This is a genomic window from Bacillus sp. CFBP9009 (assembly GCF_036541465.1).
In the GTDB taxonomy this organism is placed as follows: domain Bacteria; phylum Bacillota; class Bacilli; order Bacillales; family DSM-1321; genus Peribacillus.
In genome coordinates this window covers 403,701-461,371 of record NZ_JAZHFU010000003.1, presented here as the reverse complement: position 1 = coordinate 461,371, position 57,671 = coordinate 403,701, and the positions used below count along the sequence as shown (strand labels likewise).

Annotated in this window: 59 protein-coding genes (2 of these 59 cut by a window edge); 16 read left to right on the top strand and 43 right to left on the bottom strand. The window is 41.0% G+C overall.

What is annotated here, in order from left to right:
• Both V3595_RS11590 and V3595_RS11585 read right to left on the bottom strand, forming a co-directional pair.
• On the bottom strand, positions 1 to 74 hold the beginning of the coding sequence (locus tag V3595_RS11590; RefSeq protein WP_241590442.1) for an EAL domain-containing protein. It extends 1,132 nt beyond the left edge of the window; only the first 74 of its 1,206 coding nucleotides appear in the window; the start codon lies at positions 72 to 74; its stop codon lies off the left edge, out of view.
• A gap of 198 nt (positions 75 to 272) precedes the next feature.
• Entirely contained in the window at positions 273 to 2,129 is a 1,857-nt protein-coding gene (locus V3595_RS11585) for an SLC13 family permease (protein ID WP_485907350.1), read from the bottom strand.
• Positions 2,130 to 2,292: 163 nt separating this feature from the next.
• Here V3595_RS11585 and V3595_RS11580 point away from each other — a divergent pair, with 163 nt between their 5' ends.
• A complete protein-coding gene (locus V3595_RS11580; protein ID WP_485907348.1) occupies positions 2,293 to 3,159 on the top strand; it encodes a metallophosphoesterase in 867 nt (288 codons plus the stop codon).
• 170 nt (positions 3,160 to 3,329) lie between these two features.
• On the opposite strand, the gene crcB is transcribed toward V3595_RS11580, so the two are convergent.
• Positions 3,330 to 3,692, bottom strand: coding sequence for a fluoride efflux transporter CrcB (gene crcB, locus V3595_RS11575; protein ID WP_402900625.1), 363 nt, complete (start codon positions 3,690 to 3,692; stop codon positions 3,330 to 3,332).
• Positions 3,689 to 4,069, bottom strand: a complete 381-nt coding sequence (locus V3595_RS11570) for a fluoride efflux transporter FluC (RefSeq protein ID WP_485907345.1) — start codon at positions 4,067 to 4,069, stop codon at positions 3,689 to 3,691. The genes crcB and V3595_RS11570 overlap by 4 nt, the downstream gene beginning before the upstream one ends.
• A 162-nt stretch (positions 4,070 to 4,231) precedes the next feature.
• On the opposite strand from V3595_RS11570, the gene V3595_RS11565 reads away from it, so the two are divergent.
• Together V3595_RS11565 and V3595_RS11560 are read left to right on the top strand one after the other, a co-directional pair.
• Positions 4,232 to 4,543: a hypothetical protein gene (locus V3595_RS11565; protein WP_485907587.1), complete on the top strand. Its 312-nt coding sequence runs from the start codon at positions 4,232 to 4,234 to the stop codon at positions 4,541 to 4,543.
• 290 nt (positions 4,544 to 4,833) lie between these two features.
• Positions 4,834 to 5,340, top strand: coding sequence for a YkyB family protein (locus tag V3595_RS11560; protein WP_485907343.1), 507 nt, complete (start codon positions 4,834 to 4,836; stop codon positions 5,338 to 5,340).
• Between the two features lie 54 nt (positions 5,341 to 5,394).
• Here V3595_RS11560 and V3595_RS11555 read toward each other — a convergent pair whose 3' ends face one another.
• Together V3595_RS11555 and corA are read right to left on the bottom strand one after the other, a co-directional pair.
• Positions 5,395 to 6,288 (bottom strand): chemotaxis protein, encoded by an 894-nt coding sequence (locus tag V3595_RS11555; protein WP_485907341.1) that lies wholly within the window; start codon positions 6,286 to 6,288, stop codon positions 5,395 to 5,397.
• Positions 6,289 to 6,645: 357 nt separating this feature from the next.
• Entirely contained in the window at positions 6,646 to 7,620 is a 975-nt protein-coding gene (corA, locus tag V3595_RS11550; RefSeq protein WP_402900637.1) for a magnesium/cobalt transporter CorA, read from the bottom strand.
• 157 nt (positions 7,621 to 7,777) lie between these two features.
• Here corA and V3595_RS11545 point away from each other — a divergent pair, with 157 nt between their 5' ends.
• Positions 7,778 to 8,926, top strand: a complete 1,149-nt coding sequence (locus V3595_RS11545; protein WP_485907339.1) for an aminotransferase A — start codon at positions 7,778 to 7,780, stop codon at positions 8,924 to 8,926.
• 99 nt (positions 8,927 to 9,025) lie between these two features.
• Here V3595_RS11545 and V3595_RS11540 read toward each other — a convergent pair whose 3' ends face one another.
• The 8 genes from V3595_RS11540 to V3595_RS11505 form a co-directional block, all read right to left on the bottom strand.
• Positions 9,026 to 9,391, bottom strand: coding sequence for a hypothetical protein (locus tag V3595_RS11540; RefSeq protein ID WP_034314117.1), 366 nt, complete (start codon positions 9,389 to 9,391; stop codon positions 9,026 to 9,028).
• Positions 9,392 to 9,455: 64 nt separating this feature from the next.
• Positions 9,456 to 10,325: an NAD(P)-dependent oxidoreductase gene (locus V3595_RS11535; protein WP_485907338.1), complete on the bottom strand. Its 870-nt coding sequence runs from the start codon at positions 10,323 to 10,325 to the stop codon at positions 9,456 to 9,458.
• 38 nt (positions 10,326 to 10,363) lie between these two features.
• Positions 10,364 to 11,149, bottom strand: coding sequence for an SDR family oxidoreductase (locus tag V3595_RS11530; protein WP_485907336.1), 786 nt, complete (start codon positions 11,147 to 11,149; stop codon positions 10,364 to 10,366).
• A gap of 28 nt (positions 11,150 to 11,177) precedes the next feature.
• A complete protein-coding gene (locus V3595_RS11525) occupies positions 11,178 to 11,396 on the bottom strand; it encodes a hypothetical protein (protein ID WP_485907334.1) in 219 nt (72 codons plus the stop codon).
• Between the two features lie 56 nt (positions 11,397 to 11,452).
• The gene (gene ptsP, locus V3595_RS11520) at positions 11,453 to 13,171 is read right to left on the bottom strand and encodes a phosphoenolpyruvate--protein phosphotransferase (protein WP_485907332.1); all 1,719 of its coding nucleotides are present in this window, start codon (positions 13,169 to 13,171) and stop codon (positions 11,453 to 11,455) included.
• The gene (locus tag V3595_RS11515) at positions 13,171 to 13,437 is read right to left on the bottom strand and encodes a phosphocarrier protein HPr (RefSeq protein WP_034314127.1); all 267 of its coding nucleotides are present in this window, start codon (positions 13,435 to 13,437) and stop codon (positions 13,171 to 13,173) included. Before V3595_RS11515 ends, ptsP begins: the two co-directional genes overlap by 1 nt.
• A gap of 215 nt (positions 13,438 to 13,652) precedes the next feature.
• Positions 13,653 to 14,438, bottom strand: coding sequence for an ABC transporter permease (locus V3595_RS11510; protein WP_485907330.1), 786 nt, complete (start codon positions 14,436 to 14,438; stop codon positions 13,653 to 13,655).
• On the bottom strand, positions 14,438 to 15,067 hold the full coding sequence (locus V3595_RS11505) for an ABC transporter ATP-binding protein (RefSeq protein ID WP_101224729.1): 630 nt from the start codon (positions 15,065 to 15,067) through the stop codon (positions 14,438 to 14,440). Before V3595_RS11505 ends, V3595_RS11510 begins: the two co-directional genes overlap by 1 nt.
• Before the next feature lie 179 nt (positions 15,068 to 15,246).
• Here V3595_RS11505 and V3595_RS11500 point away from each other — a divergent pair, with 179 nt between their 5' ends.
• Positions 15,247 to 16,032, top strand: coding sequence for a thermonuclease family protein (locus V3595_RS11500; RefSeq protein ID WP_485907328.1), 786 nt, complete (start codon positions 15,247 to 15,249; stop codon positions 16,030 to 16,032).
• A 668-nt stretch (positions 16,033 to 16,700) separates the two neighbouring features.
• Here the strand turns inward: V3595_RS11500 and V3595_RS11495 are convergent.
• On the bottom strand, positions 16,701 to 16,874 hold the full coding sequence (locus V3595_RS11495; protein WP_485907326.1) for a hypothetical protein: 174 nt from the start codon (positions 16,872 to 16,874) through the stop codon (positions 16,701 to 16,703).
• A 112-nt stretch (positions 16,875 to 16,986) separates the two neighbouring features.
• Between V3595_RS11495 and V3595_RS11490 the strand changes: the two genes are divergently transcribed.
• Complete coding sequence (locus V3595_RS11490) at positions 16,987 to 17,490, top strand: sigma-70 family RNA polymerase sigma factor (RefSeq protein ID WP_485907324.1); 504 nt, start codon at positions 16,987 to 16,989, stop codon at positions 17,488 to 17,490.
• Here the strand turns inward: V3595_RS11490 and V3595_RS11485 are convergent.
• On the bottom strand, positions 17,487 to 17,681 hold the full coding sequence (locus tag V3595_RS11485) for a hypothetical protein (RefSeq protein WP_485907323.1): 195 nt from the start codon (positions 17,679 to 17,681) through the stop codon (positions 17,487 to 17,489). The two genes, V3595_RS11490 and V3595_RS11485, sit on opposite strands and share 4 nt — an antisense overlap.
• Positions 17,682 to 18,135: 454 nt before the next feature.
• Here V3595_RS11485 and V3595_RS11480 point away from each other — a divergent pair, with 454 nt between their 5' ends.
• Positions 18,136 to 18,312 (top strand): YkvS family protein, encoded by a 177-nt coding sequence (locus V3595_RS11480; RefSeq protein ID WP_064505160.1) that lies wholly within the window; start codon positions 18,136 to 18,138, stop codon positions 18,310 to 18,312.
• Positions 18,313 to 18,503: 191 nt separating this feature from the next.
• Positions 18,504 to 19,118 carry a hypothetical protein gene (locus V3595_RS11475; protein ID WP_485907321.1) on the top strand — a complete coding sequence of 205 codons (615 nt, stop codon included), beginning with the start codon at positions 18,504 to 18,506 and terminating at the stop codon, positions 19,116 to 19,118.
• Between the two features lie 52 nt (positions 19,119 to 19,170).
• On the opposite strand, the gene V3595_RS11470 is transcribed toward V3595_RS11475, so the two are convergent.
• From V3595_RS11470 to V3595_RS11460, 3 genes are all read right to left on the bottom strand, one after another.
• Complete coding sequence (locus V3595_RS11470; RefSeq protein WP_485907320.1) at positions 19,171 to 20,211, bottom strand: YkvI family membrane protein; 1,041 nt, start codon at positions 20,209 to 20,211, stop codon at positions 19,171 to 19,173.
• 263 nt (positions 20,212 to 20,474) lie between these two features.
• The gene (locus V3595_RS11465; protein WP_485907318.1) at positions 20,475 to 22,169 is read right to left on the bottom strand and encodes a M3 family oligoendopeptidase; all 1,695 of its coding nucleotides are present in this window, start codon (positions 22,167 to 22,169) and stop codon (positions 20,475 to 20,477) included.
• Between the two features lie 215 nt (positions 22,170 to 22,384).
• Positions 22,385 to 22,822, bottom strand: a complete 438-nt coding sequence (locus V3595_RS11460; protein WP_034314147.1) for a MarR family winged helix-turn-helix transcriptional regulator — start codon at positions 22,820 to 22,822, stop codon at positions 22,385 to 22,387.
• A 156-nt stretch (positions 22,823 to 22,978) separates the two neighbouring features.
• On the opposite strand from V3595_RS11460, the gene V3595_RS11455 reads away from it, so the two are divergent.
• The 3 genes from V3595_RS11455 to V3595_RS11445 all read left to right on the top strand — a co-directional run bounded on the left by V3595_RS11455 (position 22,979) and on the right by V3595_RS11445 (position 26,687).
• Positions 22,979 to 24,472, top strand: coding sequence for an ATP-binding protein (locus tag V3595_RS11455; protein WP_485907316.1), 1,494 nt, complete (start codon positions 22,979 to 22,981; stop codon positions 24,470 to 24,472).
• A 141-nt stretch (positions 24,473 to 24,613) separates the two neighbouring features.
• Complete coding sequence (locus V3595_RS11450) at positions 24,614 to 25,837, top strand: MFS transporter (RefSeq protein ID WP_485907314.1); 1,224 nt, start codon at positions 24,614 to 24,616, stop codon at positions 25,835 to 25,837.
• A 118-nt stretch (positions 25,838 to 25,955) separates the two neighbouring features.
• Positions 25,956 to 26,687, top strand: coding sequence for a ZIP family metal transporter (locus V3595_RS11445; protein WP_101224502.1), 732 nt, complete (start codon positions 25,956 to 25,958; stop codon positions 26,685 to 26,687).
• 307 nt (positions 26,688 to 26,994) lie between these two features.
• Here the strand turns inward: V3595_RS11445 and V3595_RS11440 are convergent, their stop codons facing one another.
• Together V3595_RS11440 and V3595_RS11435 are read right to left on the bottom strand one after the other, a co-directional pair.
• The gene (locus V3595_RS11440; RefSeq protein WP_485907313.1) at positions 26,995 to 27,216 is read right to left on the bottom strand and encodes an aspartyl-phosphate phosphatase Spo0E family protein; all 222 of its coding nucleotides are present in this window, start codon (positions 27,214 to 27,216) and stop codon (positions 26,995 to 26,997) included.
• Positions 27,217 to 27,856: 640 nt separating this feature from the next.
• A complete protein-coding gene (locus V3595_RS11435) occupies positions 27,857 to 30,016 on the bottom strand; it encodes a PAS domain S-box protein (protein WP_485907311.1) in 2,160 nt (719 codons plus the stop codon).
• Positions 30,017 to 30,286: 270 nt separating this feature from the next.
• On the opposite strand from V3595_RS11435, the gene V3595_RS11430 reads away from it, so the two are divergent.
• Both V3595_RS11430 and V3595_RS11425 read left to right on the top strand, forming a co-directional pair.
• Entirely contained in the window at positions 30,287 to 31,312 is a 1,026-nt protein-coding gene (locus V3595_RS11430; RefSeq protein WP_485907309.1) for an acyltransferase family protein, read from the top strand.
• Positions 31,313 to 31,506: 194 nt separating this feature from the next.
• Positions 31,507 to 33,267 (top strand): B12-binding domain-containing radical SAM protein, encoded by a 1,761-nt coding sequence (locus tag V3595_RS11425; RefSeq protein ID WP_485907307.1) that lies wholly within the window; start codon positions 31,507 to 31,509, stop codon positions 33,265 to 33,267.
• A gap of 37 nt (positions 33,268 to 33,304) precedes the next feature.
• Here V3595_RS11425 and V3595_RS11420 read toward each other — a convergent pair whose 3' ends face one another.
• On the bottom strand, positions 33,305 to 33,451 hold the full coding sequence (locus V3595_RS11420; protein WP_157831111.1) for a hypothetical protein: 147 nt from the start codon (positions 33,449 to 33,451) through the stop codon (positions 33,305 to 33,307).
• Complete coding sequence (locus V3595_RS11415) at positions 33,451 to 33,609, bottom strand: hypothetical protein (RefSeq protein ID WP_094246584.1); 159 nt, start codon at positions 33,607 to 33,609, stop codon at positions 33,451 to 33,453. Before V3595_RS11415 ends, V3595_RS11420 begins: the two co-directional genes overlap by 1 nt.
• Before the next feature lie 123 nt (positions 33,610 to 33,732).
• Here V3595_RS11415 and V3595_RS11410 point away from each other — a divergent pair, with 123 nt between their 5' ends.
• Positions 33,733 to 34,068 (top strand): DUF3905 domain-containing protein, encoded by a 336-nt coding sequence (locus V3595_RS11410; protein WP_137018891.1) that lies wholly within the window; start codon positions 33,733 to 33,735, stop codon positions 34,066 to 34,068.
• A gap of 60 nt (positions 34,069 to 34,128) precedes the next feature.
• Here V3595_RS11410 and V3595_RS11405 read toward each other — a convergent pair whose 3' ends face one another.
• From V3595_RS11405 to V3595_RS11340, 14 genes are all read right to left on the bottom strand, one after another.
• Positions 34,129 to 35,106, bottom strand: coding sequence for a quinone oxidoreductase family protein (locus V3595_RS11405; RefSeq protein ID WP_485907305.1), 978 nt, complete (start codon positions 35,104 to 35,106; stop codon positions 34,129 to 34,131).
• A gap of 16 nt (positions 35,107 to 35,122) precedes the next feature.
• Positions 35,123 to 35,902, bottom strand: a complete 780-nt coding sequence (locus V3595_RS11400; protein WP_485907303.1) for an enoyl-CoA hydratase/isomerase family protein — start codon at positions 35,900 to 35,902, stop codon at positions 35,123 to 35,125.
• A gap of 17 nt (positions 35,903 to 35,919) precedes the next feature.
• Positions 35,920 to 36,699 (bottom strand): SDR family NAD(P)-dependent oxidoreductase, encoded by a 780-nt coding sequence (locus tag V3595_RS11395; RefSeq protein WP_485907301.1) that lies wholly within the window; start codon positions 36,697 to 36,699, stop codon positions 35,920 to 35,922.
• A gap of 28 nt (positions 36,700 to 36,727) precedes the next feature.
• Positions 36,728 to 37,486 (bottom strand): 2-phosphosulfolactate phosphatase, encoded by a 759-nt coding sequence (locus V3595_RS11390; protein WP_485907299.1) that lies wholly within the window; start codon positions 37,484 to 37,486, stop codon positions 36,728 to 36,730.
• Between the two features lie 3 nt (positions 37,487 to 37,489).
• Complete coding sequence (locus tag V3595_RS11385) at positions 37,490 to 38,551, bottom strand: phosphotransferase family protein (protein WP_485907297.1); 1,062 nt, start codon at positions 38,549 to 38,551, stop codon at positions 37,490 to 37,492.
• Positions 38,552 to 38,570: 19 nt separating this feature from the next.
• A complete protein-coding gene (locus V3595_RS11380; RefSeq protein ID WP_101224492.1) occupies positions 38,571 to 38,972 on the bottom strand; it encodes an acyl-CoA thioesterase in 402 nt (133 codons plus the stop codon).
• Between the two features lie 17 nt (positions 38,973 to 38,989).
• Positions 38,990 to 39,769: an enoyl-CoA hydratase gene (locus V3595_RS11375; protein WP_485907295.1), complete on the bottom strand. Its 780-nt coding sequence runs from the start codon at positions 39,767 to 39,769 to the stop codon at positions 38,990 to 38,992.
• A complete protein-coding gene (locus V3595_RS11370; protein WP_402900708.1) occupies positions 39,766 to 40,653 on the bottom strand; it encodes a 3-hydroxyacyl-CoA dehydrogenase family protein in 888 nt (295 codons plus the stop codon). The genes V3595_RS11375 and V3595_RS11370 overlap by 4 nt, the downstream gene beginning before the upstream one ends.
• A gap of 43 nt (positions 40,654 to 40,696) precedes the next feature.
• Positions 40,697 to 41,260 (bottom strand): TetR/AcrR family transcriptional regulator, encoded by a 564-nt coding sequence (locus V3595_RS11365; protein ID WP_402900711.1) that lies wholly within the window; start codon positions 41,258 to 41,260, stop codon positions 40,697 to 40,699.
• Between the two features lie 66 nt (positions 41,261 to 41,326).
• Positions 41,327 to 42,937 carry a long-chain-fatty-acid--CoA ligase gene (locus V3595_RS11360; RefSeq protein ID WP_485907586.1) on the bottom strand — a complete coding sequence of 537 codons (1,611 nt, stop codon included), beginning with the start codon at positions 42,935 to 42,937 and terminating at the stop codon, positions 41,327 to 41,329.
• A 37-nt stretch (positions 42,938 to 42,974) separates the two neighbouring features.
• Entirely contained in the window at positions 42,975 to 43,748 is a 774-nt protein-coding gene (locus V3595_RS11355) for an SDR family oxidoreductase (protein WP_402900717.1), read from the bottom strand.
• Complete coding sequence (locus V3595_RS11350; RefSeq protein ID WP_485907292.1) at positions 43,745 to 44,974, bottom strand: acyl-CoA dehydrogenase; 1,230 nt, start codon at positions 44,972 to 44,974, stop codon at positions 43,745 to 43,747. The genes V3595_RS11355 and V3595_RS11350 overlap by 4 nt, the downstream gene beginning before the upstream one ends.
• Positions 44,975 to 45,079: 105 nt before the next feature.
• Positions 45,080 to 46,402, bottom strand: a complete 1,323-nt coding sequence (locus V3595_RS11345) for an ATP-binding protein (RefSeq protein WP_485907290.1) — start codon at positions 46,400 to 46,402, stop codon at positions 45,080 to 45,082.
• A gap of 197 nt (positions 46,403 to 46,599) precedes the next feature.
• A complete protein-coding gene (locus V3595_RS11340; RefSeq protein ID WP_485907288.1) occupies positions 46,600 to 47,952 on the bottom strand; it encodes a TrkH family potassium uptake protein in 1,353 nt (450 codons plus the stop codon).
• A gap of 234 nt (positions 47,953 to 48,186) precedes the next feature.
• Here V3595_RS11340 and V3595_RS11335 point away from each other — a divergent pair, with 234 nt between their 5' ends.
• A complete protein-coding gene (locus V3595_RS11335) occupies positions 48,187 to 48,378 on the top strand; it encodes an alpha/beta-type small acid-soluble spore protein (RefSeq protein WP_034314196.1) in 192 nt (63 codons plus the stop codon).
• 56 nt (positions 48,379 to 48,434) lie between these two features.
• On the opposite strand, the gene V3595_RS11330 is transcribed toward V3595_RS11335, so the two are convergent.
• The 4 genes from V3595_RS11330 to V3595_RS11315 all read right to left on the bottom strand — a co-directional run bounded on the left by V3595_RS11330 (position 48,435) and on the right by V3595_RS11315 (position 53,358).
• The gene (locus V3595_RS11330; protein WP_485907286.1) at positions 48,435 to 49,661 is read right to left on the bottom strand and encodes an anti-sigma factor domain-containing protein; all 1,227 of its coding nucleotides are present in this window, start codon (positions 49,659 to 49,661) and stop codon (positions 48,435 to 48,437) included.
• Complete coding sequence (gene sigI, locus V3595_RS11325) at positions 49,658 to 50,401, bottom strand: RNA polymerase sigma factor SigI (RefSeq protein WP_485907284.1); 744 nt, start codon at positions 50,399 to 50,401, stop codon at positions 49,658 to 49,660. Before sigI ends, V3595_RS11330 begins: the two co-directional genes overlap by 4 nt.
• Positions 50,402 to 50,756: 355 nt before the next feature.
• On the bottom strand, positions 50,757 to 51,539 hold the full coding sequence (locus V3595_RS11320) for a TerC family protein (RefSeq protein ID WP_485907283.1): 783 nt from the start codon (positions 51,537 to 51,539) through the stop codon (positions 50,757 to 50,759).
• Between the two features lie 259 nt (positions 51,540 to 51,798).
• Complete coding sequence (locus V3595_RS11315) at positions 51,799 to 53,358, bottom strand: aldehyde dehydrogenase family protein (protein ID WP_485907281.1); 1,560 nt, start codon at positions 53,356 to 53,358, stop codon at positions 51,799 to 51,801.
• A 627-nt stretch (positions 53,359 to 53,985) separates the two neighbouring features.
• On the opposite strand from V3595_RS11315, the gene V3595_RS11310 reads away from it, so the two are divergent.
• Positions 53,986 to 55,179, top strand: coding sequence for an FtsW/RodA/SpoVE family cell cycle protein (locus V3595_RS11310; protein WP_485907279.1), 1,194 nt, complete (start codon positions 53,986 to 53,988; stop codon positions 55,177 to 55,179).
• 111 nt (positions 55,180 to 55,290) lie between these two features.
• Here the strand turns inward: V3595_RS11310 and nhaC are convergent, their stop codons facing one another.
• A complete protein-coding gene (gene nhaC / locus V3595_RS11305) occupies positions 55,291 to 56,670 on the bottom strand; it encodes a Na+/H+ antiporter NhaC (protein WP_485907277.1) in 1,380 nt (459 codons plus the stop codon).
• 587 nt (positions 56,671 to 57,257) lie between these two features.
• Positions 57,258 to 57,671, bottom strand: partial view of a peptide chain release factor 3 gene (locus V3595_RS11300; RefSeq protein WP_485907275.1) — the end only. Its footprint extends 1,161 nt past the window's final position; only the last 414 of its 1,575 coding nucleotides appear in the window; its start codon lies beyond the right edge, outside the window; it ends in the stop codon at positions 57,258 to 57,260.

Genomic DNA, 57,671 nt, shown 5'->3' with positions numbered 1-57,671 from the left:
TGATCTGCACTGAAAATCGGTTGAAAGAATGGTGTCACCTTGTCTAAATTCTTTAATATCTTTTCTGTATCCATGATGCATCTTCCCCCTAATTACGAAAACACCAATATGCCAAAATTATACCATTAGTTTCTGGCATTGATAATAAATAATTTTAATTCCTACTGAACACCTCTTTTTTCAGAACATTAAAATACCCGTTCACCCTATCGATTTGAAAAAAATACATTGAAAAGGCATTGTCCATAAATCGAACAATGCCTTAAGTCTGATCAAAAAGGGAAGAACCACGGAATCGTGATCACCATGATAACACCAATGAAGATCTGTATGGATATCCCAATCATGATAAAATCTTTATGCTTGTAATCACCCGCCGTCATGACAAGCGCGTTGGTAGTGGCAACCCTTGGAGTGGATAACGCCAAACTGCCAGCAACGGCAAGGCATAGAAACACAGGAAGCGGATCGATTCCTTGATTCACCGCAGATGTCAGGGCAATGGGCGTCATGATTACCGTCGCGGCCCCATACGGGATGAATTGGCTCAGTATCAGTGTCAGGAGGTAAAAGACCGCCAATATGCCGTGTGCCCCGATATTACTGAATAAAACGGCCAGCCAATCACTTATCATTCTCACTCCACCCGTATTATCCAAAGCAGCCGTTATTCCGAACATGGCAGCAATCAAGAGAACAGGTTCCCAGTTAATCTTTTGGTAAGCATCCTCCATCGAACGGACACAGCCAGTGATCACCATCAACAATGCTGCCGTCAATACCGATAGTACAGCAGGGACGGACTCCATCGATAAAAGAATGACCATCAATGCAGTAATCCCCAAGGCGATCCATGCTTTGCCCCTGGAGTTGACCGGAGAGCCATCTTCCGAGGTACTTCCAATAACGATGACATCCTGTAAATCCGAGGAAATCCTCTCAATGTTCTCCCATTCCCCATGTATCAGGATTGCATCCCCCGGTTTCAAGCGTTCCGTTCCGACATCCGCTTGAATATATTCGCCATTTCGATTGATTGCCAGCACATTACATTGGTATTTTTCACGAAAATGCACATCTATCAAGGTTTGATTTTCATAATCCGAGTTCGGGACGATCAATATTTCTGTCAATCCAAATCTACTGCTAAGAAAATGTTTCTTTATTTGTTCGGTATTGAAATGTTTAAACTCCAGTTCATAGTTAATGGCCAATCTCTCAACTGCTTCTTCTTCTCCAAACACCAAAATGACATCTTCAGGATGAAGAACTTCATCCGCCCTGGCTGAAATCGTCAGCTGTCTTTGCAGCAGCGGCAATTGCTTGTCCTTAGGCTTCCGCTGGATTTCAATCAAAGTCAATTCATACTGAATAGGAAGCTGGAGGTCTGACAGCCTTTCTCCAACAATATCGGAAGTAGCGGGTATATGCAGATAATGCAATCGGTCATATACTTTGTACATGCCGGCAAGCTCCCCTGCCGACAGTCCCTTGACACTGTTGTTCGCGGCAATCGTTTTCTCGGGAAGCAACAGGCGCCCCAGTGTCAACATGAAGAATAACCCTGCTGCAAAGGCGATTAAGCCAACAGGTGTAAAGTCAAAAAACTCTAAAGTCCCGATTCCGTTTTGCCGTAATACATCAGCAACGATCATATTGGAGGGAGTACCGGTAAGTGTTAATAGCCCCCCAATACTGCTTGCATAGGCAAGGGGCAATAAATACCTTGTCGGACTTGTTTTTTGTTGTAAGGCCATGCTCATAACGAGCGGAAGCAGTATGGAAACAATTCCTGTTCCGCTTAAAAATGCACTTAATATTCCTGCAGTCAGCATGACGATAAGCAGCGATTTCCATTCACTGCCCCCACATAAACCTAACAACTTATTTCCTGCCTTTTCCACGATTCCTGTATTTAACAGGCCGGCACCGACGATGAATAGCCCTGCCAGCATGATGACTGCTTGATTCGCAAATCCGGCCACCAGTTCATCCAAGGTAAGAATCCCCAATAAACCCAGTATGGATAGTGCACTAAGTGCAATTAAATCAGCTCGAAATTTTCCTTGTATAAAAAGCGCAATCGCGCATAGAAGTATAATCAGTGTAATAAACATTGGTTCGGTCATCATGTTACCTCCGTATAGATGTTCAATTTCAAACCGGATACGGTTTCATCAAACCCCAGTTTACATGTTTTTCATAGGCTTATAGAAGATATTTTCTTCAATTTATGTATATTGTTTGTTAGTATGAGGAAGTAACATTTTTATATTAGATAGGTTGATTAATTTGAATAAACCCATATCAAGAAGAACATTCTTAAAGAAAAGTCTTGGTACATTGGCTACCTTAACCGGTTTAGGTATTGGCGGAAACTATTATGCCCATAATTTGGAGCCGAAATGGTTAGAAACCAAGCATAAAATTATCAGCCACCCGCTTATCCCAAAAGGTTTTCATGGCATGAAAATGGTCCAATTCAGTGATACGCATTTAGGCTTTCAATTTCAGCTTAAAGATTTACAAGCAATTGTCAATAAGATAAACCAACTGGACCCTGATGTTATTTTATTTACCGGAGATTTAATGGACCAGCCTAATAAATACAAGGCTCACCAGAAAATCCCTCTCGTTTTGAATCAACTCAAAGCGCCGCTTGGAAAGTTCAGCATCTACGGTAACCATGATCATGGGGGATATGGCTCAGAAATTTATAGCGATATCATGGAAAAATCCCATTTTACCATGTTGCAGAATACCTCAGCTAAGATAACCTTATTAACGGCTGAAGAAATAATCATTGCCGGGGTTGATGATGCCATGCTAGGAAAGCCGGATTTTGAAAAAGCCCTTTCTGGCATCCCGGAAGAAGTGTTCACCATTATGCTGTCACATGCCCCTGACCTTGCCGACATATCAAGGACTTACGACATCCAGTATCAAATAAGCGGTCACAGTCATGGAGGCCAAGTACAAATTCCTTTTGCCGGTGCCCTTGTAACTCCTCCATACGCTGAAAAGTACCGGGAAGGCACATATGAAATCGACGATTCATTAACGTTACATGTTAATAGAGGGCTTGGCACTACCCGTCTCCCCTATCGTTTTCTTTCACGTCCGGAGTTGACTGTTTACGAATTACAAGCCGAAAAATGATAGAAAAAGAACACAGGGGAAAACCGCCAGACTTATTAACAAAACCTGTGCGGATAAAACAACTTGTTGCCATGTATCATTTGTAATGGACTCCTATGAATTATAGCATTAGAAGTATATCCGAGAAAACCAGGTTTTTTTTACCAGTATCAACGGTAATGCCATAAAGGTTATACCATACTTAAATAGCCACACAGGAAAGTGCCGATACACCCTAAAACCGACACCGTTATATAGATAAGGCTATCTATATAACGGTGTTTTCTAATAAGTTCAAGCGTTTCCATACTGAATGTCGAAAAGGTCGTAAAAGCCCCCAGAAAACCTATCGTCAGAAAAACCTGCAAAGATAAAGCCCAGCTCTCATTTTGCGGAAACACCATTCCCAGCCCAAAGGAACCTATAAGGTTAATCAGTAAAATGCTAATGGGTATAGAGACCGCTGGCAATAGCCTATTAAAAATAATCTGCAAGACATATCTAGAGGCCGCACCAAAAAAGCCTCCTATAAAAACTGAAAGAACCTCAATCAAAGGGAGTCACCTCTTTGTCTATTAAAAAGGCCCAGTCCGAGGAAACCAGCGACCAAACCAAATAAAAGCGTAGCTCCAAGATACAATCCCGCCAATGGCAGAGAAGTCTGCAATAGATTCACCACTTCTTGGGAAAATGTGGACATCGTGGTGAAGCCGCCGCAAAACCCGCTGCCCAGCGCTAAAAAAACAAGCGACTTCTTTTTCGAGGCGAAATAGCCATTGATCATTCCAAGCAAAAAGCTGCCTACTATATTTATCAATAGGGTTCCAAACGGGAAGAAGGAATGGCCAGCAGTCAAGATTACGCAATAACGCAATATCGCTCCTGCCGCTCCTCCAAAACCGACTGCAAAAATGCTTTTAAATCGATCCATTAAGGTCCCCCCGAATTTTTCTCATAAGTAGACTCATTATAACAGATTAAGATGAAACAGGCTCTTTTCTTAAAAAAAACCATACTATGTAAAGAATTTGAGAAAAGGAGGCTAATTATGCAAACACAGTATTTTCCTTACTACCACTATCCACAGACCATGATGCTACAGAACGAATACAGAAATGCATATGGGAATGAATATGGACCTGAATATTGGAATGACGAGCGCTTCTTTCCTTTCTTTCCTCTATTGGCGCCTGTAGCTTTTGTTGCAGGATTGGCAATTGGACCGTTGCTATTCAATAACCGTCCACCTGTCTATCCTCCATATCCTCCTCCATACCCGCCCGCTTACCCTCCTTACCCTGCTTATCCAGCTTACCCTGCTTATCAAGGCTTTCAGGGTTACCAGCAACAACAATTCGGCGCACAGGCTGGGGTATCCGAAAACATCAATATATACACTCAATAAGGATTGCACAGAAGGCGACATTGAACGCCTTCTTTTTCTTGGACCAAAAGCCGTCCGATTGAATTTTACTTCCCTATATATTTTGAAGTGGTATAATATGAAAATGAATAGATGGTAAAGTGTTAGGAAATGATGGTCATACCCTAGAGATGTACATGCATTGTTTTTTCACTGTTTCTGCCTGGTTGCACACACGTCTCTATTTCAACCAATATATAAGAACAGGTTTTGATTGAAGGACGTCTGTTTGTAACGTCCTTCTAACCTTATTAAGAAAAGGAGTTTCCATGATGAACCAAACGAAAGGACATTCTGAAAGGGATGAGTTTTCGATTAACTCCATTGCCCAAGCCGTGTTTATTGTCAATAAACATGCAAAGACTGCATTGGAGCCCAAAAATTTATATAATTTAAAACGGCTAGCATTAAGCAAGCTTATGCAAGAAGGAAAAGCGAAGAAGATTGGACTTCATTTCTCTGATAACCCTCGCTTTGCAGCACAACAATCCGACGTCATTGTCGAATGCGGATCATATGTTTTTCATTTACCTCCCACTAAGGAAGATTTGAAAAAACTACCCCACCTCGGCAGCCGGGCAGCCTCCATGCGGAACCCTAAAGCCGCATTGTCATTATCCAAGGCAAAACAAATCCTGCAATCTTACGTTGGACAAGCAGGTGAAAAACAACCGAACCCTACCAACACCGAGAAAAGGGCTCACGGGCGTGGGTCGGTCAAGCAACCTTTCCACAATCCATTCCCATCCTCCTTTTTAGGAAAAGGTTCCAAGTATTAATCATTGATAAACCAAACGGGCCGTGAGGTAATGCCTCACAGGCCCGTTTCACATTCATAATACCAATCTGTCTATCAACTTTATTAGCTCTGCAATTTCTGGCTTGCTGATTTGTGCGTCAGCCCCTACGACCTGACCTTTATGACGAAGGCTGTCCGTAATCAAAGAAGAGAAAATAATCACCGGCAATCCAGTGAGTTCCCCGTTTTCCTTTATTCTTCTAGTCAAATGATGCCCATCCATTTGAGGCATCTCAATATCGGTAATCACCAGTTGCACTTCTTCTTCAACCACTTTTCCTGATTCAATTAAATTCTCCAGATAATTAAATGCATCAAGTCCATTTTCATAAAACTCCAAGTACTTGAATCCAGCTTCTGATAATGTATCAAACAGCAGCTTTCTCAGTAATGGAGAATCTTCTGCAATCAGGATTCTCTTGTCAGAATTTTGCCGGATACCAAGCTTTTTAACCTGTTGGATGTTTATTCCTGACTCTGGATTGATTTCGACCACTATTTTTTCAAAATCGAGTAACAGTAACATTTCACTATTTAATTTTATTACTCCGATAAGGCCTTGATACATATCCGAAGGCTTTTCGATTTGTGACCAGGAAATACGGTGGATCTGTGTTACGGTATGGACATGGAAAACCACTTTTTGCTGATTGAATTCAGCCACTATGAATTTATCCTGCTCAGGAGTTTCAGATGGCGGAAATCCTAAAGCATCCGCCACACTCACAACTGGCAGGACTTCTCCGCGAAGCTCAATGATCCCCTCCACATTTGGATGCGAATGCGGGACAAGCGTGATGGGGACAGGATTGATGATTTCCTTCACCTTAATTACGTTAATGCCGAATTTATTCTTTCCGAGACCGAATTCCACTATCTCAAGCTCATTCGTTCCACTTTCAAGTAATATTCCTTTATTTGCTTCCATTGTTTCATCTCGCCCTTCTACTTTTTCATTTCAAAATTCCATAAATCATTTAACCGCTAGGAAAAATATCATGGTTTCATGAATGAACTCATACCTAATAATTCGGTTAAATATTTCTTTTATTTAGAGCACAGCTAAAAAAAGAATCAAGAAGTGATTATTTATTAATACCAAACTAAAAAGGGACCCATCAGAGTCCCCTTTTTCCAAGCTCATTTTTCACCACTGCCATTCCGGCCATCATATCGATCGTAAGGCTGTCTCTTCGATAAAACCCCTCCATGATTGGATGATCAGCCAAATAACGCCTTGCAGCCCTTCCAAACCCACTTAAAATAGCAGGTCAGTTGAGTCTTTTCATCTCCTTCGCGACCTTTTTTTTGGATTGAGCCAACCCTTTTTAACAAAGAATAAAAACATCATCAAGGCAATTCCGCCCATCATTCCAAGAATGAGGAAATAGCCATAATGCCAATTTAATTCCGGCATATATTCAAAATTCATCCCATATACACCCACTATGAAGGTCAGCGGCATGAAAATGGTAGTGATGACAGTCAATGTCATCATCGTTGAATTCATATTATTAGAGTTCACAGACAAATAGCTATCACGGATATCGGACGAAAAATCTCGATACGATTCAAGCATTTCAGTCAATTTAAGAAGATGATCGTACACATCATTAAAATAAAGGTGCTGATCTTTCAAGTAATTCAGACGCTCTGATGAAATCATTCTGTACAATAAATCACGCATCGGCAATATTGTCCGACGGAGCCTGGACATATCTGTACGTAAATCGAAAAGCTGATCCATCAATTCGTTAATCGTGTCATTTTCAGTATTTTCCTCAATGCTGCCCAATTCGCTTTCAATTTTATAAACAGGCGGGAAAAATTCATCGACAATCCTGTCAATTATCCTATGCATCAAGAAAAATGGACTTTGCTTCAACATTTTATTACCAGCAATTTCTTCCCATACTTTTTCCAGTTCAAGCATATCTTCCTTATGAAAACTGACTATCCATTTTTCACCAACAAACATATCCAATTCCACTGCTTTAGATACCTTCTCCCTTAGAGCATGTATCACAAGAAATTGGTAGCCCTCATAAAAATCCATTTTGGGACGTTGGTTAAAATCATCCAGGCAGTCTTCGATTGCCAGCGGATGAAAGTGAAAATGATTGGTTAAAAGTTCGATTTCCTTGTTTGTGGGGTTGGAAAAATCCACCCAGTACCACTCGATATCCGGATTATTCATTTCGGTTAGCGGTAAACCAAAACTGACTTCATGATTAGAAGTTATTGCGCAAGTCCTTATCATATGTATCAACCCTCAAAATTTTCTTATCATACATTATACCTTTAATTCATTAATCTCAAAAAGTTTTCTCTCCCCTCCAAACTAAATGATAAAATAGAATGAATGAGTCAAACATAGTACATAATTCATGTAGTTAGAAAAGGGAGGATATTCATAGATGGAACATTTAATAAACCCTCTAGTAAAAGACGTTAAAATATCAGGAATCCGTAAATTCTACAATATGGTAGCTGATATCGAAGGCACCATTTCCTTAACGATAGGACAGCCTGACTTTCCAACTCCGATGCATATTAAACAAGCTGCAAAACAAGCCATCGATAATGACTATACCGTTTATACTCACAATGCGGGCTATTTGGAATTACGGGAAGCCGCTTCAAATTATGTAAAGGATAAATACAAGCTTAACTATGACCCGGAGAATGAAGTGATAGTGACCTCTGGTGCCAGCGAAGGCATAGACATTACCTTTCGGACGATCCTCATCCCAGGGAACGAAGTAATATTACCGGGTCCGGTATATCCGGGATACGAACCCATCATTAAGATGTGCGGGGCAACACCTGTTTATGCCGATACAACAAAAAATGGATTTCGTTTGACTGCAGATATACTTGAAAAATACATAACTGAGCATACTCGGTGCATCGTTCTGCCCTATCCATCGAATCCGACCGGGGTTACATTATCTGCCGAAGAATTATTGGACATTGCCGAACTTGTTAGGGGCAAGGACATCTTCATATTGGCTGATGAGATATACAGTGAACTGGTATTCGATCAGGAGCATGTTTCGATTGCCACTTTCTTAAAAGAACAAACCATCGTCCTGAACGGACTGTCCAAGTCCCATTCCATGACCGGGTGGAGAATCGGCCTTCTGTTTGCGCCTGCAGCCATCTCTCAGCATCTCCTGAAGGTTCACCAATACAATGTGACCTGTGCCGCCTCCATATCGCAGAGAGCTGCCTTGGCAGCATTGACGGCAGGCAGAGATGATGCAATCCCCATGAAGACTGAGTATGCACGGAGACGGGAATACGTATTCAGCCGCTTACAAGCGATGAATCTGGAAGTAGTCAAACCAAATGGTGCCTTTTACTTCTTTATAAAGCTGCCTGAAGGCTATGCCTCTTCGCTTGATTTTTGCCTTAAGCTTGTTCAACAGGAAAAAGTGGCAGTGGTCCCTGGAGATGCATTCTCACCCCTTGGTGAAGGGTACTTCAGGATATCTTATGCATATTCCATGGAAACCCTGGAAAAGGCTTTGGATCGTATTGAGGCTTTTTTAGCCATAAAGTAACCGAAAAAAAAGTGGCCTTCAATTGAATGAACAATTGAAGGCCATTTTCCTATTTTCAAAGTTGTCATACTACCGAAGGTTTTTCACCAAGTCAGTCAACTAATACAGCCTCCGTAAGAAACGAATTTCCCGATATCCCTCTTCCTTATTTGTCGTGGTAAGGCTCACTTCAACGATTGACCCAAGTAAATCAGCCATCACTTCTTCAAATTCCTTTGCGGAGCGCGGCTTTGAAAAACCTAAACTCTTCAATTCGCGCATCAGGATCTGAAAACCGGCATTCGTTTCAATATGACTGAATTTCACCGGCAGTATCAGCGGACTTTCATTCATTAATTTCAGATCCCAACGAATGGGCTTTGTTTGATGAATGGTTTTTTCTCGCTTAAAACCTTCAATCCTTACAATATATCGACCATCTTCTAATTCCTGGAATTTCATATTGATATCATCGAATTCGCCCATAGCTTTCACTCCTTTTTGTAAAGGCTGTCGCTATCAGCTTATTCATGATATAGAAATGCTAGCACTAATTATAATGTTTATATAATGCTTGTGTACCGCTATTTTCCTCGCCAGCTTCTGCCAGCCCCTCATATAGGGATTTGCTCAGGCTTAATCCAGGAGCGTCCATTCCCATTCTTTCCGCTTCATCAAGTGCAATCTTCATATCCTTGATAAAATGCTTGATATAAAAACCAGGTTCAAAATCCCCTTCAACCATTCGCGGCACAAGATTGGAGAGTGACCAGCTTCCGGCAGAACCCGATGATATGCTCCTTAAAACCCGGTCCGGATCCAACCCAGCCTTTTTGGCATAGGAAATCGCTTCAGTCACTCCGATCATATTGGATGCAATGGCAATTTGATTGCACATTTTCGTATGCTGTCCTGAGCCAGCCGGGCCTTGATGGACAACATTGCTGCCAATGATATCAAAAATGGGCCGGACAGCTTCAAATGCCTCACTAGACCCGCCGACCATGATCGTAAGCTTCGCATCACGAGCACCGATATCTCCTCCGGAAACCGGTGCATCCAATGATTCCATGCCCCTTTTCTTGGCTTCTTCGGCAATTTTCACTGCCAAAGATGGAGTCGATGTCGTCATATCGATTAAATGGGTTCCTTGTTTCCCGTTCTCGATAAGCCCATTTTCCCCAAGATAGATTTCTTCCACATCACTAGGATATCCCACCATGGAAATGATCACATTAGCTCTCTGCGCAATTTCCTTTGGTGCAGATGCCCATTTCGCACCCAGTGAGAGCAGTTCACTTGCCTTATCTTTCGTCCTTGTATAAACAAACACCTCAAATCCCGCCTTAAGAAGATTTGCGGCCATGCTTTTTCCCATAACTCCTAAACCTATGAAGCCGATCACTTTGTTCGATTGCATATGGCAGATTCCTCCCAATCATTTTGTTTCAAAAAGTTTTAAATGGACTTTATCATTCCTCCGTCAACTAAATACGACTGGCCCGTTAAATATGTATTAGCGCCTGAAACAAGGAAAGTAACGAACTTTGCAAATTCCTCGGGTTCCCCATAACGGCCAAGAGGGATTTTGTTAATCGATTGTTCAGTCACCTCCTCAGGAGTGACGCCTTGTTTCTCCGCATTCATTTCATCTAGGTGCTGAACGCGGTCTGTTGCGATTCTTCCTGGACCGACTGTATTGATCAAAATCCGGTCCGGTGCTAATTCTGAAGCTAACGTCTTTGACAATCCAACGATTGCCGTCCGGAATGTATTCGATAATATCAATCCTGGAATCGGTTCCTTAATGGATGAAGAAGCAATATTAACGATTTTCCCGCCCTGTTTTTTTAAATGTGGCAAGCTTTCACGGATCGTCCTTATGAAACTTAGTAAATTAAGTTCGAAGGATTGTTGCCATTCTTCATCATTGAAATCTGTAAATGAACCCCCTGGAGGACCTCCGGCGTTATTAATAAGAATGTCGATACCGCCGAATTCCTCAGCAGTTTGCCCAACCAGGCTTTTAATATCTTCAGCTTTTGTTATATCCGTTACCTTATAAGAAACTTTACCCGTCCCAAGCTGCGATAATTCCCTTTGTACGGCGGCAAGCTTTTCTCCATCACGGCTTGCCAGCATGACATTTGCTCCTTCCTTAACCAATTCAGCTGCCATAGCCTTCCCCAAACCTTGACTTGAAGCTAAAATCAAGGCATTTTTCTTTTCCAAATGTAATTCCATATAATATTTAACCTCCATTTTCTTAAAATCATAATTCCATTATATCGTCATAACCGTAAAGTGAAAAATCTGAATAATCATTATTGTGATTTTTATTTACAAAAAAAATAGCCGGTTGGATAACCCAACCGGCGTCAAAGGGGGAAATGAGAATGTCAGCTGCCCTAATAGAGCTAAACAACTGTGCTTGCTTTTTATTTACCCCCATTTTGAAGCAATAAACATTTTTTCTTAAAGTATCAAGCAAGAATTACAGGACAGCACCCCATCTTCTGTGGATGGGGTGCATTTTTCCTGATTTATTTATTTCTTCAAAGCGTTAACTACCGCTTCTTTCACATTATCATTCGTATCCAGCCCTAAAACTTCTTGAGATAGTTTTTTCATCTCTTCAAGTGAAAGTTGGCTAATTAAAGAACGTGCTTTTAAAATCGAAGTGGCACTCATTGAGAATTCATCAAGGCCCAATCCGATCAATATCGGTATGGCCACTTCATCTCCAGCCATTTCCCCGCACATTCCGGCCCATTTCCCTTCTTTATGAGCTGCATCTATGACCATTTTCACCAGGCGTAATATCGCTGGATTGTATGGTTGATATAAATAGGATACTCTCTCATTCATTCGGTCAGCGGCCATCGTATACTGAATCAAGTCATTAGTGCCTATGCTGAAGAAATCGACTTCCTTAGCAAAAATATCCGCCATCACTGCAGTTGAAGGGATTTCAACCATGATTCCGACTTCAATTTTTTCGGCAACTTGAACACCATTATCAAGCAATTCCTGCCTAACTTCAGCCAAAACGGCTTTAGCTTCGCGGAATTCAGCAAGCGTGGCAATCATCGGGAACATGATTTTCAAATCTCCGTAAATGCTTGCACGAAGCAGGGCACGGAGCTGAGTCCGGAAAATCTCCTGCTCATTTAAGCAAAGGCGAATCGCACGGTATCCAAGGAAAGGATTCATTTCCTTAGGAAGCTCTAAATAAGGCAACTCCTTGTCCCCGCCTATATCAAGCGTTCTGACGACTACAGGCTTACCTGACATTCCTTCCAGCACCGCTTTGTATGCCTCGAACTGTTCTTCTTCACTTGGAAAGTCATTTCTGCCCATATAAAGAAATTCCGTACGATATAACCCGATGCCTTCACCGCCATTTTGATGTACGCCCTCCAGATCTTTCGGCGTACCAATATTGGCTGCCAATTCCACATGATGGCCATCATTTGTAACGGTTTTTTCATGAACCAGTTTCGCCCACTCAGCCTTTTGCATGGCATAGGCTTCCTGCTCCTCTTCGTAGCGTTTCACGAGTTCAGGAGTAGGATTGATGTGAACTTCACCCTTTAACCCGTCAATTATGACCAAGTCACCATTTTCAATGGACGAGGTCACTGACTTCGCTCCAACGACTGCTGGAATTTCCAATGAACGTGCCATTATGGCTGAATGGGAAGTACGTCCACCGATATCGGTCGTAAATCCTTTAACATATGCCGGATTCAACTGTGCTGTATCGGATGGAGTCAAATCCTCCGCAATGATGATCACTTCTTCAGCAATCATGCTCGGATTTGGAATATGAACACCTAAAAGATGTGACAGCACCCGTTTCGTGACGTCACGGATATCCGCCGCACGTTCCTTCATGTATTCATTATCCATTTGTTCAAACATCGTAATGAACATGCTTGCGGTTTCATTTAAGGAAAACTCAGCGTTGACGCCTTCTGATTGTATTTTATCCTGAATTGGAGTGATTAGTTCCGGATCAGCCAAAACAAGCAGGTGTGCGTCAAAGATAGCGGCTTTATCGGCCCCTAAATCCTTTTCGGCTTTATCCCTGATTATCTCCAATTCATTTGTTGACTTTTGAATAGCTTCCTTAAAACGGGATATTTCAGCCCCGACATCTTCTATGCTTCTTTTTTCAATCGATAAATCTGGCTCAGTCAGTCGATAGGCTTTAGCGATGGCTATTCCGTTTGAAGCTGCTATTCCACTAATCAAAGTGGACATTATTCTGCTAATCCTTCTCTGTTCAACGTTTCAGCAAGTGTGTTTAGTGCATCATTTTCATCGCTTCCTTCAGCAGAAATCGTAATTTCCGCCCCTTTGCCAATACCTAGAGACATTACACCCATAATGGACTTAAGGTTCACTTTTTTCTCTTTATAAGCAAGGTTTATTTCTGAATCAAATTTTCCTGCAGCTTGTACAAGCAATGTAGCCGGACGAGCGTGAATTCCTGTTTCTGCAGTTACTGTAAATGTTTTTTCTACCATATAAATCAATCTCCTTTAAGATAAATTAACAAAAATAGGTTATGTAAGGGGTTTTGCTCCATCCAATCAGGAAAGAAACGAAAAAAAGAAATGCCCTTTTCCTTATCAGGATAGCATTATCATTCCCAACAAACAAACCAAAACTATTGGTACCTACAAAATAGTACAAAAATATAGAAGGAACTGCAACTATTACTTTTCAGATTCTTCAATGATTAAATGGACAGCTGTGCATTTTTGGTAAAAAAAGCCCTAAAACTCAGCATAATGAAAAGGACCACCGTTAATGAAACACTTCCGAGAATCCCGATTAGTATCGCAATCTGGTACTCAATAGCGATTAGCGGGCTTATCCCCGACAGGATTTGCCCTGTCATCATTCCTGGAAGGAAGATAATCCCCATCCCGAGCATATTGTTCAAAGTCGGGAGCACTGCCGAGTCGAATGCAGCATCCACATATTTCTTCACAGCCCTCGCTGGAGTCGCTCCAAGCATCAACATCGCTTCTACCTTTTCACGATTACTGCTAATCCCATCATGGAGGTTTTTAAGCGCCAATGTCACTCCTGTCATCGCATTTCCCACGATCATCCCTGCAATTGGAATGAAATACCTCGGCTCATACCATGGAGTGAAATGGATCACGACCACATTAAAATAAAACAAGGCAGCCATGGGACCTGACAACATACTTAGGATAACCATCCTTTTGATTTTCTTATTAAGTGTATGGGACACTTGCTTAAAAATATTATGGATGGAAAACAGGGACATCGCACATAAAAATCCCAAAGAAAGTATAGGGTGGGGATTTTCAAAGATATATGTCAAAACATATCCGGCGAGAACGAGTTGGACCGTCATCCGTACCGTAGCGAGCATGATTTGCTTTTCCCGTGAAATCCCGCGCCATTTCACGATTATGAGCAGGATTACTACAAACACGTAGGCCGCACAAAGACGCCAGAACTCAATATCTATTATCCCATTCGCCTCCATTAATAGTCACCCTCCTTCGCCTTTTTCAGAACGATCCTCTTTTCAGCACAGATGTCCGCAAGCTGTTTTGAATGGGTTATCATGATGACCGTTCCTTTTTCCCGCTTTACTTCTTCTAAAAAACGGCTCATGACCGTCAGCTCGGCTTCCTCATCAAGAGCCGAGGTCGGCTCATCCAGTAAATACACCTCGGGTTTCAATAAAAGTAGCCTTGCCAGTGCCAGCCTCTGTTTCTCCCCGCCAGAAAGATTCTCCGCCCCCTCGTCTAAAGACTTCTGCAACTGGACGGTTTCAAGTGCTTTAACCAATTCGGCTTTATCCTTTTTTTCCCGTTCTGTCAATTCCAGGCCAATCTGAAGATTTTCTTCAATCGTACCCGGTAAAGTGAACGGTGCCTGAGAAAGCATTGTGACTTTACGCCGGAGCTCTATCGGGTTGAATTTATCCAGCAGCTGATCCTGATAATAGATCGAACCGCTATCCGGGTCATCCATCCTGTTCAATAATCGTAGCAGTGAGGTTTTTCCTGCACCGCTTTCCCCTGTCAAGCAAGTAACCATACAAGCGGGTATTTTCAAATCATCAATTTTCAAAATTCCTTTATACCTAATATTTTCAAGCCTAAATATCATTTTGCACGCCTGCCTCCCTTACTCCACCATATCATTATAAGAAACTATCATGATATGGGGTAGCGATGCATGTAAAAATTTTCATTTTCTTTCGCTTTTTTATGGGTTAGTATTAGTCCTGCCGAATATATCCATGACGGACGTGGAAAACACCTTAATAAATGGAGGGACTTATCATGAACGGAAATTCCTTGTTACATTCTTATCTGAATGTTTTTCTCCTGACTGCACTTTGCCTGATTACGTTGTCTGGCTGCCAGGCAGCATCAGATAACCAGATTAATCAATCCAAACAGGAAGATTCAATTTCAAATGAAGAAAAAGGCAAGACATTCACAGCCGAGATCATCAAAGTTGTTGACGGAGATACAGTAAAAATCAAAATGGCTAATGGAAATGAAGAAACGGTCAGGCTCCTTTTGGTAGATACTCCAGAAACCGTGCACCCATCCAAGCCCGTTCAGCCTTTTGGACCTGAAGCAAGCAAGTTCGCCAAGGAACTCATGCCTTCGGGCTCTGAAGTGGAAGTAGAAACCGGCATAGGTGAAAGGGATAAATACGGCCGGCTGCTGGCCTATTTTTATGTTGATGGTAAAATGGTGAATAAACTCCTGCTGGAAAAAGGACTGGCAAGGGTAGCTTATGTTTATGCACCGAACACGAAATATCTTGATGAATTGGAAGATATTCAGAAACAAGCCCAAAGAGACGAAATCGGTATTTGGTCAATTGAAAACTATGCCACTTCAAATGGGTTTGATGATTCCCAGTCAAAAGAAGTATCAGTGGAAAAGCCGACTGGATCTTGCAGTAACCCGCAAATTAAAGGGAATATAAACTCTAAAGGCAATAAAATATATCACATTCCTTCGGGCCAATATTACGAAATAACTAAACCAGAAGAAATGTTTTGTACCGAACAGGACGCACAGGATGCCGGTTTCCGAAAATCGCAAAGTTAACCAATTCAACGGTTTATCAATATGCCCGCTTCCGAACTCGCCTTTGGAAATTTTCAGGGGTGCTACATAATGAAATACACCCAAAATGAAGTATTTCGTTACTGCTTTTCTCCCCCGCTTCCATATTTTTAAAAACTAAATGATGATTTGGAAAATTACATATCTTTATATGTACAGACTGCAGGCAAATTAAAAGAAGATCAGTTTGCCTGCAGTTTTTTATTTTAAAAAAGATCAAGCGGATATCAGAAATCCGCTCCCTTTCCGCCGTCTGTCTGCCTCAATCCATAGAGTTTCCATCATATGTACAAAAAGTAAAAAACATGCAGAAACCTGTTTTTCTTTAAAATCATGGTCGGAGTGAGAGCATTTCGACCCTCCTTTATTATCTAGTTTGTAGACAAAAGGATTTCTATGCGAGTTCTATGTTAAAACAAAGTTGATTGGAGCGGGTGTTCGAGACTCCTGCGGGAAAAACGTGTCCAAGGGAGACCCCACAGGCGCAAAGAGCGCCGAGGAGGCTCCCGGACCGCCCGCGGAAAACGAGTGCCCTACGTTTCAATCAACGTTCAAATTTTACAAACCCTCCAAAAACAGTTTTTCTAGTTTTAAATTCATAATTCGGAATGATACCTTTCCAAACTCCCTTTTGTCGACAAACGGAGCATTCATGTGTATGGCTTTACATTGAATGAAGAGGAAAAACCAAAAGAAGAAGTAGTGAATTGTTCGGCACATCCAATATCAGGATGTGTTTTTTTCATTTGGTCACCTTTTTCAAGATTATCTGAATCTCCGTTTTTCCCTTCAATAAGGTTCTTTTTAGCTCCCTTGAAACCCACTTTTTTCCCCTCCATTTTTCCGTTACGCATTTTGGCTATATATGATCGATTTATTTATGGTAGAAGCACCCGGGAATACAGGAAAGTGCACTTTCTAAAGGTGACTTGCTTAATGGAAGATTTCTCAGCACTAACGAAGGAATTCACCCCGATGATTCATCATATTATCCGCTCACTTTCCATCTATAAAAATAAGGAAGAATATTTTCAAGTAGGCTTGATTGCTTTATGGGAGTCATTTGGGAATTTCAATGAGGAATACGGAAAATTCTCCAACTATGCCTATACTGTAATCAAAGGCAAAATTCTGAACGAATTAAAGCATCATCATAAATATGAGATCCGCACCGAACCCTTTGATTCCTTCATATTAGAGATTAAGGATCCTTTTTCAATGCATGATGAGGCCTTTGCCATCGATAATATCTTAACCTACACGGAAGGATTGACACTGAATCAGCAACGCTGGCTTTTACAGACATACCTCGAAAATAAAACGGTGTCTGAAATCGCTGAGGTCTATCAAGTCACTGCAGCAGCCGTCAAATCATGGAGAAATTCCGCTTTAAATAAATTAAGGAAACAAGTGATTTTTCCAATTATTTACATCGATTAACTTCTCGCTTCTTCTAAATACGTATAAATTACAACACCGTTATGTTGGGCATTCCCCCGAAAATGTTTAAAGTCTTCCCTTTTAACAAGAACCTCACGAAAAGCTAAAAATTCTTCTTTTGTTATCCTGAATTCATCCATTTCCCGATTTGCCAGTTTATCGAGTACATCTTTTGCTTCATCTGCATTCATCATATTATCCTCCTTAATTATCAAATGTTCCATCATATTCAGACAGGAGAAATTCCGTTTTCATTTTAACATAAGCATGCCACTAAATATAAATCAGAATTTTTTGAGGCCCTCTTGCTACATTATTCTTTACGTATGCTTTAAAATAGTGCAAACTGTATATTAAAATATCATAATGTAAAATGATTGGCATATTTTGTACATAGAATTACATACTGGTACGTATAACTGCGTTCGCAAGATATACCAAATTATGCCACATCATTACAGCTGCTCCATTTCAAGAATCGCACCTCCCTTTAAAAGTTTAGCTTACTGTACCGACATAAGAGATAACTAATTCTCTTACTGGCACTTCCCACGTCAAAATCTAAACGGCAAGATGTTCGAATAATCCAATTACTCCATAGTTACTTTTTGATCATTAGAAACAAAATGGGAAAGGATGATTACCATGAAGAAAGCGGAAGTTGGAAATATCATTGAATTTAGAGAAGGCTTAAAAGGAATCGTCGAGAAAGTGAACGAGAACTCAGTAATCGTGGACGTCACGTATATGGAAAATTATCGTGATTTGGAACTTGAACAGAAAACCGTCGTGAACCATAAAAATTATAAAATCATAGGTTAATTCAAAACGGGATGGTTTCTCAATACCATTCCGTTTTTCACTTTTTAGCAAGCGTATGAATTGATTTTCCAGTTTTTTTGTAACCATTTCCATTTTACTCCGTCTAATTCATTAAAGGGCAAAACACTTGTATGTGATGCAAAATATCCAAATTCAGATTGGAATTTCTATCAGAAAGATGAGGGAAACAAATGACTCGTTGGACACGTTATATAGGCTGTGTCACATTCGCCGCTTTTCTGCTGACTGGCTGCGGTTCGACCACAGACGAAAATGCAGATGAGCCACAAGAAGGTTCAGTAAAAGAGGGGAACGAAGGCAATACTTCTCAAGGAGATAATCGCAATAACAAAGTAAGACTGATGGAGCAAAACCTGCAATATTCAATTAACGGGGAAGCAAACGAAAAAACAGCGTTCTTAAAAAAAAGTGATAATCAACCGTTCAGCCTTTATGTTTTGCAACAATTCAGATTAAGTGCCGAAGAACCTGGAAAGGATATTGTGTTCCTGACTGAAGATGACTCCATTTTTATGAGAATAGAATTATTGAAGACGGATGTCAATTGGGATGAGGTGGAAAAAAATGTTCAATCCCAGCTGGAAAGCATTTCAGAAACGATTAGGGATCCTTCACTTGAAATCGAGAGCGGCACGGGATTTGAAGTGGAAAGTGGGGATGATGTGATCACTTCCATATTGCTCAAGGATGAAAAAGCACCCGTCCGCTTAACTATGTTCACAAAAAAAGATCGAGATTACCGGGATGCTTTTCTAGAGATGGCTAAGACGCTGATGAAAGGATGAACATTGATTCCCCCCTGATACGGAGGGCTAAGTTCAGGCCCCCCGTTCTTCATCACTCCTTCCCCGCCTTGCTTTTCCAGACCAGAATTAAAAAAAGGAGGCTTATGTATCCAAAAACCGGATAAATATATCCTAGTAACCTTCCATAGCCGAATTCACTAATGATCAAAGCTATTAAAAAAATCACCGCTATGATCAGCATGCTTGGCAATTTAATATAACTGCTGATTTGCCTCTGTAATCCATATATGTTTCCGATGACCGAAGTGAATATCTCGCCGTAAATCACCAAAATGAACATCCAATATAACTGACTGGCTGCCGTTCTCATAATAACTGCTGAAGGAATTTCATAACCATTCACGTCAGGAAGTGTCATAAGTGAAAAATGCCCCGTCAATAAAATGATCGTAAGGAATATCCCTCCAAGGATTGCACCATGTTTAATGACCTTCTCATCTCGAACTTCATACGCAACCGGAACCAGCACAGCCTGTGCCAAAGCAAGGTTAAAGGCTGTATAGGCAAATGGTGACAAAATCATTTTCACGGTGATCACTTCATCTGGAACTTTTGTAAGGGTCTTAAAGAAATCCCCATTACCCAAAGTCGAGAAAAAAAGGATCAAACTAAAACAGATCATGATTGGTACAACAAACGAGTTCACAGTGAAAACACCGCGCATGCCCATCATCAGGACCAAGGATGCCAGTATGATCGTAGACCAGCTTCCTATACTTTTAGACACGCCCAGTTGTTCTTCGAAAACGGCTCCTGAACCCGAAATCATGACAGCCGTCACCCCTAACAGCATGATAAGGAAGAAGATGTTGATGATTCCTGCTATTTTCCTGCCAAAAAGAAATTGATTGAACTCCTCATAAGAAGATGCTCTGATCCTTGCGGAAATGAGCATGATTTTCGTTCCAGTGAAAATGAAAATATAACCTGCTATTAAAATCCCGATAAAGCCATAAAAGCCATAACGGGTAAAAAACTCGACAATCTCTTTTCCAGTTGCAAAACCTGCACCGACGACCGTGCCTACATAAACCGCTGCAATCTGAAAACTTCCTGACCACCTTGACAGCATACTCTCCCCTCCTCCCTACATTTATATGTAAGGAAGAGACATTTAAGACAAGCCAAGCAATATTCCTTTCGTCGGCTGTTTTTTTACTGTGCTAACATTCTCTCATTAATGTAAACTGCCCCCCCCAATGCATTTCTCCATGATGCTTCAAACAGCACTTTTCATGACCAACATTTCAAACGTATGAAAGATTTAAAAAAACGCTTGGAATAATCTCCAAGCGTTCTTTCAAGTATCCTTTTCGTATCATACAGTCTAATATTTCATAATGCCTTATCATCTACAGTGGAGAGCCATTCGTCTATCACCTTCACAACGGACTCTACAGTCCCGTCAACAAATGGGGATTTCAGATTCGCAGATTCAACGAGATCAAGAAAAGACTTGCTGCCTCCAAGTTGGCACAGATTCAAATAATCCTCCCAAGCCGTTTCATCTTTTTCAGTCGACCTTTTCCAGAATTGGAAAGCACAAATCTGGGCCAATGTATAGTCGATATAATAAAAAGGTGATTGATAAATGTGGCTTTGCCGCTGCCAATACGCGCCATTCTCCAAGAATTCATTTTCTTCATAATCGCGATGCGGCAAATATTCCATCTCGATCTTACGCCAAGCCCGCTTTCTTTCAAGTGGGGAGGCATCAGGATTTTCATAGACAAAATGCTGAAATTCATCAACAGCCACCCCATACGGAAGGAATATGAGGGCACCGCTTAAATGGGAAAACTTATACTTTTCCGTATCTTCCTTGAAAAATAGCTCCATCCATGGCCAAGTTAAAAATTCCATGCTCATCGAATGGATTTCACATGCTTCATATGTGGGCCAATAATACTCAGGAATGTCAAGATCACGGCTGCGATACACTTGAAATGCATGACCTGCCTCATGTGTCAAAACATCTATATCGCCAGAAGTACCGTTGAAATTGGAAAAGATGAATGGAGCTTTATAGTCTTCTATAAAAGTACAATAGCCTCCGCTCTCTTTTCCTTTCTTCGCCACAAGGTCCATCAGGTCATTATCTATCATATAGTTGAAAAACTGATCCGTTTCAGGCGAAAGCTCCTGGTACATCTTTTTCCCATTTTCGATGATCCACTCGGCATCGCCTTTTGGAATGGCATTACCCGTTCTGAAATGAAAATTCTCATCATAATAGTTCAGGGTCTCCAATCCAAGACGTTCGCGCTGACGTCCCTTCAGCCGGGTGACAAGCGGTACCACTTCCTCTTTCACCTGCTTGCGAAATGCAGCAACCATTTCAGCATCATAATCAGTCCTTGTCATTCGATAATACCCAAGTTCCACGAAATTCCCATAACCGAGCGCTGTCGAAATTCCATGCCTCACCTTGACAAGGTCGTCGAATATACGATCCAATTCCTCCTGCTTTTCTTCAAAGAAACCGTAATATGCCTCACTTGCATTTTTCCTTAATTCACGGTCCGAGGACTCCATAAAAGGCTGAAGCTGCGCTAGTGTTAATTCTTTTCCATCAAAGGGGATTTTTGCAGAGGCAATCAATTGTGAATATTCACTTGATAATTTATTTTCTTTTTGCAGCTGTGGTATGATTTCGGGCGAAAAAGTTTTGAGTTGGGCCTCTGCCAGGCCAAATAGTTGAGTTCCCCATTTCAACTCAAGCTCCTTGCGATATTTCGAGCGAACGAGTTCATTGTAAAATTTGGAGGTTAACTCTTCCATTTCAGGGGAGAAGTCATCTAAATAATCATTCTCCGCTTTATAAAATTCATCATTGGTATCAATGGAATGCCGTATATAGACTAAATTAAACATCGTACTTACATAATTTCGGATTACATTTATTTCTTCCATGGCTTTTATTTGTGCATCGGCATTAGCAGCGTCAGTAAACTTTTCCAAAGCTTTCATGAACCGTGTTTTAATTTCATCCATTTCAGGCCGTTTATATTCATACTCATTAAATTTCATATGTACGCTCCTTTTCACGATATAAAAACATTTTTTCCTGTATAAGCCAGAGTAACATTTTCCAATCCAGGTCACATTCATCATTATCGCGGTTATCGTAATATAATTTAATTCGCCACAGCGTTATTAAAAACCTCTATGTCCTCGAAACAAATTCAGGTTTATCAGACATAAAAAACCAGCACCTGCAGTCAATCCGGGTGCTGGTTCTTTAGCTAATTTTGAGCGGAATACCCAATCTTTTTAAGCAATTCGATCACGGTGGCCTTTTCATCTTGCGTAAGTACACTCATGATATCATCGATTCTTTTTTCATGCTCAGGAAATACTCCTTCAATGAAGGCCTTTCCTTTATCCGTTATTTTTGCAAAGGTTACACGGCGATCCTCTTTACATGCTATTCGCTGTAGATATTCCTTCTGTTCAAGTTTATCCACAACATAGGTAATGCTGCCGCTCGCCAGCAGGATCTTTCCGCCTATTTGCTGAAGAGGCTGATCCCCTTTATGATAAAGTAATTCAAGTACTGCAAACTCAGTTGGATTCAAACCCTCTTCAGCTATATGTTTATTTACCACATCATTAATGGATCGATGAGCTCTAGACATCACGATGAACAGTTTCAAAGACTGTTGGATGTTATTATTCTCCATAACTTCACAACCTTAAAAATTTTTAATTAAAATATCTTGAATTAAAAGTTATTATATGACATAAAGACTTTTTTGTCAATCTGCCCTGTTAGTATGCACTATTGTTTAATCAATCATTTTGATATACTTGAAAAAAAAGCTAAAGTAGTGACAAACATGAAAACAAGGCATAAATTCACCACATATCTACTTATTGTTATTTTACCATTAATTTTTCTCTCTATCATTTATTGGATGCATTTAGAACGTTCCATTCAAAAAGAAAGACAGGAACAAGCTAAATGGGCGGGAACGGTTTATCAAGAATACATAGATCAAGTTATCAGTGAAACGAAGGAAAGCCTTGAGCTGCTTAGCCTTAGCAGTTCCATGCTTTATATGGATGACAAACAAACAGAACTTCTTTTGAAATGGATCAAAGATACAGATTCCAGATATGCAGGAGTGTATTGGCTAAATCGTGACGGTGTGTCCATTTCGGGGACGAATAAGAATTTCCATCATTACTATTTAATTGAACAGAATGATATTGAGCGTGCCCTAAAAACACAAAAAGCGGTTGTTGCAGGAACAAAAGAGCTACATAACCATGATTTTAATTATTTATCCATTTTTGCTCCCATTCTGGATCAAGATAGAAAAGTGCAAGGGTTTTTATTGGCACATATCAGGCTGGATCATATGGAAAAAAGATTAAAGAACCTTAACCCCGGTCATACCTTAAAATTGGAAACAAAGGACAAAACCCGAATTTTAGATATAAATGCCGAAGGATTCACTGGACATTCAACATGGCTGGATGTCCCTTTGACCGAAGTCGATTGGACACTGTCGGTCAAAGTTCCCGACAAGATTAACACAAATAACATGAATGTTTTTTTAATGCTTGTCTTTTTCACCTTCTTTTTTACTCACATGATCTATATCATCGTGGAGGAACTGATCGTTCGCAGGAATACCAAAAACCAAAAGTTACTAAACGAAAGCCAAAAAATAGATTTTGTCGGTACATTAGCTGCCAGTACTGCACATGAAATAAAAAACCCACTTACCGGCATAAAGGGGCTAGTGCAATTATTGGTTGAAAAACACCCTGAAGAACAAGATCAGTTCTATTACTCTGTCATCATGAAGGAAATTGAACGGATCAATAGCATCGTCAGCGAATTTTTGATTTTAGGAAAGCCAATGGCCCAGACTTTATCCTTATATGATATTCGCAGTATCATTGCTGAATTGAGACCAATAATAGAATCAGAAGCACGTCACTTCAATATTGAAGTGGAATGGATTATCATAAAGGAGCCGATCCGGGTTCATTGTACAAAGGACCAACTCAAACAAGTCATTCTCAACATTGCCAAAAACGGTTTCGAGGCCATGGAAGTTGGGAAAAAGTTAAGGATTCAAATTCACCATGAAAATGAATGGGCTAAAATCATGATCATCGACACCGGGCAAGGACTGAATGAAAAAGATATAGATAAAGTGTTCGATCCCTTCTATACATCGAAAAAGGAAGGAACCGGATTAGGGCTATTTGTGTGTAAACGAATTATTGAATCTTTTAACGGTACCATCGAGTTTTCAAGTAAACCTCAAAACGGTACAACCGTTACAATCAGCTTACCGCTTATAAAACATTCCTAGCAATACTTTGAAGGGTTTCATTTTTTTATGAAGACTAGTAACGATTCCGATTTATTTTTTGATGTCATGCATACGGTGCATGCCTCTTGAATCTATTTATTGAATAGGTAAAATCTCAATCAGGAAGAAGGAAATAAACAGATGGGAAGTATCGCTGCCATTAAAACAAAACCGCAAAAACAGGATATGACTCTTAAAATCATGATCATCATAGGCATATGCCATTTAATGAATGATTCTCTACAGGCCGTCGTACCGGCCATGTTCCCAATCCTCGAAAAATCAATGTCGTTAACGTATACACAGCTGGGGATGATTGCATTCTGCCTGAATATCGTCTCATCGCTTCTGCAGCCGGCAGTTGGGTTCTATACTGATAAAAAGCCCTTTCCATATGCATTGCCCATTGGGTTGACCAGTACTTTAATCGGGGTCATCATTCTTGCACTTGCCCCAAACTATACCATTATCCTTGGTGCAGTCATCTTGATGGGCTTAGGGTCAGCCATATTCCATCCGGAAGGCTCCAGGGTTGCCTACATGGCAGGCGGATCAAAGAGAGGCCTGGCACAATCAATTTATCAAGTCGGAGGGAATAGCGGGCAGGCACTTGCCCCGCTCATCACAGCCATCGTACTTGTTCCTTTCGGGCAAAAAGGCGCACTCTGGTTTGCCCTGGTTGCCTTAATGGCCGTTATCCTATTGCTGTATATTGCCAAGTGGTATTCCCAAAAATTAGTTCACTTCCAGCCTAAAAAGCTTGCTGCAAAAGTAATTAATAAAGAGCGGTCCCATAAGGTGGCAAAAGCCCTGGTATTGATATTATTCATTATTTTTGCACGTTCCTGGTATGTATCTTGCATGACGAACTTTTATAGTTTTTATTTGATCGAGCAGTATTCATTCACGATAAAATCCGCACAATTTTTCCTATTTGCCTTTTTAGCCGCTGGTGCTGTAGGTACGTTTTTCGGAGGTCCGCTTGCTGATAGATTCGGGCGCAAAAATGTCATTTTCTTTTCATTCGCTGCCAGCATGCCAATAACCGCACTTTTACCATTCGTACCCCCTACAGCCGCTTTTATCTTATTATTGATGGCGGGATTCATTATAATGAGCAGTTTTTCCGTCACTGTAATATACGCACAGGAATTGGTCCCGGGGAAAGTCGGAACGATGGCAGGCTTGACTGTAGGGTTAGCCTTTGGAATGGGTGCCATTGGATCCGTTTCATTGGGAGCCATCGCCGATATAATTGGAATCGAATCCATGATTAAGCTAGTTGGATTCCTGCCATTGCTGGGAATCATCAGCATGTCGCTGCCGACTGATCAAACATTGAAAAAATGGTATGCAGAAGAATAACTGCAAAATTGTTATTTCCTGGAACATATTCTTTTTGCCTAAATACAATAAATTATTATTTTACCTACCTAAAAGTTTACAAATAAGTAACGATAAGTACCATACAAAGGAGAAATTTATGAGTGGAGTTTTATTAGGCAGCATCCTATCTGCTATGTCTACAGGGTTTGGTGCGTTACCGATCTTGTTCATTCAAGGTTCAATCACACATCGATTCAGAGACACGCTTCTGGCATTCACCGCTGGAATCATGATGGCTGCTTCTTTATTGAGCCTGATCCCGGAGTCTCTGGCCACCGGAGGGTATATTCAGCTAGTCATTGGAGTTTTTCTCGGGGTATTGACATTAACGATCATGGAAAAAAACATTCCTCATATCGATCTCAGCCATACGAAAAGTGGCATTCAGTTCGATGAAAAGGCTTTGCTCATCATCACTGCCATTACACTCCATAATATTCCTGAGGGTCTTTCTGTCGGGGTCAGTTATGCCTCTGATACAGCTGATACAGGTAACTTGATCGCCTTTGCCATCGGCCTGCAAAATGCTCCGGAAGGCTTACTGGTGGCTTTGTTTTTAATTAATCAAAAAATTGGTAAACTCACAGCGTTCCTGATAGCAACCTTAACCGGTACCATCGAAATAATTACAGGGTTATTAGGTTATTATTTAACCTCATACATTGGGTTCCTGGTTCCATACGGCCTAGCTTTCGCCGCCGGGGCCATGCTTTTCATCGTTTATAAGGAATTGATTCCTGAAAGCCATGGGGATGGCAATGAACGCACATCTACCTATTCCTTCATTGTCGGCCTTTTGTTCATGGTAATATTATTGGAAGTATTGTAATTCCCCCACCTGCCATGGCTGGCTCCATCAAGTGAGTCAGCCCTTACTTTTTATTTATCAGTGTAATCCATTCAGAAAAAGTAAGACCTCTAAAACCAATCCCGATGCTTGAAGGACACCTTCTGGTGGCCTCCCCGATATTTAACTCAAGCCCATGAAAATTCCAAAGATATATTCTTGTGTATATGAGTCTTTCTTTAATTGTTTTAAATGATATGTTCGTAAAGGTTCCTTCATGAGAAATCGCAAAAAGGGGATTGTCTCCCTGCCTGCCAAATTAAAAAGTCATGCATGCATTCAGTTCCCTCTAAAAGGTTATGTCATCATTAAAGGGCTGCTGCACTATAACAACCATTTCTTCCCGCTTATTTCTCACTTCCGATGAATGATGTTGAAGTATCAAATACTCATTTATTAGTTTATCAAGCTGCTCGCTTTGGCGAAGGGTATACTCATGACCTAGTCCATACATTTTGGCCAACTCCATCATTTCCCAACGCTTCATTCGAATCTCAGAACAAATTTCCATTGCACACCTAGAATTCATAACTACATTCACTACTCCTGCCCTTTTAAAGTTACATTATAATAAAGAAGTATTACAAAATATGCCTTATATGTAAATAGATTCGCAAAAAAAGACAAAACTTCTTAAATTGCGATAAAGCTTCACCCACCAGCAGACAGAATATGACGGAAATTTCTAACCATAAAACTCTTAATTATCAGGAAGAATTCCTATGAAGCCAGCTCCGAAAAATGATTCGAAAGTTCCCCAATTTGAGGGGATTATTAGTTTCCGCTTAATTAATTCGGCAGCTTCCCTTTAATGAAAGCACAACATTTTAATGAGCTTAATTGTGGTTCCAAAATAATAATGATGGAACAAAAAAAGGAATCCAATAAAGGATTCCCCAGACTGTAGAAAATTCGAAGAAAAGCCAGTTTGCCTGCAGTTTTTTAGGATAAGTACTATTTGTCCACTCCAGGCACTCGCTTTCCGTTCCAATCCCTTTGTTTAATAAATTAGATAGAACCTATTTTTACGAAAAGCGTTTCAGTTATTTTCAGAAATCCGCCCCCTTTCCGCCTACTGCCTGCCAAGCCGCATCAAAGCAGGCATCTAGCGTTGTCAGCCAGTTATTCGGCAGTAATGTCGCAACTATCTTCTACTCGAAAGGCAAATAAATATGAAAGCTCGTCCCTTTTCCCACTTCGCTTTCCACTTCTATATAGCCATTGTGCTCTTCAATGATTTTATAGCTGACCATGAGCCCGAGTCCGGTTCCCCTATCCTTCGTCGTATAAAAAGGTTCACCCAATTTTTTTAGCATTTCCGTTGAAATCCCCATGCCTTTATCGGTAATTGAGATGCAACCGTATTTCTCTAAAAACCTGCTTGTTTTAATTTGAACAGATCCGCCATCCGGCATGACTTCCAATGCATTTTTGATGATGTTAATGAACACTTGCTTTAACTGGTTCGCTTCACATAAAACCTTAAATTCCTCTTCTTCAAAGTCTGTCTCGAATTGAATATTTTCCAACAGTGCCTGAGCGGCCAGTAATTCTAGTGTCTCTCTCAATATTGTATGAACATCCTGTTTGAAAATTTTTAGCGCCTGCGGCTTTGCCAGTACCAAAAATTCCGTGATAATGGATTCGATTCGCTTAATTTCGGATGTAATCACATGAAAATATGTGGAAAACTCCCCCTTGACACCATCCTCAAGCAACTGGATAAAACCTTTTAAGGCAGTCATTGGATTCCTGATTTCGTGAGCAATTCCGGCCGCCAGTTCACCAACGACATTCAAAGTATCCGATTTCCTGATCTGTTCCTGCATTTCAAGATTTTTACTCACATCTCGGAAAATGCTTAAATTCAGGTTCGAATATAAATTTTTCCTTGTCAAAAATTCAATATGCTTTACTCTTCCATCTTCGAATGTTATTGGAATGATGGATGAGTAGACCTCATGCTTATAAACATTTTCAATGTGAGCGTTCAAGACAGGAGCATTTTCAGGAATTTTTTTGATGAATCCCTTAACAGATAAAGAAAGCAGTTTACGCTTTGAAATCTCCAATATTTTTTGACCCGCTTCATTAATATCGGTGAACCCTTCATGATTCCAGAGAATCAAGCCGTCTAATGTTCCTTCAAAAATCTTCCTGAACTTCTTCTCACTATCCCTTAATTCCTTCTCAATCAGCCAGCGCTCACTGACATTTCGAAATATCGTTACGTTATACCCGTCACCTTCATGTTTTTTGGCAGTCAATTCAAGCAATTTAATTTGGTTATTAGGCATTTTATAAATCAGCTCACCCCGAACTTGGGTGTCTCTTCCAAACGTTTCCATCATCTGACCAAAATGGTGATTATTGCTGTACACGTATTTCCAGATATAACTGCCTATCAAATCCTCTCTGCTGGATTCGAATATTTTACATGCTGAATGATTGACCCGAAAAATGATTCCATCGTCATTCCAGAATATGATCGCATCCATGGACTGGTCGAATAATTCCGCAAAAATCCGTTCGCTCGTCTCTAACTTTTTTTCTATTATATTTGATTCTGTAATTCTTCGAAGCACCGACATATATAATTCATTTCCTACCGTTGAACTTATGGAAAAAGTAAAGTGATGCAGTTCATCCCCAACCTTAATCTCTACCTCTCCTTTGAAGTTCGACTCATCAAAGGCTCTTTTTATGCTCTCATCCCAATATCCCCGATAATCAGGGGATATGAGGTCCCTCATATTCTTGCCGACAATCTCTTTTTTCGGGATGCCCATGACATGGATAAAGGCATGGTTCACTTCCATGATTATTCCTGAACTGTCGAATAGGACGATACTTTCTATGGCTGTATCAAAAATGTCCAAAAACATCTGCCTTGACATCCTTGTTTCCCTTGACGAAGAAACATCCAATGTCACATCCCCCAAACGATAGAACTGCTGTCCTTCGGAAAGATCGCCTATACGTATAAACTCTATTTGCTTAAGGGCTCCGGTATGAAGCTGGATAATTTGCCTTTCAGATTCATTCGAGGTTTTTAGGGAACTTGACACTTCCTGATTATTTAAAGGGATGACATCGAGAAAATCAGTTATCTTCATGGACTCCAGCTGATCTTTCGATGATTCCAGCAGGGCACATGAGGCATCATTGGCATAAGTGATACGCAGTTCCTCATCAACCCTAATATAAGGCTCTGACATTGAATTGAAAATATTCAAAAAGCCTTCGATCTGTTTATTCAATTTTATAATTTCCTGTTTATATTCCGTTTCATTCTCATAACCGATATTCATATTAACCCCCCTCATCAAAACCCCTACTTACCAACTTTATTCGACATCCATCTTGATTTTCCTCGGTATTTTCGAAAATCAAAGAATTCCAAAATTATCCTATATATCAAATTATAGTATATTGAATACTATAAAACTTAGCGTTAAGCTTAATTTAAGATTTTTATAATAAATTTAATAAATATTGATTTCGTACAAGGTATTTAGGGTATAAGAAATAACAATGCTTTCTTTCTAGCTACCTTAAAAATTTATTAAATGGAGGCAACAATGAAACAACGTGATTTTTTCTTCGATAACGCCAAGTTCATTCTCATGGCTTTTGTCGTCTTTGGACATTTGCTGAATACGTATATACATGACAGTGAAACGATTTATGCTTTATATAAAACCATTTATTCCTTTCACATGCCTGCCTTTATCCTGGTTTCAGGCTTCTTTGCGAAAGGTTTTTATCAAAAAGGGTATTTAGGTAAAATTACTAAAAAACTGATTTTACCCTACATCATTTTCCAATTGATATATACCGTTTACTATTATTTCTTATATGAACGCTCTGCCATCACCGTAGACCTGCTTGATCCCCAATGGTCGCTATGGTTCTTGATCAGTTTATTCTGCTGGAACATCATGCTGCTTGGTTTTTCAAAGCTAAAACCATCAGTAGGCATAGGTTTATCTATTTTAATCGCATTATTTATTGGATATATTGACAATATTTCCAATTACCTTAGTCTCTCCAGGACATTCGTTTTTTTCCCGATGTTCTTGATCGGATACCATTTAAGCAAGGACCATTTAAAAAAACTATTCACTCCCAAAGTTCGTTTTGCTTCACTTAGTGTCATGTTAGTGATTTTTATCGGTTTTTATTTAAATACCGATATCAATTATAAATGGCTGCTCGGTTCGAAACCATATGCCGAACTCGAAGATGCGACAATCGTGTCCATGTTCAAACGCCTAGGATTTTATGGATTGAGCATAATTTCAGTGTTCAGCTTCCTTTCATTCATCCCACGCGGACAATATTTCTTTACGAATTGGGGTAAACAAACCCTTTATGTCTATCTGCTGCATGGTTTCTTCATTCGGTTCTTCCGTGAAAGCACCATACAGGAATACTTCAGCAATACAGAGAGCTTCATCATGCTCGCCGGCCTCTCTTTCTTGATTACGGTGTTATTATCAAGTGAAATGATCGCTACGATGGCACAGCCGATCATCGAATTGAAAGTGACCAAAACAAAACGTTTCATGACTAAAACAAAAGAATATATTAAACAAGCTTTTTAAATAAAACGGATGAAGCATTTTCTGCTTTATCCGTTTTTAATTCATATCGACCTTCAAGGTGAAAAGATTCCCCTTCAATGCAATAACTCATTTTTCAAATGAAGCACGCTATGGTAAAATTACTCGTTAGTGCTTGTTGGCTTAAAAAGACATGTACACGAAAGGAGTCAGGCGTTTACTTTACGCCCTTTAACATGAATATAATAATCAGTACTCTTAATGCAAAATATATCCATACATCGCTATCCATCCGATATTTAAAAGCTTATGCCCAGCCAGATTATGATGTACAGCTGGCAGAATATACAATAAAAGATCCGATTATGAACATAGTTGGTGACCTTCATTCAAAAAAACCTGATGTAATCGGGTTCAGCTGCTATATTTGGAACATCGAGGAAACAATGAAAGTCGTAGCCATGCTGAAGAAGATCAATCCAGGATTGGTTATCATCCTGGGCGGACCTGAAGTCACCTATGATGTTGGGGAATGGCTTGATCAGATTCCCGGGGCTGATTTCATCGTAATTGGCGAAGGTGAAGTCACCTTCAAGGCCCTTTTATCAGAAATCGAAGGTTCGAATGACTATAAGAAGGTCGGCGGCATTGCGTATCGGCAGGATGGGAAAAAAATCATCCAGCCTCAGAACGGCAAGGTGGATTTGAAATCCCTCCCTACTCCATATCGTTTGGAGGAAGACCGTGGCGACCTATCTAAACGTGTCACCTATATCGAAACTAGCCGAGGTTGCCCTTTTAGCTGCCAATTTTGCCTTTCATCGATTGAAGTGGGTGTCAGGTATTTTGATCGTGAAAAGATTAAAGAAGATATCAGGTACCTAATGTCTAATGGTGCAAAGACCATTAAGTTCGTTGACCGAACCTTCAATATTAGCCGAAGCTATGCCATGGAAATGTTTCAATTCTTAATCGATGAACATCTTCCCGGTGTGGTTTTCCAATTCGAGATCACGGCGGACATCATGCGTCCGGAAGTTATCCAGTTCTTGAACGATAATGCCCCAGCAGGTTTGTTCCGCTTTGAAATAGGGGTACAATCGACGAATGATCATACGAATGATCTAGTTATGAGAAGGCAGAATTTCGAAAAACTGACAAGGACCGTAACCATGGTAAAAGAAGGTCAAAAAATTGATCAGCATTTAGACCTTATTGCCGGTTTACCAGAAGAAGATTATCATTCTTTCAGAAAGACCTTCAATGATGTTTTCGAGCTCAGACCCGAAGAGATGCAGCTTGGTTTCTTAAAGATGCTTCGAGGCACTGGCTTACGGATACGTGCCGATGAACACCAATATATATACAGCGAACATGCTCCCTATGAAATCCTGGGGAATAATGTTTTATCCTTCGATGACATTGTCCGCATTAAACAAGTTGAAGATGTCCTTGAAAAATACTGGAACGATCATAGAATGGACCATACCACGGAATATCTTGTCCAAACGGTATTTCAATCACCGTTCGACTTCTTTCAAGATTTCGGTACCTATTGGGATGAACAAGGGTGGTCACGAATCGGACATCAGCTTGAAGACTTGTTCAGACGTTTACAGCAGTTTTTGGCTTCCCGGGAATCTGCCGAACTGAAAAACATTATCGGACTCATGAAATTGGATTATTTCATGAATCAAAAATACAAACCACGTAAACCTTGGTGGGAAGCTTCATTAGATAAAAATGGGCGGAAAGAGATATATGAAGATATTCTGAATAACCCTGAACAGCTTGGTTCCTCTTTCACAGCTTTGGCCCTTAATGAAAAGGAAATACACAAACACACATTGCTCGAGGAACTTCCCTTTGATCTGGAAACGTATATATCTGAGGGAACAATCGTCGATAAACCATCGTTCATGCTTGCCTATTTTGATCCGAGTGGTAAGGGATCAACGATTTTCCCTCTCTCAAAATCTGGCAGCATCATTCTTTAAGAATAAGGACGGACCCAAGAATTGGGTCCGTCCTAATTTACTTATCACTTTCACGTTTTTTATTTTCTTTTGCCAAAATTTCATAAATTTTTGTTGCGTTCATATCGCCGCTGAATTCAATTCCAAATTCCGTTCGTACATGTTCCCCCATCTTTTCCCCGCTGTCCCGTTTTTCTTTATCCATTAACTTCTTCCTTTTCTGCCTTGCTTTGAATTGCGGTTGGCACCTTTCATTGCGTTTTCCTCCATTGCGAACTCATTGGAAAATTCATTTTCAGCTTGGTTTCTTTTTGGCGTTTTACTTGCTTTGACAGCACCATCCACATTGGCTTTCCGTTTCATTTTCATCCACCCTTTTTAATATAGTTTACATCTTTAGAATGGGGTAAAAATGCCGGAAATTATTCAGGGATAATATAGGGACAGACGAGAAAAATAACCGTAAAACGGAAAGGGAGACGCTATATGAAAAAAAAATTGGATTCACCAATTATCGACGATACACAACCACACCAAATTAACGCACCAAGCTTTAAAGGAACCGGCATAAAACCACAGGCTCCATTCGTTAATGATTATGGAGTCGTCATCGGCGACAGTAAATATGCATCCGAAAACTCACCACTTGAAAATTGGAGTGAAGATACAGATCCGGAAATCATGGCTGGAGACGAATGGATACACCCCACCAATGATATAGGCTGGAATTCCACTGAAAACCGTGAATTGTTAGAGGCTAAAAGAGCACCCCAGCCGCCTTTCATGCATCCCGATAAAGATGTCAGCACCGATACGGATTGAGTCGTTCTAGAAGGGCAAAAATCCCATTATCATACAAGGGGTGCATCACACCCCTTCTTCTCATTTAACCTGCAAAATCAACTTCCCTTTTGTTTGACGGGCGTTCATTTCCTCATGGACGGCTGCTGCGTTTTCAATTGGATAGATGCCGCCGATGGTTAGCTTAAGTTCCCCAGACGCGACGTATGCAAAAAGTTCTTGAATGCTAGGCAACAGTAAATCTGGGTGTTTCATGATCTGTGGCAGGAAAAAACCTACGACGGATTGATTGCGCCTCATTAATTGCTGCGGGTTCATCGTATATGGCTTACGGCTGGCATTACCAAAAACAACTAGACGTCCAAATGGTGCCAAACATTTCAATGTTTTATTGAAAATATCCCCTCCAGCCATTTCCAGCGCCACGTCGACTCCCTTTCCTCCCGTGACCTCACGGACTTCCATTTCCCATCCTTCTTTCGTGTAATCGATGAGTTCATCTGCGCCAATCTCTTTAGCCAGTTCCAACTTTTCCACTGTGCTGGCTGTGGCAATCACTTTTCCAGCCCCGAAGATTTTGGCTAGCTGGACAGCAATCGTTCCTACTCCACCTGCAGCAGCATGGACCAATACCGTATCCCCCTGTTGCATGCGTCCCATTGTCTTTAAAATATGATAGGCGCTCAGACCTTGAAGGGGCAGGGCAACAGCTTCATGGAACTGAATGGCATCAGGAAGCGGAATGGCCGAGAATTCATCAGATAGGGCGTATTCTGAATATCCACCTGATTCAATTAAACTCACGACCCTTGTACCAGGTTTGATTTTAGTCACCTTTCCACCAACTTCCACCACAACGCCAGCCACTTCCGCACCTGGAATGAACGGAAGCGGCGTAGGTACTACATATTGCCCTTCCCTTCTGGCTGTATCTGCATAATTGACGCCGACACAATCGATTTCAATCAGAACTTCATGCCCAGTTGGCACTGGTCTTTCCATTTCAGTCAATTTCAGTACTTCCGGTCCGCCGTATTCTTCAAAATGAATGGCTCTCATCTTTATCCCTCCCTTATTAATTCCCTGTAAATTCCGGTTTTCTCTTTTCTTTGAATGCTGCAACTCCCTCCAAATGATCTTCTGTTGAAGCCATCAAGGTTTGCGTGATGCGCTCCTGTTCGAGTATTTCATCAAGTGTAGCCGTAAATGAATGGCTAACGAGCTTTTTCATCATTCCATAAGCTTTTGTCGGTCCATTTGCCAGCTTTTCCGCAAGTTTCAATGATTCTTCTTCAAGTTGATTGAGTGGGTATATATAATTAATGACACCTAACTCGTATAAGCGCTCCGCAGAAATCGGTTCGGCAGAAAAGAAGAGCTGCTTTGCAAGGTGGGGCCCTACTAATTTAGGTAAAAAATAAGAACCCCCTCCATCAGAAATCAGGCCTACCTGTGAAAAACTCATGGCAAATTGACTATCATCGGAAGCAACGATCAAATCACAAGCGAGTGCCAAATTGAATCCTGCTCCTGCCGCAAATCCATGGACGGCAGCGATTACGGGAACCTCAGAAGCATCCAGAGCCATTATGCATTCGTTCATTCTGCCGACATGATCATACAATTGACCTGCAGAGGCCTTCCCCATCGACTTTACGTCTCCTCCTGCAGTGAACGACCTTCCCGCCCCTTTGATGATGACGGCCCTTATATGTGGTGTATGTTTTACATCCTTAATCGCTTTCGTTAAGCTTGCAATCATATCCGGACTAAACGCATTCAAGCTTTCAGGACGATTCAAAGTCAGGATCATTACATTATCGATTACTTCTGTCACTAAGTGTTCTTTTAACATTTACCCATCCCCTTTTTCTATTTGATCAACCAGCCGCCATCCACCAATAAATCCGTCCCAGTCATATAGGAAGCCTCCGGTGAAGCAGCAAAGGTAATGACATTACTTATTTCCTCCGCTTTCCCCACTCTTTCCAGTGCCGTGTTCCGTTGAATGGACTTTACGAATTTTTCATTTTGCAATCCATCCTCCGTTAACGGAGTTTCAATGAATCCAGGTGATACGGAATTGACCCGAATGCCGACTGCAGCGAGTTCCAGTGCCAATGATTTAGTTAAACTGATGACACCTGCTTTTGCAGAGCTGTAATGCGGGATGAATGCCCCTGCCTGATGCCCTGACAGTGAAGCCACATTCACGATTGCCCGATTGGCAGAGCCTTCATTACCACTGCCCGCTCCTTCTTCCATCACTTTCCCCAAGTACTTGGAAACAAGAAAGACACTTTTCAAATTGACATGCTGAATCATATCCCAATCAGCCGCAGATGTATCCAAAAGCTTCGAGGACTTTGATCCACCTGCGTTATTGATTAAAATGTGAAGGTCACGATATTGTTCCTTTACATACATGGCCAGCTCTTTTACATCCTCCTCGACGGTAACATCTGCAGGGAAAATGTCGGCCACGGGAATCGTATGCCTGGCATTGATTTCTGCAGCTGCTTCCTCCAGCTTTCCTTTCGTCCGCCCTACCAACAACACTTTTGCCCCTTCGTCCGATAGGCGCATCGCTGTAGCTTTCCCAATACCGGAGCCTGCACCTGTCACCACCGCTATTGATTGTGAAAACCTCATCCCCTTCACTCCTTATCTGGATTTTGAACTACGTTTCCTGCCTTTTCAATTCAGCTTCGATCCTTCCATCCACCAACTCCGGGACAAGATCCAACGAACCTTTTTGCGCCGCCAATTCTAAATCGGCGATCAAACTATGTTTGTCAAACAGCTGTCCGACATACGATGATTTCAGGATATCAAAGGCATTTTCGCTATTCGTGCGATAAAGCGCATTGGCAGCCTTTGCTGCATCGTTGAGTATGAACGAGCCTTGCGATCCAGCAATCAGGCAATCTATCAAATGGCCTGCACCGTAAAAATCTTCCAGACTGAATTCACCTGAGTTTCCCGAGCAAACGATGATGATCGTTTCTGTTTTATGATGTTTTTTTATTTTTTCCGCAACAGACGGATTATTCAACAAAGAAGCGATATAAACCTTTTGGGCAGAGGCTGAATTTCTCAACGCAACCGTTCCATTAGTCGTGGAAAGTATTAATGTTTTGCCGCGTACCAACTTACTCAATAGCGTCGGACTCGGATACATTAAATCATCAACCGGCTTAGCTTTCAGTTCCCCTGCCACTACAACATCCCCATGGTCCAATTCCTGGCTTTTCACCAAGGCATCCATTGGATCCATGACAGGTATCACCTGGCGTGCTCCCTCATGAAGTGCTGAAATAATCGTAGTGGTCGCTAATAACACATCAAGTACGACCGCAACTTTCTCCCCTTCTTGAAGCTTTTCCCCATCTATCTCTTCTTTTTTTAGCAGCAAATGAATGTTTTGTATATATTCCATATATTAAACTTCCTTCGCAGCTACATTTGCTGCATGAGTGAGTAAGCTTTTAACCGTTTTTCCGAGATTGGAGAAACGGGGATCATTAGTCTGGCCTTTTTTATATCGATAATAGATTTGCTGAAGAATGACAGCCAACTTAAAGTAACCGAATGTTAAATAAAAATCGACGTTGGAAACATCCCTGCCGCTTCTAGCTGCATACATCTCGATAAATTCCCTTCGTGTCGGGAAACCAGGTAAAGTCGTGACGGACGCTTTACCCACACCGATTTTGATAAGTTCCGGATCACCGCTTTCCGTCCAGTAGCTTAAAGCCACTCCTAGATCGGCTAACGGATCACCAACGGTGGACATTTCCCAATCAAATAAACCAACCATCTCTGTAAGGTCCTGGTTAAACATGGCATTATTGATCTTATAGTCATAATGGATAATAGAAGTCTGGCTATGTTTTGGGATATACTGTTGAAAATAATCGATAAGCGGTCGAATTTCCTTGATTTCATCAGTTTTTGCTCTCTCATAGCGGGAAATCCATCCGCGCACTTGTCTTTCAATGAACCCTTCAGGTTTGGAGATTTCCACCAACGCAGTTTTCTCATAGGGAATTGAGTGAAGATCAGCAAGCCGATTGACCATGACATGAGAAAGCTGTCGGCACTTTTCGACAGTTGGCTCGATTTCCTTAGGAAATTCGGTATCTATTACAATTCCATGTTTCCTTTCCATTAGGAAAAAAGGGGCCCCGGCAATCGATTCGTCATCCGAGAACAGAATAGGCTCGGGAGCCGCTTGGAAATATGGGTTGATTGAAGAAAGGATATGATGTTCACGCTTCATATCATGTGCCTTTGGCGCAACAGGACCAAGCGGAGGCCTTCTGAGAACAGCCTCCCACTCGCCCATTTTCAGCTGATAGGTCAAATTGGAATAGCCCGTTGAAAATTGTTGCAATTCTAATGGCTCATTTGGAAGGTCCAATATATTTTTTCTTAGGAAACCTTCTAGTGCATCAATATTCAGTTCCTCGCCGGGCCGAACAGGAATCGTATCGTCAACCATGTTCTTCCACTCCTTCATTCTAATTATGAACAAGATGTGAAATGAGTTTTTCTTTAATCATTTCAGGAATAGGTTCACTTTTTTGATTCAAAAAATTAAAACAGACTAAAACTGCACTTCCCTTAGCAATGATTTCCCCAGTTTGTGAGCAGAGGATATCATGGGCCATTTCACAACTTTTCGTCCCTACCTTTTTTATAGATGAACGAATGGTCAAGAGTTGATTGAAATATCCCTGAGCAATAAAGTCGCATTTAGTGGAGGCTAACAAAAAGTTCCATGACTCGACATTCGTCGCTAAGCCCAAAGCTTCAAAAAATTTCATGCGCGCTTCTTCGAGGTAAATGAAATAGCTTGTGTTATTGATGTGGCCCAAAGCATCCGTTTCGGAAAAACGGACGTCGACTTCCAATTCATGCATAAGACCCCTCCTTGAAATTAACGATGTACAAAAGCAGGTTTACGTTTATCCAAGAAAGCGGAAACCCCTTCTTTAACATCTTCAGTTTGGAAGATTTCTTCAAAAAGATTCGTTTCAATCTCCAGACCTTGTTCAAGTGTGGCTTCACTTCCTTCATTAATCGCCTTCTTGATTCTCGAAAGTGCCTGAAGTGAGTGCCTTGTCATTCGTGAGGCCAAGATTTTCGCTTCCGATAAGCCGCAGCCTTGCTCGACGACTTTATTGACAAGCCCGATCTTTTCCGCTTCTATGGCACCTAGCGGGTCACCGGTAAATATAATCTCTTTTGCCTTTGCGTTTCCGACAAGTCTGGACAAACGCTGTGTACCGCCAGCTCTAGGAAATAAGCCTAATTTCACTTCCGGCAGACCAATTTGAACCTGTGTTTCAGCCACTCGCAAATCACAGGCCAGAGCCAGTTCACATCCGCCGCCCAAAGTCAGGCCGTTTAATACAGCTATTGTAGGTTTAGGAAACTGGTCGATTTTGGTTAGGACGGCATGACCTTCCTTTACCATTTCCTTCATATTCGGGTTCCCCATCATGCTAGGGAATTCTTTTATATCAGCACCAGCCGCAAATGCGATATTGCCTGCACCTGTTATGAGTACCGCAACAGTTTCATTATCTTTTGAAAGTTCATCGAATGTTTCTCCCAAGTCTCTGAATACTTGTTTACTGATTACGTTTAATGGAGGATTATCGATGGTGATGACCGCAAGCTTATTTTCCTTAACCACTCTAATTAATTTTGTCATCGATTCTTCACTCCTTGATTTGGATAATCATACCAGCCTTTTCCTGTTTTCCTTCCTAAATGTCCCTTATTCACCTTTTCTGCTATACAAGCATTTGGCTTGTCTTCTGGATTTCCAGTTTCATTGTATCGCTGCTGCATGACAAAATATCCTACATCAATACCTGATAGATCCATCAGTTCAAAAGGGCCGATGGGATGACCTAAAGCTTTCCTGCAAATTAAATCGATATCCTTATAATCCACAATTCCTTCTTCATACAAATATAAGGCCTCACGCTGCAACGCTCCCAAAATTCGATTGGCTACGAATCCCGATATCTCTTTCCTCAACAAAACTCCTGTCCTATTCATTTTCTCTGTCACTTCCATCGCAAGCTTGGCTGTTTCCTCCGATGTTTGATCACTCATGACAACCTCAACGCAATCCATTACTAGAGGCGGAAAAAAGAAATGCATATTAATAAACTTATCCGGACGATTCGTCACACTCGCAAGCAGGCTATTGACGATCGTTGAACTATTCGTTGCAAAAATGGTTTCCGCGGGGGCGAATTCTTCAAGTTTAGCGAAGACCTCCTGTTTCACATCAAGTTTTTCAACTACCGCTTCAATGATCAGATCAGCTCCACTCGCCGCTTTCTCAAGATCGGTAGTATATTGAAGACGGCTAAAAGCAGCCAATTTACGATCTTCAGACAATTTTCCTTTTTGAACCCATTTAGTCAAAATGACGTCCAATTTTTCTTTGGCTGTATTCAACGCTTTTTCCTGAACATCCTGAAGAATCGTTTCGTAACCTCCAAGTGCAGCAAGCATCGCAATTTGATGTCCCATCTGCCCGGCCCCAATTACGGTTATCGATTGAATTTGCTTGTTGGCCATGCCTTCTATCTCCCTTCTACTAACTGGTTAGTATGTGACCTGGTCACGCTTCAATTCCGTGCAGAATCATTCCCATAAAAATGGATGCAACTTCCTGTTCGGTTTTTTCACCTTCTGGGTCGAACCAATGATAGCTCCAATTGGCTACACCCAAAATAGCAAAAGAGATGATGGATGCATCGAGATTGGAACGTAGTTCTCCGCTCTCGATGCCGCTAATCAGCACTTGCTCGATTTTATTACGGAACTCATCCCGCTTAGGAAGGATTTGTGCAAGTTTTTCATCACTTAGATTTTTCATTTCACGGAAAAAGACCGTTGCGCTGGATTTTTTGGTTTTGATGCTTTTTAAAAGCATATATACCATATCGTAAAGCTTATCCTTACAGCTTTTCCCAGGTTCCGATATGATCATTTCCTGCTCACTAAGCAACTCGTCTATATAAGCGAGATGAATATCCATAAGCAATTGCTCTTTGCTCGTAAAGTAATAATAAAACGTTCCCTTCGTCACCCCGACCGATTCGACGATATCAGAAATCGACGTTTCACTAAAGCCCTTCTTTTCAAATAAGCGTATGCTATGTTCTGTCATTTTTTCTTTCATGTAAGCACCCTCGCAATCTGTTAAAGCTGAATTGATATCATACGCTTTCGTACTATCAAAGCCCACTTATTTCCTGGAAAGTTCTTCTCTTAAAGCCCGCCTTAAAATCTTTCCGACATTTGTTTTCGGTAACTCTTCACGAAATTCAACGAAATGCGGAACTTTATAGGCCGATAGGTTGGCACGGCAGTAATCGATGATTTCCCGTTCATTTGCCGTTTTATTATTTTTAAGTACAAGCACCGCTTTTACCGACTCCCCTCGGTACGCATCCGGAACGCCGATGACAACCGCTTCCTGGACAGCAGGATGTTCATAAAGCACTTCCTCCACATCTCGCGGATATATATTATAACCACTTGCGATGATCAAATCTTTTTTCCTGTCGACAATATAGAGATACCCGTCTTCATCAACTTTGGCGATATCACCCGTATAAAGCCAACCATCCCTAAGGGTTACCGCCGTTTCCTCCGGCATATTCCAGTACCCTTTCATCACTTGTGGTCCTTTGACGACCAATTCCCCCATTTCGCCAGTGGCCACTTCTTTTGTCCCGTCTCCCAGGTCCATCACTTTATATTCAGTCGAAGGGATTCCGATCCCGACGCTCCCCGGCTTCCTTTTTGCAAATACCGGGTTACAATGAGTTGTTGGCGAAGCTTCCGTAAGACCGTAGCCTTCCAATATCTTTGCACCTGATTTTCGTTCGAACTCACGCAGCAGTTCCACGGGCATCGGTGCACTTCCGCTGTTACAGACCTGAATTGAGCCCATTCCATATTCTTCTGCCTTCGGGTGATTCGTCAACGCTACATACATGGTAGGTACACCAGGAAAAGTGGTCGGCTGTTCACGCTTTATCGTTTCCAGCACTTCTTCTATTTCAAATCGTGGCAGCATGATCGAGTCACCCGCGATATACACGGATAAATTCATTGCGGACGTCATTCCAAAAACATGAAAAAGCGGGATGACCGACAGCGTTCTTTCAGAGCCCATTTTTAATTCATGCTTGAAGAATTCATACGATTGAACGACATTGGCCAGAATATTGCTGTGAGTCAGCATCGCCCCTTTTGAACGGCCAGTCGTCCCACCTGTGTACTGAAGAACGGCTATATCATTTTCCGGATCGATTGATACTGGATTGATTTTCCCGTCTCCTGTCTTCATGAATTGGTCAAAAGAAGCATCAGGCTGGAAATCTGCTTCCGAAGGCTGAAGGCTTACGGCGATAATATTTTTCAGGTTTGCATGTTGCTGAACACTTTTCACTTTCGGGTATAATCCGTCCAATACCACGATCGTTTCTGCACCGGAGTCCTGTAAAATATGCTGCAGCTCCCTTTCAACCAGCATTGGGTTGATTTGGGTGATAATCGCTCCTGTTGTCAACGAACCATAATACGCAATGACGTATTGCGGACAGTTAGGCAGCATGATGGCGACACGGTCGCCTTTTTGAACACCTTTTTTTTGCAGGGCTGAAGCAAAGGCTTGCGATGCATGAAAAAGTTCCTGATAGGATATCTTTCGGTCATAAAAAGTAATAGCTGTATTGTTTGGATAGGACTGACATGCATTTTGAAGGATTCTTTGCATCGGAAACTCAGGGACATTTATTTCCTTTGAAATTGAATCAGGATAAACGGACAGCCATTTTTTTTCATTCATCATTTCATACCCTCCAGCCATATTTTCTTACCTTTCATTACTTTGCATGTGAACCCCCATCGACAATCAAGATATTTCCAGTCACAAAATCAGATGCCTTCGAGGCAAGGAAAACCGCTGCCCCTTTTAAATCATCATCACTCCCTAATCTTTTTAGCGGCGTGGAATCCAAGATAGGATTCTTCCCTTGCTCAAGAACCCCTTTCGTCATTTTTGTCGGAAAGAATCCAGGTGCGATTGCATTTACATTGATATTATGCTGACCCCATTTAACAGCTAAATCCTTTGTTAAAGTAATGACCGCCCCTTTACTCGTATTATATCCGACCGTATCGAGCACCCTAGGGTCGGTCCCCCCTAATCCGGCGACGGAAGCGATGTTTATGATTTTCCCATGTCCCTGCTCAATCATGACCCTGCCTGCTGTCTGGCTCATGATAAAGGTTCCGGTTACATTGACATTCATCACCTTCTGCCACGCTTCAAGGGGCATGTCGACGGCCGGTGCCCCCCAGGATGCCCCGCTATTGTTTACTAAAATGTCGATGGCACCGAATTCACGGTAAGTTTCGTTAACAACCTCCTGTACATCTGACGGATTGGTGATATCACACTTGAAGGAAAGCGCCTTGACTCCAAGCTTTTCGATTTGCGAAGCAACTTCGTCGCATGCCTCCTTCTTCCTTGAACAAAGAACGACATTTGCCCCAGCTTCGGCAAAGCCGGTCGCTATTTGTGCTCCCAATCCTCTCCCTCCGCCGGTTATGATCGCCGTCTTTCCAGTTAGATCGAATAAGTCGGTAACTTTCATATTTTCACCTCATGCTTTTGTTGGTATTTTCGAAGTTCTATTTTAGCAACTTGTGAGCGGTGAACTTCATCGGGACCATCAGCAAGCCTTAATGTCCGTGCATTTGCCCAATGTGCAGCAAAAGGGAAATCATCGGAAATCCCTGCAGCTCCAAAGCCTTGGATGGCCCTGTCCAGCACTTTCAATGCCATATTTGGTGCCACCACTTTTATCATGGCAATCTCCGCCTTCGCTTCCTTGTTCCCGACAGTATCCATCATATAAGCGGCTTTTAGGGTCAGAAGTCTTGCTTGTTCGATTTCAATCCGTGAATCGGCAACCCACTCCATGATCACACCTTGTCTCGCCAATGTTTTACCAAAAGCGACACGATTTTGAATACGCTTACATAATTCTTCAAGTGCTCTTTCAGCAGCGCCGATCAGCCTCATGCAATGATGTATCCTCCCGGGTCCGAGTCGTCCTTGGGCAATTGCAAATCCTTTACCTTCCCCCCATAGAATATTCGTTGCCGGGACCCTCACATTTTCAAAAGTGATTTCAGCATGGCCATGCGGGGCATGATCATAGCCAAACACAGGGAGCATTCTCTCGATTTTGACACCCGGTGTATCCAGCGGTACAAGAATCATTGACTGTTGTTCATGCTTGGACGCCTCAGGATCTGTCTTACCCATGACGATGGCAATCTTGCATCGAGGATCGCCTGCTCCTGAAGACCACCATTTTCGGCCGTTTATGACATACTCATTACCCGTCTTTTCTATCCTGCATTCGATATTGGTCGCATCGGAAGACGCCACTTCCGGTTCCGTCATCGAGAAGCATGAGCGGATTTCCCCAGCAAGCAAGGGCTTCAGCCAGCGTTCTTTATGTTCATCTGAGCCGTATCTCACCAACACTTCCATATTACCAGTGTCCGGCGCATTACAGTTGAAGATTTCAGGTCCTATCGTCGACCTACCCATGATTTCACAAAGCGGGGCATATTCTAGATTTGTTAAACCCGCACCATAATCGCTATCAGGTAAAAATAAATTCCATAATCCTTCTTCCTTTGCCTTTGCCGTCAATTCAGATAATATCGGGGGTATTTCACTCCAGCGGCTCTTCTGTGCTTCGAGCTGCTTTTTGTATATTGATTCATTTGGGTATACATGCTTTTCCATGAATTCCGTTAACTTCTTTTCCAAGTTTTTCACCTTTTGAGTATGTTCAAAGTTCAAATTGATTCCTCCTTTTAAACTTACTAACCGGTTAGTATGTTATTACTTTTAAAGTATATACATAACATTCAGATTTTTTCAACAATTAAATCATTTATTTTCTTATCATTCAAAGCCCTGTACCTGGACCTTTTCGTTCCCACTATATTCCTTTTGTTGGACGGTGGGAAATATACAAACGATTTTCGTACCTTTTTTTAGTTCACTTGTGATGTATACTTTTCCGCCATGATTTTCGATGATTCTAAAACAAACGGAAAGACCCAATCCCGTTCCTGATGTTTTTGTAGTAAAAAATGGTTCTCCTACTTTTTGCAGGGAGTTTTCCGGAATACCCTCCCCTTCGTCCAAAATGCTCAAAACAACTTCCCCATTTTCCCCATTTATGCTCACAAAAATATTTCCACCATTCGGCATCGATTCTATGGAATTTTTTATCATGTTTATTAGTACTTGCTTGATTTGGTTTTCATCAAAGTACATAAAAATAGGTTCCGAATCATAATTTTTATGAATTTGAATATTGTTCAGTACGGCGTTTGTCTCCAATAGCGTCACGACATGGTTGCAGCTTTCCTTTAGATCCTTCTCAAGAAAAACCGCCTCAGCAGGTTTCGATAGCAGCAAGAGTTCATTCAGCACTTGCTCAATTCGATTTATTTCCGAAAAAATAATATCATAGTACTCCTGCTTTTCGGCACCGCCATCTTTAATCAACTTCACGAATCCCATTATCGCTGTCATCGGGTTCCTGACCTCATGTGCAATCCCTGCGGCAAGTTGGGCAGCCGTTGATAATTTGCTTGATGTGATTGCCAAATGTTCGTTTAGGCTCACAAGCTTTTCCTCCGCATGTTTACGTTCATTGATTTCCGATAATATGCCCGCCGTCCCGATGAATTTCCCAGCGTCATCATAAATTAGTTTAACGAATGCTTCAACCCAACTTGTTCCCTTTTTCGCATTTAGTTTGATGTCCGCACGAAAATATTTATTCCCTCGATGAAAGGTGTCCGCAAAGGCCTTTAATACGTCTTGATAAGAATTGTTATCCATATGTTTAGAAAAGTGAAGCCCTAGGGATTCATTTACGGTTGCACCACTCATCGATTTCCATGCCGGGTTTAAGTACAGCCAATTTCCTTTATCATCCGTTTGGAAAATAACCTCATTGAAGCTATTGACCAGTTCTTTGGAGTAATTGGAGATAATGCGATAACGCCCTTCGCTATCCTGCAATAAAGCAATCGTTTTACGTTTATGATCAAAGATGGCACCCAAACACCAGGCTATGGTTAAAATTACGATTAAATATATTCCTTCAAAGGCGGAAAACCTGCGTTCTTCATGACCCAGCCACCCTATATAGGGCAGTATCAATATGAAGAAAAGGGCAGGGACAAAGATTCTTCCTGTATATTTCTTCACTTCTTCCACCTCCTTACCAAAATGATTTATATTTCATCCGATCGAATTCCAAGTAAGGGGTCAAATCAGCATATCTTTTAAATAGAAATGGCGGAAAACTCACTTATAGGTAAATTTCAACATTTTATCTAAGATTCCTGCAAACAACACAAAAAACCTTTCCACCGATGGAAAGGTCACTGTTAAACTTAAATCATTTACCCAATGATGACGCGTTCTTTTGGATAATGGAAATTTTCCGTAACTTCTTTATGGCCTATGATATACAGGAGGGAGGTTATCCCGACACGGCCAATGAACATAATGATCATAATGACAATTTTACCGGTATTGCTGAGGTCAGGCGTGATTCCCATCGAAAGGCCGACTGAACCGAAAGCCGAACATACCTCAAAAATGATTTGCATCAAAGTAAAATTTTCGGTAATTGATAAAATGAAGACCGCCATTATGCAAAGGAGGGACCCCATGATCATAACTGCTGTCGCTTTTCGGATATCATCGGGATGAATCTCCCGTTTGAACACTTTAATGGAACGCCTTCCTCTCATGAAATTCCATAAAAATAAAATCATGATGGCCAGTGTAGTTGTCCGGATTCCTCCCCCGACTGAACTTGGGGATGCTCCAATGAACATCAAAATGCTCATCAATAAAAGGGTCGGTTCCGAAAAGTCACTCACATTCATGGTTGTTAACCCGCCGCTTCGCGTATTGGAGGACATAAATAAAGAGTAGAAGAACGATTCATGCCAGCTCTTATTTTTAAAGAATCCATTTATTTCCAGAAGATAAATCAAGATCGTTCCACCAATGATAAGGGAAAAGAAAGTTACTGAGGTCAGCTTCGTGAACAAAGAAAAATGAAACTTATAAGTACGGGCCCTATTGGACAAAAACTCTTTCAGCTCAATCAAGACAGGAAACCCAATGGCGCCAAGGGTAAGCAGGATAATCGTTATGAACTGTACAAAATAATCGTCTTTAAATGGAATCATCGATATACCGGTAATATCAAAACCAGCATTCGTAGTGGCACTTACGGCTAAAAATAAGCCATTTAAAAAGGCCTCTTTCCAGTCTGGAAAATAATTCAGAAAGTAAATGCCTAAAACGAGAGCTCCAATCATTTCAATTACGACAAATATCTGAATGATTTGGATCAATAATTTAACAAGGCCCGATAGGTTCGATTGGTTTTGATCAGTCATGATCAATTGCCTTTCCTTCAAACCGATTTTCTTGCCCACTATAAGCCAGAAAAAAGTTCCGAGTGTCATGATGCCAATACCGCCAAATTGGAGAACGAACATTAGAATGAAATAGCCTACCTCATTATACACTTCGGGCAAACTAACAACTGTCAGACCTGTCACACTAACTGCACTTACGGCTGTGAATAAAGCATCCATGAATTTAAATTCCACGCCTGGCTTCAGAGCAACCGGCAAACTCAACAGTACGGTCGAGATAGTTACGGCCAAAAAATAATAACCGACAATAAGCTGAGCTGGTGTTAACTTTGATAATATTTTTTTGATAGCAAACATAAAGAGTTTCCTTTCTTACTCCTATATAGTTATGTGAATCACATAACCATTAAAAATCTAGTTTACCCTTTTTTCATTCTTTTTTCCATTCTCTTTTAAAACTGACTTACTTACAACAAAAAGGCAGGTTTACCAATAAGTTTGATGCTGCTCATATAAGTAAAACTCGACATTCTACTTATACTATCATTACAGCGGCAAAAGCCGTTGAAAAAGTAAAGGGGAGATTCAAAAATGGCAAACAGCAGCAACAATCTTCTTGTTCCTGGAATCGAACAAGCATTAGAACAAATCAAATATGAAATTGCATCTGAATTCGGTGTACAATTAGGTTCCGATACTTCAGCACGTGCCAATGGGTCAGTTGGCGGAGAAATCACGAAACGTCTTGTACAACAAGCACAATCTCAACTTAAAGGTCAATAATTCCTAACACAATTAAATATCCATGGCTAAGAGTCCAGCAGCATGCTGGACTCTTTTTAATCATTATGTCCATTTCCGTTTCCATTATTGCCTTTACCCCTTTTCGACTTATCCCAATCTTGCTTATCTTGTTTATTTTGCTTATCCTGTTTTGCTTGCTTATCCCGTTTAGCCTGCTTCACTTGGTTAGCTTGTTTATTTTTATTTTCGTGCTCTATATGATCATTATTATTATTTTCTTTGGCTGATGAACCTTTTTTTACATCAAACTTTTTATCATTTTTCTGCTTGTTCTTTGATTGGTTGCTGTTGTCGCTATCGGATTTTCCTTTTGACTCGTTGCTTTTTTCCTTGTATCCATTTATTGCATTCCGTTTTCCAATTGTATCTTCCCGTTCAGTTTGTTCCTTAATTTTGGTAACTTCCATACCCGCGTTTTTCCGTTCAGTCGGTTTGGTTTCATTGGCCGGCTTTTGCTTTATTTCAATTTCATTATTCTCTTTTTTCTTTTCTCCATCCGATTTGTTTTCCGTACTCATCGGAATAACAACCTTTTCCTCGACTTTTTTATCTGGTGCTGGAGCAGGCTCCCTCTTATTGACTTTTACCTTATCTTTATCTTCATTCAACTTCTTTTCGAGATACTTACCAGTGGATATGCCTTGTTCCCTTGCTTGCTTCCGATCGCTTTTTGTTGCCTGGATCACTTTCATTTTTGTGTTAGAAACATTATCCTGCTCAGAAATTTCTTTTATCTCTTCTTTTAAATTCTTATCCAGTTCTTTATCTTTTTCCAATAACGTTGTGGAAACCACAATTTGTTTATTTCCTTTCAAATAACCAAGTTGCTTCGTCGTTTCAACGATCCGGTTTGTAACAGTCTTTATATCCTTGCCTTTCCAGTCCTTCAGCTGACCAATCACTAGCTTGCCGTCTTCATTTAAACCGGTAAGTTTGAGAACTTCTAAATCATCGTCAAGCTCCAATTCAATGCTTGGATTCACATCTATCGTCATATAAGCCGACACAGGACCGGAGAAATAAGAAGGAAGAATCGAAAACAGAATCAAGAAGGTGGAGGCAATGCTTAGCACGGCCGTTTTTTTGAAAGATGAATGAAAATTGGAAAAGGCTAAAGTGAACTTTTGTTTAGGAGGTGAAAAAGTGATTTCCTCACCCACTTCATATACCCGTTCCTGCCTTTTGGTTTTCAGAAATTCACCCTCGGGGGTCAATAGGGTTACAAATCGCTTATTAACTGAAAGAATAACTCCTTTTTTCATCCATCGATAGCCCCTTTTATATAATCATTCAAATACAAAAAATCTCCGTTTATTATGATTGCCACAGCAATGATGTACTTTCTGTTCCGTTCAATCGTTTTTCTGCTTACTTCCACTTTTCCCTCAAGCTGTTTTACGGGCAGCCGCTTTTTTGCAAACAGGATTTCTTTCAGTTCGTCATCTTCCATTAACAATTTAGCGATCATAATAGCTCCCTTCCTGGCATCTGCATGTTTGGGAGAGTTTTCAACTAAATCCTCAAATGACAGACCAAAATCCTCTAGATGGCTTATATAAAGCAGAATTTCTTCTTTTCTTCTTTCCGATTCCTTCTGCTTCTCGTATTCATTGATGGAATTTTCATTATCGAAATATATATGGTTTTGTTCATTATCATCATTCAGTGATAAATCCAATAGGACTTCTTTTTGTTTGGACTGGCTTCTTATATAATCTATAACCCTTCGTTTAACGAGGGTTTCGGCAAATGCCAATAAAGAACGGCCTTTTTCCGGGGAATATTTATCGATTGCCTCGTTAAAAGCAATCAGTCCAATACTGAATTCATCATCTGATTCGTATATGTAACGTTTGCAAACCGATGACACTGTTTTCGCAATAAAAGGTTTAAATGACTCTATGGTATCATTACGAAGGCTAATATCGCCTTGTTGAATTTTCAATACGGTTTCTTCTAAAGAACGCTTTTTTTTGAATGCTGTTAACAACAATCCAAGCATTTGCTCACCTCGCTCCTGTTGAACATAAAATACGCATCAACATACTTATCTTAAGCGGAGGGAGTCTAAAAGACAGTACCAAAAGAACTATTTTTACATTAAAAATGAAATCACATAATATATCAACATGATAAAATACTTAGTTTTTTCTCGTTTATTACAGTGCAATTACAGTAAGTTATCTTTTTCCTGATTTTTGTCCAATACTATGGGACAATTGTCATTTTTATAACCGGAATTTAATATTCACATCTTTTAACATATCATTCGTAAACATCCCTGCGCTTTTGAGGGTCATCTCCATAAATACATGAAAAAACAAAAAAAATAGGCGTGACCAGCACGCCTGTTTTTTTTAAGCTTCCTGTATTTTTTTCTCTTCTTTTTCTTTTTTTTCTTTCTTGCTTGAAATGATCCATGCACCTGCTGCAATTCCAATCAATACGGTCCAGAAAATCGATTTCCAAAGAGTTGATTCAGGGAAATGATGATCGATGACAGCCAGTGAAGGGTGTGCGAGTGTGTGTACCGCCAACTTCACTCCTACCCAACCGACTATCAAAAATGCAGCCATTTCTAGGGAAGGACGCTGATGAAGCAACTTCACGAACGCATTTGCTGCAAATCGCATAATGATCAATCCAATCATGCCGCCGAGGAACATGACAGCGAATTGCCCTCCGTCAATACCGCCGACTTTCATCCAGCCTGTTGCAGGAAGTGTAACAGCCAGTGCGACGGCAGCCAACATCGAATCGATTGCGAAAGCTATATCAGCCGCTTCAACCTTTACCACGGTCATCCAAAAGCCGGATTGCTTTTTAGGTTTCGTGATTTCCTTCTCACCTTTACCAGCGTATTTTTTGTAAATGTGCTGAAAAGCAATGAAAAGTAAGTAAATCGCACCGATTGCTTGAACTTGCCACACCTCGACAAGAAAGGAAATAAGGAATAAACTTGCAAAGCGGAAAACAAAAGCTCCCATCAAACCATAAAACAAGGCTTTACGCTGTTGTTCTTTTGGCAAATGCTTAACCATGACAGCCATGACGACTGCATTATCCGCAGCAAGTATCCCTTCTAATCCAACCAAGATAAGAAGGACCCAGCCATATTCCAATAATATTGATGCTTCCATCCATTCAACCTCCAATAGTTAGTATTCCCTTCCTACTGGCATTGGCAAAATAAAAAGACCTCTGCCATATAGGCAAAGGTCTTGCTGAACATGAAATCATGTCAACAAAGCCGATGAATGTTTAACATTCACGTAATGACGACTTTGTTTTAGGGCGAACCCTAACGCTACTCCCCTTTGAAAAGGAAAATCAGTTATTAAGTATATTAATAGTATACGCGCTCGTTATGAAAATAACAATCTTTTTTATAAATGGATCTCATTTTCTGTTCCCTTTGGATAATTTAATCAATCGCAAATATTCTTTGCCGAAACGAATCCAGTTCGGTTTGGCAGAAAAGTAGTTCTGAAACAGCGATAAGAAACTCGTGTATTTTCCTTCATATGGATACCATTGTATTTCTGTATTGTTTTTACCTTTTTCGATCATGATCGCTTTTTCATGGCAGAAAATCTTTAACCCATGCTCGCCATGATAGCGGCCAACCCCGCTTTGTTTGGCACCGCCAAATGGTAAATGATGATTAGCAACCGTTATCAGCACATCATTGATCGTCACCGCTCCTGTTACTAACCGAGACGCAATTTTGCTTGCTTTTTCCCTATCCAGCGTCCAAACGCTGGAATTGAGTCCATATTCACTTTCATTTGCCAGGGCGATCACTTCTTCCTCCGTATCAAAAGGCACAACAGGCAAAACTGGTCCGAACGTTTCTTCTTTCATGATTTTCATGGAATGATCGACATTGGACAGAATCGTCGGCGGAATGAAATGGGTCTTTCCCGTTTTCCACTCTTTCGGAGGTATTCCGGCTTCAAGTACGGCCCCCTTATTCAGTGCATCCTCCAGTTGTCCAGCCACAATTTCAACTTGTGCCGGGAAAGTCATTGAACCGATATCATCCTGCGATTGCACCCCCTGCCTCATGGACTTCGTTTTTTCTTTAAGAAGCATGAGGAATTCCTTATAAACAGGACGTTCCACATAAACCCTTTCAACACTCATGCACACCTGCCCGCTGTTTGTGAAAGCCCCCCAAAGAGCCCCGTTCACAGCCCGTTCCAGGTTAGCATCACGCAGAACGATCATCGGATCCTTCCCGCCAAGCTCCAGAGTCGTTGGGATCAGTTGTCTTGCTGCGACCTCACCAATCATTTTCCCAGTCCTTACAGATCCGGTAAAAAATATATAATCTGGCTTTTGCTCAGTTAATGCCGCACCCAATTCTTTCCCTCCATGGGCAAACTGTATAGTTCCGTCCGGAAAACCAGCTTCAAGAAACAGCTTTTCGATGCACACCCCAACTAAAGGAGTTACCTCTGAGGGCTTGGCGATGATTGTATTTCCCGCTGCTAGAGCATTAAGAATGGGTACCATGGAAAGCTGCAGCGGATAATTCCATGGTGAAATGACGAGAATCGTTCCACGGGGCATATAATGGATATAAGATTTTTTTCCAATTAACATGAGCGGAGTGGTGACCTTCCGTCCGGACAGAGATTTCACTGCATGTTTCTCGATATGCTTGATTGCATCAATCGTTGGCATGATATCAGCAACCAGCGCTTCAATTTTCACTTTTCCCGTATCTTTTGAAATGACTTCAGCTATTTCATCCATTTTTTCAACCATCAATAAACGAAGCCGTTTTAAATAGTGCAGCCGTTCCTTGATGGGAAGATTCGACCATGCTTGGAACGCATGTCTTGATTTCTTATATATATGAGGAATCGACTTCAATGGCGTTGGGATGATTTCCGCAATCTTCTCACCTGTTGCCGGAGAAAACACTTCCAGCTTGTCATGTATTTCTTCCATAACTACTCCCCTTGCTTTACCTTATTTTTATTGGTACTTCCTATCATTTTTATGCTTTTAATTAAGATCGACCAAGGATGCACACCTTCCCTAATTCACTAAACGTACGAGATTTTTCGCGTCAACCCTCTTTATATCATGCCAGAGACGCAGCAGCCTGTATAATATAATCGATTGGAACCAAGTTCACAACCGGTTCCCTCTCTTCATTAAATCCCTGCCCGATCCGTGCCACATAACCGGTGCTAAAATAAGTATACCTCTTAAGATGAGTTACTCTAACAAATTCGTTTACAGTATCCACTGCTCACATCAAGTTTTGCCACAAATAACCTTAAATAGTAATCTTCCAGACATAACAGCACCGCCAAATGGAATATATAGTAAAAATTTTCCCGTTATTAAAAGGAGTATTCACGTTTGCTATCGAAGGTAATAGGAATCCGAATTAGGCTATAAGCAAAAAGGAAATCCGGCAGACAAGTTTCTCGGTTTTAGTGTTTAATATTGGTTTATCGAGGATAAATTCATATTATCGAATAAAAATTATTATCTATATAAACGATTTTCCGTTACTATATAAGAAGGCGATTTTTTCGCGCATACATATTTGAGGTGAGCGCACAAGTGAAAAGAATAATTAAAGCATACGACTTCCCTATTTTCATCGCTGTCGTATTACTCTGTTTGTTTGGTTTAGTCATGATTTACAGTTCGAGCATGATTACTGCTGTTGCTCGATACGGCATGCCCATGGATTTCTTCTTTGAGAAACAAAAAACGGCCTTTCTCATTTCATTCGTGGCAATGATCGTCACGATGATTCTTCCTTATAAGATGTACAAAAACAAAATGTTCTTGATGTCTATGATGTTTGGAATGGCCGGTATCCTTTTGCTGCTCTTTATCTTCGGCCATACAGCAGGAAATGCCACAAGCTGGTTCAAATTAGGGACAAAATCGATCCAACCCGCTGAATTTTCCAAGTTAGCCATAATCATTTATCTGGCAGCCATTTACGGAAAAAGGCAGGATCGAATCAATAGTATTGATAAAGCCGTCATCCCGCCGATTTTCTTTCTGGTATTCATCTGCTTTTTAATCGGAATACAACCTGACTATGGAACGGCAGCGGTCATTTTCCTGATTTCAAGTACCATGATCATTTCATCCGGGATGTCCTTTAAGAGTATATTCAAACTCTCTTTGATTACTGCGATATTCGTTGCCATTTTTGCATTAGGGGTACTCGTGACAGGAAATTTCTCAGCCGTTCTTTCTGAAAATAAGATGTCTCGTTTTACGGGGTTTGCAGACCCTTTCGGAAAGGCAGGAGAAAGCGGGTATCAACTCGTGAATTCCTTATTCGCAATAGGATCCGGCGGCCTTACTGGAGTGGGACTTGGTGACAGTGTACAAAAATACGGGTACCTGCCTGAATCACATACTGATTTCATCATGTCTGTCATTGCAGAAGAGCTCGGGATATTCGGAGTGGGGTTCGTTCTATTAACACTAGGTTTTATCGTTTTAAGGGGATTTGTACTTTCAGCAAAATGCAAGGATCCTTTTGGAAGCCTTTTATTGATCGGCATCTCATCCATGATCGGCATTCAAGTCGGCATCAATGTTGGCGGAGTGACTGGACTTATCCCTATTACAGGGATCACCCTTCCATTCATCAGTTATGGAGGATCTTCCTTACTGCTGCTCATGCTTTCAATGGGCATATTCCAAAATGTCGTTATGCGAATGAACTTGCTTGAACAGAAAGAAAAGGTCGTGTCCATCCCAAAAGATGAGATTGCGTCTTCAAAATAATCGATCAATTACCCCCTGACATTTCTGTTCATGTCAGGGGGTTCCCTTCTCTGTAAGGTTATGAAAGTTCCCATAAAAAAACAGGCAGTCAAAACCGACCGCCTGTTTTTTTCATTTATAATGGATACCGATTTTCGTAAAGCCAGAAATCAGACTGAGCAAAGGACAAAGCAGGCAGAAGAATGCAAATGGGGCATATTCAAGGGTTGAAACACCCAATACCTGTGTCAGGAATACACCGCAGACACCCCAAGGAACCAGAGGATTCACAACTGTTCCCGCATCTTCAAGTACCCTCGCAAGCGTTTTGGGCTGCAAGCCTAAATCTTCATATTTCTGCTGAAAGGCTTTCCCAGGCAGTATAACTGACAAATACTGTTCACCCACCAGGAAATTCACACTGATTCCTGCAAATACAGTAGCGGAAATCACTTTCGCTACACTCGTCAATGAATCCTGGATCGCTTTTAAAATAGAAGGGATGACTCCCAATTCGAACAATAGTCCGCCCATGGCCAATGCCAACAACACCATCGAAACGGAGAACATCATACTTTCAATGCCGCCCCGCGATAAGATTGAGTCAAGTTGATCCATTCCACTCTTGAGTACAAATCCGCCGTATAAAATATCTGCTAGTTTTGCAACCGTCAAATTAGGCGTTTGAATGAAAGCGATGATGGCTGCCGAAATGATTCCTGCCGACAATGTCGGAATGGCTGACACCTTTTTCAAAGCCATGATTAGAACGATGACAAACGGAATCAAACTCCATATGCTTATATTCGTTTCCATTTCCAGGGCTTTGGTCATGGCTTCGATTTCCTCAACACGAGCAACTTTGACATTCGGTGAAAGGAAGTAAAAGATGATAAGCGATATTAAAAAACCTGGAATGGTAGTCCAAAGCATATTATTAATATGTTCAAATAATGGTGCTCCAACCGTACCCGATGCAAGGTTGGTAGAGTCGGATAATGGAGACATTTTATCCCCAAGAAATGCACCGGAAATGATTGCACCGGCTGTAATCGCCAACGATAAATCCATCGCCGTCGCCATACCTATTAAAGCAACGCCGATTGTGGCTGATGTTGTAAGTGAACTCCCGATACAGAGCCCAATTAGCGAACACACCAGAAATGTAATCGCATAGAAATATTCACCAGAAATCCAGTCAAACCCATAGTACATGATGGTAGGGATCGTCCCGCTTGCCATCCAGATGGAAATCAGCATTCCAATGAAAAAGAATATATAAATGGCTCCCATACCAGTACCTGCACCTTTGACTATAGCCGCCTCCATAATTGAAAATGGCAGCTTCTTGATCTTCCCATAAACAAATAAGAAAAGGATTGCCGCTATTATTGGAATATGGGGGGCAAGTCCATAATGTATGATTCCAGTTGCAATGATTAAGAATAGAATGGCCAAAACCCCAATTGCTTCAAGTAAGGAGAGTTTTAGCTTTGCATCTTCAAGACGCATGATGTATTTCCCCGCTTTCAATGTTGTATATTCTCTGGTGTAAGGCTAGGACCTTTCCACTCCTCACAATTACTGAAACGCTTTTAAGCACTAAAGTACTAGCTAAATATATAGGAGTTTCAGAAGATTGTCAAAGGAATATTTTAGTATAATTCGATTTTATCAGTGATGCTTCTCTTCACTGATACAACGCAAACCATTACCAAGCTCCTTCCGATAGATATATGTTCAATTCATTCCATCATAATGACTTTTATGTGATTCGATAATTATTTGGGCTAATTGCAATGCCTTGGTTGTCTCATTGATCTTTACTAAATAATGAAACAGTTTTTTCTCATAATGATCGATCAGGACTATGTAGCCTGTTTTCCTGAAAAAGGGCAGAGCTTCTTCTTTGATTGAATAAATTACCCCACATTCCCATGAGAAAAGTCTGCTGAGGCCATTATGAGGCTCACGGCACTATTCATTCCCTGTATATAAGGTCACCCGTAATGTAAGCGATAGTTATAGTAACATTAAATCATGGTTAAAAAATCTCCAGATAAAGAAAAAAGCCCGTGTTATATACACGGGCTTCTTCATTATTTCAAATCCATTGGATTATATAATTCCACATCAGGATTTTTATCTTGGAACCAACGAAGAGCAAACTCATTTTCAAATAAGAATGCATATTTATCAAACCGGTCTTTAACAAGGATGCTTCTTGAGCTATGAAGATTTTCATCAAGCTTTTCATCTTCAGCCCAGCGTGTAATCTTGCTGCCCATGCGCTCCATCACGACTTCAACATTGTACTCGTTCCTCATTCGATGCTCGAATACTTCGAATTGAAGTTGCCCAACCGCACCAAGCAGATATTCTTCCATCCGAACCGTTTTGAAGAGCTGAATTGCCCCTTCTTGTACAAGCTGGTTAATTCCTTTATGGAAATGTTTCTGTTTCATGACGTTTTTTGCTGTTACCCTCATGAATAGTTCCGGTGTAAACTGAGG

What these genes read in the sequence shown, in the direction of transcription:
- V3595_RS11585 (WP_485907350.1), bottom strand. Translation starts at nt 2,129, where the DNA reads ATGACCGAACCAATGTTTATTACACTGATTATACTTCTATGCGCGATT.
- V3595_RS11570 (WP_485907345.1), bottom strand. Translation starts at nt 4,069, where the DNA reads ATGGATCGATTTAAAAGCATTTTTGCAGTCGGTTTTGGAGGAGCGGCA.
- V3595_RS11565 (WP_485907587.1), top strand. Translation starts at nt 4,232, where the DNA reads ATGCTACAGAACGAATACAGAAATGCATATGGGAATGAATATGGACCT.
- V3595_RS11560 (WP_485907343.1), top strand. Translation starts at nt 4,834, where the DNA reads ATGAACCAAACGAAAGGACATTCTGAAAGGGATGAGTTTTCGATTAAC.
- V3595_RS11555 (WP_485907341.1), bottom strand. Translation starts at nt 6,288, where the DNA reads ATGGAAGCAAATAAAGGAATATTACTTGAAAGTGGAACGAATGAGCTT.
- corA (WP_402900637.1), bottom strand. Translation starts at nt 7,620, where the DNA reads ATGATAAGGACTTGCGCAATAACTTCTAATCATGAAGTCAGTTTTGGT.
- V3595_RS11545 (WP_485907339.1), top strand. Translation starts at nt 7,778, where the DNA reads ATGGAACATTTAATAAACCCTCTAGTAAAAGACGTTAAAATATCAGGA.
- V3595_RS11540 (WP_034314117.1), bottom strand. Translation starts at nt 9,391, where the DNA reads ATGGGCGAATTCGATGATATCAATATGAAATTCCAGGAATTAGAAGAT.
- V3595_RS11535 (WP_485907338.1), bottom strand. Translation starts at nt 10,325, where the DNA reads ATGCAATCGAACAAAGTGATCGGCTTCATAGGTTTAGGAGTTATGGGA.
- V3595_RS11530 (WP_485907336.1), bottom strand. Translation starts at nt 11,149, where the DNA reads ATGGAATTACATTTGGAAAAGAAAAATGCCTTGATTTTAGCTTCAAGT.
- ptsP (WP_485907332.1), bottom strand. Translation starts at nt 13,171, where the DNA reads ATGTCCACTTTGATTAGTGGAATAGCAGCTTCAAACGGAATAGCCATC.
- V3595_RS11515 (WP_034314127.1), bottom strand. Translation starts at nt 13,437, where the DNA reads ATGGTAGAAAAAACATTTACAGTAACTGCAGAAACAGGAATTCACGCT.
- V3595_RS11510 (WP_485907330.1), bottom strand. Translation starts at nt 14,438, where the DNA reads ATGGAGGCGAATGGGATAATAGATATTGAGTTCTGGCGTCTTTGTGCG.
- V3595_RS11500 (WP_485907328.1), top strand. Translation starts at nt 15,247, where the DNA reads ATGAACGGAAATTCCTTGTTACATTCTTATCTGAATGTTTTTCTCCTG.
- V3595_RS11490 (WP_485907324.1), top strand. Translation starts at nt 16,987, where the DNA reads ATGGAAGATTTCTCAGCACTAACGAAGGAATTCACCCCGATGATTCAT.
- V3595_RS11485 (WP_485907323.1), bottom strand. Translation starts at nt 17,681, where the DNA reads ATGAATGCAGATGAAGCAAAAGATGTACTCGATAAACTGGCAAATCGG.
- V3595_RS11480 (WP_064505160.1), top strand. Translation starts at nt 18,136, where the DNA reads ATGAAGAAAGCGGAAGTTGGAAATATCATTGAATTTAGAGAAGGCTTA.
- V3595_RS11475 (WP_485907321.1), top strand. Translation starts at nt 18,504, where the DNA reads ATGACTCGTTGGACACGTTATATAGGCTGTGTCACATTCGCCGCTTTT.
- V3595_RS11470 (WP_485907320.1), bottom strand. Translation starts at nt 20,211, where the DNA reads ATGCTGTCAAGGTGGTCAGGAAGTTTTCAGATTGCAGCGGTTTATGTA.
- V3595_RS11465 (WP_485907318.1), bottom strand. Translation starts at nt 22,169, where the DNA reads ATGAAATTTAATGAGTATGAATATAAACGGCCTGAAATGGATGAAATT.
- V3595_RS11460 (WP_034314147.1), bottom strand. Translation starts at nt 22,822, where the DNA reads ATGGAGAATAATAACATCCAACAGTCTTTGAAACTGTTCATCGTGATG.
- V3595_RS11455 (WP_485907316.1), top strand. Translation starts at nt 22,979, where the DNA reads ATGAAAACAAGGCATAAATTCACCACATATCTACTTATTGTTATTTTA.
- V3595_RS11450 (WP_485907314.1), top strand. Translation starts at nt 24,614, where the DNA reads ATGGGAAGTATCGCTGCCATTAAAACAAAACCGCAAAAACAGGATATG.
- V3595_RS11445 (WP_101224502.1), top strand. Translation starts at nt 25,956, where the DNA reads ATGAGTGGAGTTTTATTAGGCAGCATCCTATCTGCTATGTCTACAGGG.
- V3595_RS11440 (WP_485907313.1), bottom strand. Translation starts at nt 27,216, where the DNA reads ATGGAAATTTGTTCTGAGATTCGAATGAAGCGTTGGGAAATGATGGAG.
- V3595_RS11435 (WP_485907311.1), bottom strand. Translation starts at nt 30,016, where the DNA reads ATGAATATCGGTTATGAGAATGAAACGGAATATAAACAGGAAATTATA.
- V3595_RS11430 (WP_485907309.1), top strand. Translation starts at nt 30,287, where the DNA reads ATGAAACAACGTGATTTTTTCTTCGATAACGCCAAGTTCATTCTCATG.
- V3595_RS11425 (WP_485907307.1), top strand. Translation starts at nt 31,507, where the DNA reads ATGAATATAATAATCAGTACTCTTAATGCAAAATATATCCATACATCG.
- V3595_RS11420 (WP_157831111.1), bottom strand. Translation starts at nt 33,451, where the DNA reads ATGGATAAAGAAAAACGGGACAGCGGGGAAAAGATGGGGGAACATGTA.
- V3595_RS11415 (WP_094246584.1), bottom strand. Translation starts at nt 33,609, where the DNA reads ATGAAACGGAAAGCCAATGTGGATGGTGCTGTCAAAGCAAGTAAAACG.
- V3595_RS11410 (WP_137018891.1), top strand. Translation starts at nt 33,733, where the DNA reads ATGAAAAAAAAATTGGATTCACCAATTATCGACGATACACAACCACAC.
- V3595_RS11405 (WP_485907305.1), bottom strand. Translation starts at nt 35,106, where the DNA reads ATGAGAGCCATTCATTTTGAAGAATACGGCGGACCGGAAGTACTGAAA.
- V3595_RS11400 (WP_485907303.1), bottom strand. Translation starts at nt 35,902, where the DNA reads ATGTTAAAAGAACACTTAGTGACAGAAGTAATCGATAATGTAATGATC.
- V3595_RS11395 (WP_485907301.1), bottom strand. Translation starts at nt 36,699, where the DNA reads ATGAGGTTTTCACAATCAATAGCGGTGGTGACAGGTGCAGGCTCCGGT.
- V3595_RS11390 (WP_485907299.1), bottom strand. Translation starts at nt 37,486, where the DNA reads ATGGAATATATACAAAACATTCATTTGCTGCTAAAAAAAGAAGAGATA.
- V3595_RS11385 (WP_485907297.1), bottom strand. Translation starts at nt 38,551, where the DNA reads ATGGTTGACGATACGATTCCTGTTCGGCCCGGCGAGGAACTGAATATT.
- V3595_RS11380 (WP_101224492.1), bottom strand. Translation starts at nt 38,972, where the DNA reads ATGCATGAATTGGAAGTCGACGTCCGTTTTTCCGAAACGGATGCTTTG.
- V3595_RS11375 (WP_485907295.1), bottom strand. Translation starts at nt 39,769, where the DNA reads ATGACAAAATTAATTAGAGTGGTTAAGGAAAATAAGCTTGCGGTCATC.
- V3595_RS11370 (WP_402900708.1), bottom strand. Translation starts at nt 40,653, where the DNA reads ATGGCCAACAAGCAAATTCAATCGATAACCGTAATTGGGGCCGGGCAG.
- V3595_RS11365 (WP_402900711.1), bottom strand. Translation starts at nt 41,260, where the DNA reads ATGAAAGAAAAAATGACAGAACATAGCATACGCTTATTTGAAAAGAAG.
- V3595_RS11360 (WP_485907586.1), bottom strand. Translation starts at nt 42,937, where the DNA reads ATGAATGAAAAAAAATGGCTGTCCGTTTATCCTGATTCAATTTCAAAG.
- V3595_RS11355 (WP_402900717.1), bottom strand. Translation starts at nt 43,748, where the DNA reads ATGAAAGTTACCGACTTATTCGATCTAACTGGAAAGACGGCGATCATA.
- V3595_RS11340 (WP_485907288.1), bottom strand. Translation starts at nt 47,952, where the DNA reads ATGTTTGCTATCAAAAAAATATTATCAAAGTTAACACCAGCTCAGCTT.
- V3595_RS11335 (WP_034314196.1), top strand. Translation starts at nt 48,187, where the DNA reads ATGGCAAACAGCAGCAACAATCTTCTTGTTCCTGGAATCGAACAAGCA.
- V3595_RS11330 (WP_485907286.1), bottom strand. Translation starts at nt 49,661, where the DNA reads ATGAAAAAAGGAGTTATTCTTTCAGTTAATAAGCGATTTGTAACCCTA.
- sigI (WP_485907284.1), bottom strand. Translation starts at nt 50,401, where the DNA reads ATGCTTGGATTGTTGTTAACAGCATTCAAAAAAAAGCGTTCTTTAGAA.
- V3595_RS11320 (WP_485907283.1), bottom strand. Translation starts at nt 51,539, where the DNA reads ATGGAAGCATCAATATTATTGGAATATGGCTGGGTCCTTCTTATCTTG.
- V3595_RS11315 (WP_485907281.1), bottom strand. Translation starts at nt 53,358, where the DNA reads ATGGAAGAAATACATGACAAGCTGGAAGTGTTTTCTCCGGCAACAGGT.
- nhaC (WP_485907277.1), bottom strand. Translation starts at nt 56,670, where the DNA reads ATGCGTCTTGAAGATGCAAAGCTAAAACTCTCCTTACTTGAAGCAATT.